Here is a 57671-nt window from a genome sequence, read left to right as displayed (position 1 = left end):
GCCCGGGCGATGACCGTGACGTCGATCACGAGCGATCCGATGACACCGATGATGATCGCGATCGCCAGGACGGGCGTGTTCACCCAATCACGGTCCTTCAGCGCCACGAGCACCACGATGAACAGCACGAACTTCACCAGGAAGGTCCCCATGATCGTGCCGAAGAAGGCGCCGGAGATCATCTGACCGCCGGAGAACCGGATCGCCAGGAGCACGCTCACCGCGGTGAGGCCGCAGAACACGACGCTCATCACCGCGCCGATCAGCCCGCCGGTCAGGCCCGGGCCGCCGGCGACGAACCAGCCGACCACACCCCCGATGACGGCGAGGGCACCGGCGAGGACCGCACCCTGCAGGAGGATGCGGCGGAACACCGGCCGGACGTGGTCGAGGCCGTTCGGGGTGCTCACGAGGGGTCTCCAGAGATCGGGCGGGACGGGTGGCGGGCGTGCGGGTCGCGGACGGCCGCAGCGCGGTCGAGCGGGTCGAGGCTGGCGTCCACCGCTCCCCCGCGTCGGGCGGTCGTCTGCGCCGCGATCTCGACGCGCTTGCGGCCGAGCGGCGCGAAGGTGGCGATGGCGCAGACCGTGAAGCCGACCGCGACGAAGGCGGTGACCCACCACCAGTTGACGAAGAGGAAGAGCAGGCACCCGAAGGCGACCGTGGCCGTCCACGCGTAGAAGATCAGCACCGCGTGGAAGTGCGAGTGCCCCATGTCGAGCAGGCGGTGGTGCAGGTGCTTCCGGTCGGCCGAGAACGGCGACTTGCCGGCACTGACCCGGCGGACCACGGCGAGGGCGAAGTCCAGGATCGGCACGACCAGGATCGCGAACGGCAGCAGGATCGGGATGAACGCGGGCAGCAGGTCGGTGCGGGTGCGGACCGCCGCCGGGTCGATGTTGCCGGTGATCGACACGGCGCTGGTCGCCATGAGGAACCCGACGAGCAGCGCTCCCGCGTCCCCCATGAAGAGCTTCGCGGGGTGCCAGTTGAGCACGAGGAACCCGGCACACGCCCCGACGAGCACCGCGGTCAGCAGTGACGGCAGGTTGAAGAAGAACTCCGTCTCGACGACCACGCGGTTGATGAAGAACGTGTAGAGGAAGAACACCCCGCCGGCGATGATCGCGACGCCGGCGACCAGACCGTCCAGGCCGTCGATGAAGTTGACCGCGTTCATCACCAGGACGACGGCGAGCACGGTGAAGATCAGGCTCATGTAGGACGAGCCCACCCCGAGCGTGTTGCCGATCGGCAGCGACACGATCGCGACGCCCTGCCACGCGAGGATCCCCGCGGCGATGATCTGGCCCGCGAGCTTCGTCATCCAGTCGAGGTCCCAGATGTCGTCGGCGACGCCGAGCACCACGATGATCGTGGCTCCGGCCAACACCGCCAACACGCGCCCCGGTTCGGCGAAGACCAACCGGAAGTAGTCCTGCCCCGCGATGGCCGGGAAGAGGAACCACGCGCAGAGCAGGGAGACGATCACGCCGAGGAACATCGCGATCCCGCCGAGGCGCGGGGTCGGGGTGCGGTGCACGTCCCGTTCGCGGACCTTGGGGTACCACTTGTACTTGACGCCGAGCTTCCAGACGACGCAGCTGACCAGGAAGCTCACGACCGCCGAGATGACGCCGGCGAGCAGGTAGAACTTCACTGCACGAGGTCGTCCCCGACGACCCGCCTGATCTCGTCGTCGGAGATCACGCCGTGCCGCACGATCCGCAGGCCCTCGCCCGCGGCGAGGCCCGTCGCGTCGATGATCGTGGAGCCGGTCGAGGACGCGGTGCCCTCGTGCACGGGGATCGCTCCCCCGTCGAGGTAGACCGCGATGCTGTCGCCGAGCATCCGTTCGGCGTCGTCGATGTCCATGGCGGCCGGGTCGCCGGTCGAGTTCGCGGACGACACCGCGAGCGGTCCGACCTCCTGCAGGAGTTCGAGGGCGATGCGCGAGTCCGGCATCCGGAGCGCCACGGTGCCGCGCGTCTCGCCGAGGTCCCAGTCGAGGGACGGCTGGGCGCGGAGGATCACGGTGAGTCCGCCGGGCCAGAACTCGTCGACGAGACGCCGGACCTGCTCGGGGACCTCGCTGGCCAGGGCGTCCATCGTCGCCACGCCCGGGATGAGCACGGGGGGCGGCGACTGCCGCGTACGGCCCTTCGCGTCGAGGAGGCGCTGCACGGCCTGCGCGCTGAACGCGTCCGCGGCGACGCCGTACACGGTGTCGGTGGGGACGACGACGAGTTCACCGCGACCGAGGGCGGCTCGGGCGAGCCGCATCCCGGTGAGGAGCCCGTCGGGGTCGGAGCAGTCGTATCGGGAAGCCATGACCTGCACGATGATAGTGCGCGAGGATGGTGGGCATCGTGAACGAGACCGCTGCGCCCCCACTCCTGTTCCTCTTCGACATGGACGACGTCCTCGTCCGCTACGACTGGAAGACCCGCATGGCCGGGCTGTCCGAGCTGACGGGCCACGACTTCGTCGAGCTCCGTCGCCGCTGGTGGGACACGGGCAGCGAGCAGCTCGCCGAAGCGGGACACTTCCCCGACGGCGACGCGTACCTGGCCGCGTTCCAGCAGGCGATGGGCTGCACGGTCGACGAGGCCGAGTGGGCGCGCGTCCGCGGCGCCGCGATGACCGAGCTGCCCGACCGGGTCGAAGCGGTCCGGATCGCCAAGGAGCACGGTCGCGTGGCGCTCCTGACGAACAACGGACCCCTGGCCGGCCGCTGGCTGCACGAGTGGGTGCCGTCGCTGCCCCCGTTGTTCGGCGAGCACCTCGACACGTCGAGCAACTTCGGCGCCCGCAAGCCGGAGCAGGACGTCTTCCGTCGGGTGCTCGAGCACCACGGCGTCCCCGCGGAACGCACGTTCTTCGCCGACGACATGCCGGAGAACGTCGCCGGAGCACGCAGCATCGGCATCACGGCCGTCCTCGTCGAGCACGACACGGACTTGCGCGATGCGGTCCGGACGTTCGTCGCCGCCCACGAGACCGCATCCGTCCCGACGGTCGCGTAGGCGTCGGCCGGGAGGCACACCCCGGGTCCGCCTAGCGGGTCGCGGTGGTCGTGCGGTCGCGTCCGGTGAGGTCGACGTGCGTCTCCGGCGACCGGAAGCCACGTGCCGCCAGCACCGCCCGCACACCGGCCCCCTGCTGCTCGGCGTGCTCCACGACCAGGAGACCACCGGGGACGAGCAGCCGCCACGCGGTCTCGGTCAGGGCACGCACGGCGTCGAGGCCGTCCGGCCCGCCGTAGAGCGCGAGCGCGGGGTCGTGGTCACGGACCTCGGGGTCGATCGGCACCGCGTCGTCGGGGACGTACGGCGGGTTCGAGACGACGACCGACACCCGGCCGTCGAGCTCCGGGAACGCGTCGGCGAGGTCGCCCTCGACGAGTCGGACCGTGCCGCCGTGGGCGTCCACGTTGCGCCGGGTCCACGGCAGGGCCTCGGCTGACCGCTCGACGGCGTACACGACGGCGTTCGGCACCTCGGTGTCCATCGCGATGGCGATCGCGCCGCTGCCGGCACCGAGGTCGACCGCGATCGGCTCGGGGACCGCAGTCGCCCGGAGCGCGTCGATGCCGAACTGCACGACCGACTCGGTCTCGGGCCGCGGCACGAAGACACCGGGGCCGACGGCCAGGGTCAGCGCGCGGAAGTGGGCTTCGCCGGTGACGTGCTGCAGCGGCTCGCGGGTGACGCGCCGGGCCACCGCGTGCCGGAAGCGCTCGACGTGCTCGGCGGCGATCGCGCCTCCCGTCATCGCCCGGGCTTGCACGGCGCCACGGGACGTGTCGGTCGCCCAGGCGAGCAACAGCTCCGCGTCGACCTGCGGTGTGGGCACCCCGGCGGCGGCCAACGCCGCGGCCGCCTCACGGAGGAGGCGGTCCGCGGCGTACGTCGGCTGCGGCAGGTCCACGCCGGTCAGGCGTCCTGGTCGCCGATGGCGGCCAGTCGTGCCTCTTCGTCCGCCGTGATGGCGGACTGGATGACCGGCTCGAGCGCACCGTTCATGACGCGGTCGAGGTCGTAGGCCTTGTACCCGGTGCGGTGGTCCGCGATCCGGTTCTCCGGGAAGTTGTACGTGCGGATGCGCTCCGAACGGTCCATCCCACGGATCTGCGACTTCCGGGCGTCGGAGGCCAGTGCGTCGAGCTCCTCCTGCTGGCGCGCGAGGATGCGGGCGCGCAGGACGCGCATGCCCGCCTCGCGGTTCTGCAGCTGCGACTTCTCGTTCTGCATCGCGACCGTGATGCCCGTCGGGAGGTGCGTGATGCGCACCGCCGAGTCCGTCGTGTTGACGGACTGCCCGCCGGGACCGGAGGACCGGTACACGTCGATCTTCAGGTCGTTCTGGTTGATCTCGACCTCTTCGGGCTCGTCGACCTCGGGGAAGACGAGCACGCCGGTGGTCGAGGTGTGGATGCGACCCTGCGACTCGGTCTGCGGCACCCGCTGGACACGGTGCACACCGCCCTCGTACTTGAGGTGCGCCCACACGCCCTGGGACGGGTCGGTCGCGTTCGACTTGATCGCGACCTGGACGTCCTTGTAGCCGCCGAGGTCGGACTCGGTGCGCTCGAGGAGTTCGACCTTCCAGCCCTTGCCCTCGGCGTAGTGCGAGTACATCCGGAGCAGGTCGGCGGCGAACAACGCCGACTCCTCGCCGCCCTCGCCGCCCTTGATCTCCATGATCACGTCACGGCCGTCGTCCGGGTCGCGCGGGATGAGGAGCCGGCGGAGGCGCTCCTGGCGCTCCGTCCGCTGCTCCTCGAGCCCGGGGACCTCGTCCGCGAACGCCTCGTCCTCACGTGCGAGTTCCCGGGCGGCGGCGAGGTCGTCCCCCGCCGCCTGCCAGGCCTCGTACGCGGCCTTGATCTGGCTGAGTTCGGCGTACCGCCGGTTGACCTTCTTCGCACGGGCCGCGTCGGCGTGGAGCGCGGGGTCCGACAGCTGCTGCGTCAGTTCCTCGTGTTCCGCCAGCAGCCCCGCTACCGACTCGAACACGCGTTACTCCTGGTGGCCGTTGCCGTGGTGACCGTTGGTCGCCGGCACCGACTTCTGGATCTGGACCAGGAACTCGACGTTCGACTGCGTCTCCTTGAGGTTCCGCAGCACCACGTCGAGCGCCTGCTGCGGGTCGAGCCCGGCGAGGGCACGACGCAGACGCCACGTGATCGCGACCTCGTCGGCGGAGAGCAGCTGCTCCTCGCGACGGGTCCCGGAGGCGTTGATGTCGACGGCGGGGAAGATCCGCTTGTCGGCAAGGTGACGGTTGAGGCGGAGCTCCATGTTGCCGGTGCCCTTGAACTCCTCGAAGATCACCTCGTCCATCTTCGACCCGGTCTCGACGAGCGCCGTGGCGAGGATGGTCAGCGAGCCGCCGTTCTCGATGTTGCGCGCGGCGCCGAAGAAGCGCTTGACCGGGTACAGCGCAGCCGAGTCCACGCCACCGGAGAGCACGCGGCCCGACGGCGGGGTGGCCAGGTTGTACGCGCGGCCCAGACGGGTGATCGAGTCGAGCAGCACGACGACGTCGTGGCCGAGCTCGACCAGGCGCTTGGCACGCTCGATCGCGAGCTCGGCGACCGTGGTGTGGTCCTCGGCGGGACGGTCGAAGGTCGAGGCGATCACCTCGCCCTTCACCGTGCGCTGCATGTCGGTGACCTCTTCGGGACGCTCGTCCACCAGGACGACCATCAGGTGCGCCTCCGGGTTGTTCTTCGAGACGGCGTTCGCGATCGCCTGCAGGACGACGGTCTTGCCGGCCTTCGGCGGGGACACGATGAGGCCGCGCTGGCCCTTGCCGATCGGCGACACGAGGTCGATGATCCGCGTCGACAGCTTCGCCGGCTCGGTCTCGAGGCGCAGGCGCTCGTTCGGGTACAGCGGGGTGAGGTCCTGGAAGTCGACGCGGGCGGCGGCCTCGTCGGCGGTCTGGCCGTTGATCGTGTCGATCTTGACCAGGGCGTTGTACTTCTGCCGGCTCTGCTGCTCGTTGTCACGCGGCTGCTTGATCGCACCGACGACGGCGTCGCCCTTGCGCAGGTGGTACTTCTTCACCTGGCCGAGCGAGACGTAGACGTCCTCCGGCCCCGGCAGGTACCCCGTGGTGCGCACGAAGGCGTAGTTGTCGAGCACGTCGAGGATGCCGGCGATCGGGATGAGGACGTCGTCCTCGGTGACCTCGGGCTCGAACTCGTCGTTCTGGCCGCCGCGACCGCGCTTGCGGTCACGCTGCCGGCGGGTGCGGCCGTTCTCGGCCTCCTGCTCGGCGGCGCGCTGCTGCTCGCCGCGCTGCTGGTCCTGCTGCTTCTGGTCGCGCTGGGCGTCCTGCTGCTTCTGGTCGCGCTGCGCGTCGCGCTGGTCCTGCTGCTTCTGCTGCTGCTGGCCGTTCTGCTGCTTGCCGTTCTGCTGCTGCGCCGGCTTCTGCTCGGCCTCGGCCTGCTGCTGGGCGGGCTTCTGCTCGCCCTGGTCGGCCTGGTCGCCGTTCTGCCCGCGGCCACGACCGCGGCCACGGCTGCGACGGCCACGACGGGCCCCGCCCTCGGACTGGTCGCCCTGGTCGGACTGGTCGTTCTGCTGGCCCTCGTCCTGACGGGCGTCGTCCTGCTGGACCTCGTCGGGGACGACGTCCTGGTCGCCCTGCTCCGCGGCGTCCGCGGCCGGGACCTGGGTCTCGGCGGTGGCACCGCGGGACTCCTGGGCCTCGGACTGCTGGGCCTGGCGGTCACGACCGCGTCCGCGACGCTGGCCGCTCTGTGCCGCTTCCTGGGCGTCCTTCTCGGCGCGGACCTGGTCGAGGCCGGCGAGGAGGTCCTCGGTGCCGGTGTGCCCGGCGTTGGTGTGCGAGACCGCAGCGGTCGGCTCGGCGGTGACCGTGCCTCCCGAGCTGACACGGCGGTTGCGACGACCGCGCGGCGCGGTCTCGGCGGGTGCGTCGGCCGGGCTGACGGGAGTCTCTGCGACGGGTGCCTCGGCTGCCGGAGCGGCCTCCGGAGCCGGCGTGCCGGTGCCGGCGCCGTCGAGGGTCGGCGTGACGGAGGCGGGTGCCTCTGCCGGACGCTTGTCCTCGATCGATGCGATGAGGTCGCCCTTGCGGAGCTTCGAGAGCCCGGTGATGCCGAGGGACGAGGCGATGCGCTGGAGCTCCGGGAGACGGAGCGCGCGCAGGTCAGTGGGGATCTCCACCGAGGTGGAGGTGGTGACGTCGGTCACGATGCTGTTGTTCCTTCCGACCGCAGAACGCGGAGAGTTTCCACCGTTCCCGTGGCAGCGTGCAACGGCCGTCGTTCAGACGACGGACCGTGAACGGTGATCTGGCCAAGCACGATGATCTGGCCCGAGAACGGTGATCTGGAAAAAGTGCCCCACGCACCGGATCAAGCTGGCGGTCGACCGTGGATGGTCGAGGCCTGCGCGAGATCGGCTTCGAGCGTCGGGAGCGCTTTCACTGTAGCACCACCCAGATCGACGGCCAGCATGAGCGGACGCCAGGTGGATTCGGCGTGTCGCTCGACCAGTTCGGCGGCGTCGAGACGCTGCGCCGGGTCGCTGCCCATGACCAGGAGGCTCGGCCCGGCACCCGAGACGACGGCCGCCAGACCGTGCTGCCGCAGCAGGCCGATGAGGGCGTCCGTCTCCGGCATCGCGCTCGCCCGGTACGCCTGGTGCAGCCGGTCCTCGGTCGCCGCGAGCAGCAGCTCCGGGCTCTGGATGAGCGCCGCGACGAGCAGCGCTGATCGCGACACGTTGAACGCGGCGTCCTCGTGCGGGACCGTCATCGGCTGCAGGGACCGGGCGAGCTTCGTCGAGAGCGTCGACGTCGGGACGAAGACGACCGGCGAGACGCCGCGGTGCACGAGCAGCCGCTTGTGCGCCGGCCCGTCCGGGGTCATCCACGCGATGGTCAGGCCGCCGAACAGGGCCGGGGCGACGTTGTCCGGGTGCCCCTCCATCTCGGTGGCGAGGGTGAGCAGGGTGGCGGCGTCGAGGTCGACCACGCCCTCGAGCAGGCCTCGGGCAGCCATCAGGCCGGCGACGATCGCCGCTGCCGAGGAGCCCATGCCCCGGCCGTGCGGGATGGCGTTCGTGGCGTGCAGCTCGAGCCCCGGCTGCGCGATGCCGGCGTGCGCGAGGCCGTGCCGCACGGCTCGGACGACCAGGTTCGTGTCGTCCGTCGGGACCTCGCCGGCGCCGACACCGTCGATGGTCACGGTCGCGCCCGGCTCCGGCCGGACGCGGACGACGACCTCGTCGTAGAGCGACAGCGCGAGCCCGAGGGAGTCGAACCCCGGCCCCAGGTTCGCCGACGTGGCCGGGACGCGCACACGCACCGCCCGTCCGGCCGGTACAGCGTGCTGGGCGGTCATGCCCTCCCCCGGTCCGGACGAGCGGTCGGCGTTCACCGCGCGCTGACCAGTCCGAGCACGTCCGCGATCGCCGCGGTGTCGACGGGGACGCTCGTCGGCGTGACCTCGCCACCGTCCTCGGTGCGGAGCGCCCACTGCGGGTCCTTGAGGCCGTGACCGGTCACCGTGATGACGACGGTCGCGCCCTTCGGGATCACGCCGGCGTCGGAGCGCTCGAGGAGCCCGGCGACCCCGATGGCCGAGGCAGGCTCGACGAAGACGCCGACCTCGGCGGACAGCAGGTGGTGCGCCGCCAGGATCGCCTCGTCCGAGATCGCGCCGAAGTAGCCGTCGGTCTCGTCACGGGCCTCGAGCGCGTACTTCCACGACGCCGGGTTGCCGATGCGGATGGCGGACGCGATGGTCTCCGGGTGCCGGACGACCTCGCCGTGCACGATCGGGGCCGAGCCCGCGGCCTGGAAGCCGAACATGCGCGGCATCTTGGTGGAGCGGCCCGACGCGACGTCCTCGCGGTAGCCGCGGGAGTACGCCGTGTAGTTGCCGGCGTTGCCGACCGGCAGGAAGTGGAAGTCGGGCGCGTCTCCGAGGACGTCGACGACCTCGAACGCGGCGGTCTTCTGCCCCTCGATGCGGTCGTTGTTCACCGAGTTGACCAGGTGCACCGGGTAGTTGGCGGACAGGTCGCGCGCGATGTCCAGGCAGTCGTCGAAGTTGCCCTGCACCTGCAGCAGCTGGGCGTCGTGGGCGACGGCCTGGCTGAGCTTGCCCATCGCGATCTTGCCCTCGGGCACGAGGACCGCGGCGGTGATGCCGGCGTGCGTCGCGTACGCCGCGGCCGAGGCGCTGGTGTTGCCGGTCGAGGCGCAGATGACGGCCTTCGCGCCGTGCTCGACGGCCTTCGAGATCGCCATCGTCATGCCGCGGTCCTTGAAGGAACCGGTCGGGTTCATGCCCTCGTACTTCACGTACACCGTCGCGCCGGTGCGCTCGGAGAGCCGACGCGCCGGGATGAGCGGGGTCCCGCCCTCACCGAGCGTCACGATCGGGGTCGCGTCGGTCACGTCGAGTCGGTCGGCGTACTCGCGCAGGACTCCCTGCCACTGGTGGGCCATCAGGCTTCTCTCTCTGTCCGGTGGGGCGGTCTGGATCGGGTCGGTCGGTCTGGGTGGTGCGGGTGGTCGGTTCGGTGCCGGGAGGCGCGTGGTCGCGTCAGACGCCGACGAACCGCAGGACGCTGGTCACGTCCAGGACGACGTCTTCGCCCCGGAGTGCGGCGACGGTGTCGGCCAGGTCGGCTTCGCGCGCCAGGTGCGTGCCGATGACGAGCGTCGCGGTCCCCTCGGTGGCGCCCGTGGTGGTCTGCTCGACGGTCTCGACGCTGACGCCGTGGGCCGCGAGCACCCCGGCGACGGTCGAGAGCACACCGGGTGCGTCGGACACGTGCAGGGAGATCTGGTATCGGGTGCGGACGGTCCCGATCGGGAACACCGGCAGCGCCGACCGCGTCGACTCGGCGACACCCGGGCCGCCGATCACGTGCCGTCGGGCTGCGGACACCAGGTCGCCGAGGACCGCGGACGCCGTCTCGACCCCGCCGGCTCCGGCGCCGTAGAACATCAGGTCGCCGGCGGCCTCGGCCTCGACGAACACCGCGTTCTTCGCCCCGTGGACGCTGGCGAGCGGATGCGACTCCGGCACAAGGGCCGGGTACACGCGGGCACTGACGCCCTCGCGGCCGTCGGCGTCGGTGAGCCGCTCGCAGGTGGCGAGGATCTTCACGACGTAGCCGGCCTTGCGGGCGGCGCGGACCTGCTCGATCGTCACGGAGGTGATGCCCTCGCGGTGCACGGCGGCGAGCGGGACCGAGGTGTGGAACGCGATCGAGGCCAGGATCGCGGCCTTCTGCGCGGCGTCGTAGCCCTCGATGTCGGCGGTCGGGTCGGCCTCGGCGTACCCGAGCTCCGTCGCGGTGGCCAGCGCGTCGGCGAACGTGGCGCCCTCGCGGTCCATCAGGTCGAGGATGAAGTTGGTGGTGCCGTTGACGATGCCCATGATCCGCTCGATGCGGTCCCCGGCGAGCGAGTCGTGCAGCGGTCGGATGATCGGGATCGCGCCCGCGACGGCGGCCTCGTAGTAGAGCTGTGCGCCGACCTGCTCGGCAGCGGCGAAGAGCTCCGGACCGTGCGTGGCGAGCAGCGCCTTGTTGCCGGTGACGACGTCGGCGCCGGACTGCAGCGCCTGGAGCACGAGGGTGCGGGCGGGCTCGATGCCGCCGATGAGCTCGACGACGATGTCGGCTCCGAGGATGAGCGAACCGGCGTCCGTCGTGAACAGCTCGCGCGGCAGGTCGACGTCCCGCTGGGCGTCGACGTCGCGCACGGCGATCCCGACGAGTTCGAGGCCGGCACCGGCGCGCGTGGCGAGCTCCGGTCCGTGCTCGAGCAGGAGTCGTGCGACCTGGGAGCCGACCGAGCCGGCTCCGAGCAGTGCGACGCGGACGTTGCGGTATTCGATCATCTGGTGGGGGTCTCTCCGGGTCGGGTTCTCAGGCGTCCGTACCGGTGTCGGGTACCGGCACGACGCCCGTGTCGCGGGCGAGGAGGTCGTCGACGCTCTCGCCCCGCACGAGGATACGGGCTGCCCCGTCGGCGACCGCGACGACCGGCGGGCGGCCGACGTGGTTGTAGTTGCTCGCCAGGCTCCAGCAGTAGGCGCCGGTCGCGGCCACGGCGAGCAGGTCGTCACGGTGCACGTCACCGGGCAGGTACTCGTCGTGGACGACGACGTCACCGCTCTCGCAGTGCTTGCCGACCACGCGCGTGAGCACCGGGTCGGCGTCCGAGGTCCGGGCGAGCCGTGCCGTGTAGTCGGCGCCGTAGAGCGCCGGCCGGACGTTGTCGCTCATCCCGCCGTCGACCGACACGTACGTCCGCGTCGCCGCGGTGCCGTCCTCGGCGTCCACCGCGACGGGCTTGATCGTGCCGACGCGGTACAGCGTGATGCCGGGCGGGCCGACGATGTAGCGGCCGGGCTCGACCGCGATCTCGGGCACCGGGATGCCCCGCGACGAGCACTCGTCGGCGATGATCGCAGCGAGGGCGTCGGCGACGTCCTCCGGCGCGAGGGCGGAGTCGGACTCCGTGTAGTCGATGCCCCACCCGCCGCCGAGGTTCAGCTCCGGCACCGGGCCGGATCCGACGAGCGTCGCGTGCACGTCCATCAGCCGACGTGCCGCCTCGCGGAACCCGCTGTCGTCGAAGATCTGCGAGCCGATGTGCGAGTGCAGCCCCACGAAGGCGAGCGACGGTTCGGCGCGGACAGCGGTCGCGGCCTGGACCGCCTCGGACAGCGGGATGCCGAACTTCTGGTCCTCGCGAGCGGTCGCCAGGAACTCGTGCGTCGAGGCGTGCACCCCGCTGTTGATCCGGATGCGCACCCGCTGCGTGACCCCGGCGTCGGCGGCGATCCGGGCGACGCGACCGATCTCCTCGTGGCTGTCGAGGACGATCGTGCCGAGGCCGACCGCGACGGCGCGCTCGATCTCGGCGTCGGACTTGTCGTTGCCGTGGAAGCCCATCAGTGCCGGGTCGACGCCCGCCGCCAGTCCGACGGCGAGTTCGCCCATCGTGCAGACGTCGAGGCGGAGGTCTGCGGCGGCCATCCACCGGGCGACGTGCGTCGTCCAGAAGGCCTTCGCGGCGTAGTAGACGTGCGCCCGCGTGCCGATCCGGGCGAACGCATCGGTGAAGGCGTCCCGCACGCGGACGGCACGCGACTGCACGTCACGCTCGTCGACGACGTAGAGCGGAGAGCCGAAGCGGGCGACGAGGTCGTCGGCGGCGACCCCGCCGATCGCGAGCATGCCCTCGTCGGTGCGCGTCGCGGACGCGGGCCAGATCCGGGCCATCAGCTCGGAGGCGTCCGCCGGGAACCGCAGTCGCGGCGGTGCAAGGGGGTTCTCGCTCACGGGACCCGATCCTATCCGGCCGTGCAGTCCCTCCCGGCCATGTGACGCCGCCTGTGGACGGGCGCCGGACGCAGCACGACGCTGCCCGCTCAGCAGCGGCCGGTGGTGCGCAGACCCGCCTCGCTGAGGGGCAGTTCGTCGGCCGTGATCCGGACCGTCGCCGCCGCCGAGGTCACCCGGAGCGAGCGGACACGGAGCTGCTCCGGCAGGAACTGCGCCGTGCACACCGGCACCGGCACGTCCGAGACGCCGGGGATGTCGTCGACCTTCAGCCCGAGCGAGGAGTTCGTGATCCGGACCGTCTTCGGCGTGATCGTGACCCCGCGGCCGTCGGACTGCACCGAGACCGACCCGTCCGCCGCGTAGCCGATCCGGAAGCCGAGCACCGACGCGCTCCCCCGCAACTCCACCCCGCCGTCGATCAGACGGACCCGCTCGAACAGCGGCGAGTACTTCGCCAGGTCCTTCACCGCGCCGGACGCCAACCGGACCGTGCCGTCGACGTCGTGCACCGCACCCTTGCCGTCCACCGGCAGGTCGTGCGCGGTGACGTCGGCGGCGAGCGGGATGCCCTCCACCGTCAGCCGGTCCGAGGTGATCCGGACGTCGTCGAGCGTGCCACGGAGCAGCTGCGGGATCACGACACCCGGCACGTGCGCGTCGACCGTGCCCGTCGTGCCGTCCGGCAGCGACTGCTCGACCTGCGACGCGACCGTCCGGTCGACGACACCGCGGAGCACGAACTCCGCCACGACGACGAGCACGGCGAGCACCACGAGGACGACGACCAGGACGATCGCGACCGTGCGCCCGCGCCACTTCCGGCGTCGACCCGCTGCCGGAGCTGCTGCGGACGACACCGCTACATCCGTTCGGGCGCGCTGACGCCGAGCAGCCCGAGACCGTTGCGGACGACCTGCCCGGTGGCGTCGTTCAGCCACAGGCGGGTGCGGTGCAGGTCGGTCACCGGCTCGTCGCCGAGCGGGGTGACGCGGCAGGAGTCGTACCAGCGGTGGTACAGGCCGGCGAGCTGCTCGATGAACCGCGCGATGCGGTGCGGCTCGCGGAGCTCGGCGGCCTGACGGAGCACCCGCGGGTACTCGGCGAGAGCACCGAGGAGCGAGCTCTCCGACTCGTGCGTGAGCAGCGACGCGTCGAACACCGACCGGTCGACGCCCGAGGCGGCGGCGTTCCGCGCGACGGACTGCGTGCGGGCGTGTGCGTACTGCACGTAGAAGACGGGGTTGTCGTTCGTCCGCTTGGTGAGCAGGTCGAGGTCGATGTCGATCGCGGTGTCGCTCGCGAAGCGGACGAGGGCGTACCGACCGGCGTCGACACCGACCGCGTCGACCAGGTCCTCCATCGTCACGACCGTGCCGTTGCGCTTCGACATCCGGAGCGGCTGGCCGTCCTTGAGCAGGTTCACCAGCTGGCCGATGAGGATCTCGAGGTTCTTGCCCGGCTCGTCACCGAACGCGGCACACATCGCCATCATGCGACCGACGTAGCCGTGGTGGTCCGCGCCGAGCATGATGAGGTTCCGCTCGAAGCCACGCTCACGCTTGTCGAGGTAGTAGGCCAGGTCGCCGGCGATGTACGCGGGCTCGCCGTCCGACTTGATGACCACGCGGTCGCGGTCGTCACCGAAGTCCGTCGTCCGGAGCCACAGTGCGCCGTCCGCCTCGTACATCCGGCCCTGCTCCTGCAGGCGGGCGATGGCGCGGTCGACGGCCTTCGACTCGTGCAGCGAGTTCTCGTGGAAGAAGACGTCGAAGTCGACGCCGAAGTCGTGCAGCGAGCGCTTGATGTCCGTGAACATGAACTCGACGCCCTCGCGGCGGAACAGCTCCTGCGCCTCGTCCCGCGGCATGTCGGTCACGTCGAGACCCGGCTCCAGCGTCGCGAGCACGCGGGCCGCGATCTCGCCGATGTACGCACCGCCGTAGCCGTCCTCCGGCGTCGGCTCACCGAGCGCGGACGCCAGCAGGGACCGGGCGAACCGGTCGATCTGGTTGCCGTGGTCGTTGAAGTAGTACTCGCGGGTCACCAGACCGCCCTGCGCCTGGAACACGCGGGCCAGGCTGTCGCCGACCGCTGCCCAGCGGACGCCGCCCATGTGGATCGGCCCGGTCGGGTTCGCCGAGACGAACTCCAGGTCGATCCGGACGCCGTCGTAGAGGTCGCCGTGACCGAAGGACTCGCCCTGGTCGACGATCGTGCGTGCGACCTCGCCGGCCGCAGCGGCCTCGAGCGTGATGTTGATGAAGCCCGGACCCGCCACGTCCACCGACGCGACACCGTCGAGCTCGGTCAGCTCCCCCGCGATCTCCGTCGCGAGTTCCCGCGGGTTCGTGCCCAGGCGCTTCGCGAGCTGCATCGCCGCGTTCGACGCCCAGTCACCGTGCGCCCGGTTCTTCGGCCGCTCCAACGCCACGTGCGACTGCTCGATGGTCACCGTGTCGGCAGCACCGCGTCGCTCGACGATGCCCGTGAGGATCGACAGGTACGCTTCGGAGAGTTCGGCAGGAGTCACGGCGCACGAGTCTACCGGGACACCCAGGCAGCGCCCGGACCACGCCGGGCCCCATGCAGCAGGATGGACCGTCATGACCTCCCGCAGCCTCCGGGCGATCAGCATCGCCGCCCTCGTCGTCCCCGCCGCACTCGTCCTCGCCGGCTGTTCCGGAGGCGGCGGCCACGCGGCACCCTCTGCGTCGGCCGGCGTCGTCGGACGACCCGTCAGCCAGACCTGCGACACCCTCGTGCCCGCCGACACCTTCAGCGTCTACGGGCAGCGGTTCGAACGGGTCCGCTCGCCGAAGCCGACGAAGGGCTCCCCGGTCGCCCAGATCGCCACCCAGGACGGCCGCGTCTGCACCTGGCGCTCCACCACCGACCACAGCGTCACCGTCACCGTCGCCGTCGCCCACCTGCCGGAGGCGCAGCTCACCCAGCTCGAGGACGCCCTCTTCGAACAGGGCGGCTCCGTGCCCACCTACACGGTCGAGGGGTACTTCAGCCTCGGCGGGGAGACCGGCCGTGCCGACGCGTTCGCCGGCCCCTACTGGATCCACACCGCGTCGTCCCTCTACACCGAGCCCGGAGCCGCGGGACCCGTCGTCGACGCGGTCCGCGCCGCCGTCGCACCGGACGCCGGTGCACCCGCGAGCAGTACGCCGGCACCCTGACGACACGGCCGACGGCACGCCCGGGAGGCCCGACACGCGTACAGGGGCCGGGTCCGGACCTGCTACGGTTGGTGACACCCCGGGCCCCCATAGCTCAGGGGATAGAGCACTGCCCTCCGGAGGCAGGGGCGGAGGTTCGAATCCTCCTGGGGGCACAAGGACATTCCCGCACGATGACATTCCCGCGCAAGCTGTCGTCCTCGCTGCGCTCGGTCGGCAGCGCGCGATGTCGGCTTCGCCGACTGATCCCCCGTGGTGACTCCGGGGGGCCGCGCACCTCGTCGTGAGACTCCGACAGGTTGCCGCACCTCGTCGTGAGACTCCGACAGGTTGGCGCAGCTCGTCGTGAGACTCCGGCGCGTCCGTGTAGGGGGCGGGGTTTCCGGGGTGGACACCTCGGGGCTCTAGGATCACGCGGCGTGACGCACTCCACGCAGCGGGAACTCGACCGGGGTGGCCTCGCGGCACCCGCCAGGACCCTGCTCGACGTCCTCGCCACCACCGCCGAGACGCACCCCGACGCCCTGGCCCTCGAGACCCCCGAGGGGCCGCTCGACTACCGGGCCCTCCTCGCCCTCGTCCGCGACCGCGCCGACGACCTCGCACGGCACGGTGTCCGCCGCGGTGACCGGGTCGGCATCCGCATCCCCTCCGGCGGCCGTGACCTGTCGGTCTCCATCCTCGCCGTCCTCGCCGCCGGAGCCGCCTACGTGCCCGTCGACGCCGACGACCCCGAGGAACGCGCCACCCTCGTCTTCGGCGAAGCGGGCGTCGTCGGCGTCATCGGTGCCGGCGGGGTCCTCCGGAGCCGTGACGGCACCGCCCTGCCCGTCACCGACCCCACGGCGAGCGCCGAGCCCCCGACCACCGACGACGACGCCTGGATCATCTTCACCTCGGGGTCGACGGGGGTGCCGAAGGGCGTCGCCGTCACGCACCGTTCCGCTGCCGCGTTCGTCGACGCCGAAGCGCGGATGTTCCTGCAGTCGGCGCCCCTGGGGCCCGCGGACCGGGTGCTCGCCGGGCTCAGTGTCGCATTCGACGCCTCCTGTGAGGAGATGTGGCTCGCCTGGGGTCATGGGGCGTGCCTGGTCCCCGCGCCCCGGTCCCTCGTGAAGAGCGGTGTGGACCTCGGGCCGTGGCTCATCGCGCACGGGATCACCGTCGTCTCGACCGTGCCGACCCTCGCGGCGCTGTGGCCGGACGACGCGCTGGAGTCGGTGCGCCTGGTGATCTTCGGTGGTGAGGCGTGCCCGCCCGAGCTCGCCGCGCGCATCGCGTCCCGTGACCGGGAGGTCTGGAACACCTACGGGCCGACCGAGGCCACCGTCGTCGCGTGCGGGGCCCTGCTCGACGGCAGCACGCCGATCCGGATCGGGCTGCCGCTCGACGGGTGGGACCTGGCCGTCGTCGACGCCGAGGGGCAGCGGGTCGCGCCGGGGCAGGTCGGTGAGCTGGTGATCGGTGGTGTCGGGCTCGGCCGCTACCTGGACCCGGCGAAGGACGCCGAGAAGTACGCGCCGTTCCCGGCCCTCGGGTGGGAGCGGGCGTACCGGAGCGGCGACCTGGTGCGGTACGACCCGGAGGGCCTCGTCTTCCAGGGTCGCGCCGACGACCAGGTGAAGCTCGGTGGCCGCCGCATCGAACTCGGCGAGATCGACGCGGCCCTGCAGGCGCTCGACGACGTCGCCGGTGGTGCCGCGGTCGTGCAGCGCACCCCGGCCGGCAACCAGGTCCTCGTCGGCTACGTCGCCCCCGTGGCGGGCGCGACCATCGACACGTCCGCCGCGAACGAGCGGCTCCGGCAGGAGCTGCCCGCCGCACTCGTGCCGCTCCTCGCCGTCGTCGACGTCCTGCCGACCCGCACCTCCGGCAAGGTCGACCGTGCGGCACTCCCCTGGCCGCTCGCGGGTGCGACGGGCACGGACCTGCCGCCGACCGTCGCGTGGATCGCCGAGCGGTGGTCCGCGATCCTCGGTGTCCCGGTGGCGGACGTCGACGACGACTTCTTCGCCCACGGTGGTGGCTCGCTGACCGCCGCACAGCTCGTCTCCGCGATCCGCGAGCGCTACCCGACGACGACGGTCGCGGACGTCTACGACCACCCGCGCATCGGTGCCCTCGCCGACGCGCTGGACGAGTCCGGTCCGGTGGCCGCCGCGTCCCGGCACGTCGCTCCCGTCCCGCCGGCGACCGGGGCGCTGCTGACGCTCCTCGGGTTGCCGCTGCAGGTGCTCCGCGGACTCCGGCTGCTCAGCTGGACGGCGTTGGTCGCCCAGGTCCTGCACGCCACGACGATGCCGTTCCTGCCCGTGCTGCCCTGGCCGGCGCTCGTCGTCGGGCTGCTGCTGTTCGTCACCCCCGCGGGGAAGATGACGATCACGGTCGTCGCCGCCCGGCTGCTGCTGGCGGGCGTCCGTCCCGGTGACCACCCCCGCGGCGGCTCGGTGCACGTGCGGGTCTGGCTCGCGGAGCGGATCGCGGAGGCGGTCGACGGCCCCTCCACCGCGGGCGCGCCGTGGATCAGCTACTACGCCCGTGCGCTCGGGGCGACGGTCGGCCGTGACGTCGACCTGCACACCCTGCCGCCGGTGACCGGCATGCTGACCATCGGCAAGCGCGCCTCGATCGAGCCCGAGGTCGACCTCGCCGGGCACTGGGTGGACGGCGACGTCTTCCGGCTCGGCACGGTGCACGTCGGAGCGGACGCGGTCGTGCACAGCCGCTCCACGCTCATGCCCGGCGCGTACGTCGGTGACGGCGCGGAGGTCGAGGCCGGCTCCGCCGTCGCGGGTCGCGTCCCGGACGGTGAGCGGTGGGCGGGGTCGGCCGCCGAACGCGTCGGCTCGGCCCGTCACGGCCGGGAGGCACGCCCCGCCGCCCCGAAGCGCTGGCTGCTCGCCTACGGGGTCGGCTCCGTCGCCGTCGCCGGGCTGCCCGTCGTCGGTGTCGTGGCCGGGCTCGCCGTCGTCGCCGCGGTGGTCGGGCGTCCGGGGTCGCTCGGCGCCGCGGTGGGACCGGCCCTGCTCGCCGTGCCGCTCGCCACCGTCGTCGCCGGGGTCGTGTACGCGGGACTCGTCGTCGCCGCGGTCCGGCTGCTCGGACTCGGACTGACCGAGGGACGGCACCCGGTGCGCTCCCGGATCGGCTGGCAGGTGTGGAGCACGGAGCGGATCCTCGACGCGGCGCGCACGCTGCTGTTCCCGCTGTACGCCAGCCTGGTCACGCCGCTGTGGCTCCGGCTGCTCGGTGCGAAGGTCGGCCGGGACACCGAGATCTCCACCGTGCTGCTCATCCCGGCGCTGACGCAGATCGCCTCCGGGGCGTTCCTGGCCGACGACACCATGGTCGCCACGTACGAGCTCGGCGGTGGCCGGGTGAAGATCGGGCGCTCGAAGGTCGGGCGTCGCGCGTTCCTCGGCAACAGCGGCATGACCGGCGCCGGTCGCTCGGTCCCCCGAGAAGCGCTCGTCGCGGTCCTGTCCGCCGTGCCGAAGAAGGCCAAGCGCGGCTCGTCCTGGCTCGGCAGCCCGCCGGTCCGTCTGCGCCGGGCCACCGCGCAGTTCGACGAGGAACGCACCTTCCGGCCGCCGGCCCGCCTCAAGGTCGCCCGCGGCGCGTGGGAGCTGCTGCGCCTGGTCGCGCCGATGGTCTCCGCCGGCATCGGCCTCGGCGTCGCGCTGAGCCTGCTGGCGCTGTGGAGCACGGTCGGCATCGGGTGGACGGTGCTGCTCGCCGGCCCGGTGCTCATCGTCGCCGGAGCGGTCGCCGCCGCGGTGTCGACGCTGGCGAAGTGGGCCTTCGTCGGCCGGATCACCGCGACCGAACACCCGCTGTGGTCCTCGTTCGTGTGGCGCAACGAGGTGCAGGACACCTTCGTCGAGACCGTCGCACGCCCCTGGTTCGCCGAACAGGCCATCGGCACGCCGGCCCTGGCCGCGTGGCTGCGGAGCCTCGGTGCGACCATCGGCCGCGGGGTCTGGTGCGAGACGTACTGGCTGCCCGAGGCGGACCTCGTCACGATCGGTGACGGTGCGACGATCGCCCGCGGCACCGTCGTCCAGACCCACCTGTTCCACGACCGCGTCATGCAGCTCGACACCGTGACGCTCGACGCGGGCGCGACGCTCGGCCCACACGGCGTCGTCCTGCCCGCAGCCGGGATCGGCCCCGGTGCGACCGTCGGACCGGCCTCGCTCGTGATGCGCGGCGAGCAGGTCCCCGCCGGCACGCTCTGGGCCGGCAACCCGATCTCGCCGTGGGAACACCCGCCCTGGCGTGCCGGGGTCGACGCGGAGGCGGGTGACCTGTCCGAGCCGGGTGGCGCCTCCCGGCCCGGTGGCGCCACCGGGCCAGCCGTGGACGGGAAGCGCGCCGACGCCCCGGCGCCCGCCGGGCCCGTGACAGACTGACCGGCACCGTGAAGCAGACCGACCCCGCCGCCGACCCGTACACCCCGCACAGCGGCGACCGGCGCTGGTCGAGCCGCCACCACGACCTGCACCTCGACTACCGGGTCGCCACGAACCGCCTCGATGCGACCGCGACCGTCACGGCGGTGGCGAACGAGCCGCTCGACAAGGTCGTCCTCGACCTGCACGGGCTGTCCGTCGACCGGGTCGACGTCGACGGGGTCCGTGCGAAGAAGGTGTCCGTCGGGACGCACAAGACGACGGTGACGCCCGCCACCCCCATCGCCGCCGGCGCCGAGTTCGCCGTGCACGTCCGGTACCGCGGCGCACCCCGACCGCTCCGGAGCCCCTGGGGCACGCTCGGCTGGGAGGAACTCACCGACGGCGTCATCGTCGCCAGCCAGCCGATCGGTGCGCCGTCGTGGTTCCCGTGCAACGACCGGCCCGACGACAAGGCCACCTACCGGATCGAACTCACCTGCGAGGCCGGCTACGACGTCGTCGCGAACGGGGAGCTCCTCGGCCGTGACCGCACCGCACGCGGCACCCGGTGGACCTTCGCCGTCACCGAGCCGATGGCGACCTACCTGGCCACCGTGCAGATCGGCCGCTACCGGACCACGACCATCCGGGGCGGTGACGTCCCGGTGACCCTGCACCACCCGGCCGACCTCACCACGGCGGCGAAGACCGACTTCGGACGGGTGCCGGAGATGATCGCCCTGTTCACCGACCGCTTCGGCCCGTACCCGTTCGCCGAGTACGGCGTCGTGGTGACCGACGACGAGCTGGAGATCCCGCTCGAGGCGCACGGCCTGGCGGTGTTCGGGCGGAACCACGTCGACGGCGCACACGGCACCGACCGGCTCATCGCCCACGAGCTCGCCCACCAGTGGTTCGGCAACTCGGTGACCCTCGGGCAGTGGCGGGACATCTGGCTGCACGAGGGCTTCGCCTGCTACGCCGAGTGGCTCTGGTCCGAACACCGAGGCGGCGCCACGGCGGACGACCTGGCCACGGAGCACCGCGCCGGGCTGCTCGAGCAGCCACCGGACCTGGTCATCGCGGACCCCGGCGCCCGGGACATGTTCGACGACCGCGTCTACAAGCGCGGGGCACTCGCCCTGCACGCCCTCCGCCGCACGATCGGCGACCAGGCGTTCACCGTCGGACTCCGCACCATCACCGAGCGGCACCGGCACGGCACCGTCACGACGACCGAGGTCGTCGATGCGTTCGCGACCGCCGCCGGGAGCACACCGGCGGCCGTGCTGCTCACCATCGGTCCGTGGATCGACGAGCCCGGCGTCCCCGGACTCCCCTAGACGACGCTCCACGGACCGGCGTCCGACCGGTCGCGTCGGTCCTGCACGTCGACGGGCGCGCCACCGGCAGCAACAGCGAGCACGAGGTCGTCTTCGAGCCGGAGGACCGTGACCGGCTGGACGAGGCCGTCGAACGCCGCCATGTGCACATCCGCACCGGACGCCACAGGACCGAGCACCGAGTCGACCGCCGACGGATCGACACGGAGCCCTCGGCCGTCACGCTTGAGGACGGCCTCCTTCACGGCCCAGCACGCGGTCAGGTGGACGGGCACGGACGCGGACGAGGAGGCCCGGCCGCGTTCCCCCGACGTGAAGACGTCGAGCCCGGCGGCGGTCACCCGGGACGGCCGTTCGACGTCGACGCCGATCGTGCCCGGGGCGACCGCGAGGGCCAGGGCGCCGGGCGTGCGGGACAGGCTCACGCCGAGGTGCCGGCCGTCCACGACGGCTGCCGGTCGACCGTGGTCGGCCGCTCCGCACTGCGGGCAGCGCCGGACGACGGTCACCAACGCGGTGTCCGTGTCGGTGACCTCCGCGACGAACGCGAGGAGGGCCTCCCGGTCGGCGGTGCGTGACCCGCGTCCGGTCAGGACGCGGACGACGGCACCGTCCGACACGGAGTCCTTCAGGCGTGCGTCAGGGCGATGAGCGCGACGTTCATGGTCGCGTACTTGCCCTCGGACCGGGTGGCCTGACGGACGCGGCCACGGAGGACCTCGTACCGGCCGTCGCTCTCACGGACGAACCCGATCACACCGCTCAGCGGTGTCGACACGCGGTGGTACCCGTCCTCCAGTGGGACGACTTCTGCAGTGGTCGCTCGCTCCATTGCTGGACCCCTTCCTCGTTGACGTGGACTCACCATACCCCGCTTCGGGGGACACCACTCCCGGATTGTCCGCATCCTGCGCGACCTCGTCGGGCCAGGACGGGGTACAGGTGGACGTCGCCCGAGCCGGTTGTCCACAGCCCCGGCACGCCCAGCGGACGCCTGGATAGACTCCGGGCGACGGCCACGGACCCGGTCGACAGGACCACGGAAAGAGGACGGATGCGCGCGGTCGAAGGCAGGACGGACTCCGGATCGACGCGGGTGACGCGCCTGCTGTCGGGGATCGTCGCGGCGATGGTGGCAGTGACGCTCGTCGTGCTCCCCGCAGCCGGAGCGCAGGCCACCGCACCGGTCGACATCGGCAGTGCGTACGTCGTCGACGACGCCGGCGCCCTCACCGGTGCCCAGCAGGCCGACGTCGAACAGGCCGTGCAGCAGCTGTACCAGGACACGAAGACCCAGCTGTACGTGGTGTTCGTCCCCGCGTTCACCGACCCGAGCGACCACACCGCCTGGGGCGCGGCGACCCTGCAGCGCAACCAGATCGAGACCGACGGCATCCTGCTCTCCGTCGCGGTCGACGAGCGGAACTACGACGTCCAGCAGACGAACGAGACCGCGATCAGCTCGGGCGACGTGGAGAACGCGGTCGACTCCGACCTGCTCCCCCGGCTGAAGCAGGGGCAGTGGGCCGCCGCCGCGACCGCGTTCGCCGGCGGACTGCAGCAGAGCCAGCAGCCCGCGGACCTGACCTGGCTGTGGATCCTGCTCGGTGTCGCCGTGCTCGCCGCCGTCGTCGCGGTCCTCGTGATCCGCACCCGGAACAAGCGCCGCGCCGCCGCGGCACGCGAGCAGCAGGAACAGACCCTCGCCGAACTCGAACGCCGAGCCGGCGGCGCTCTCGTCACGATCGACGACGAGATCCGCACCGCCGAGCAAGAGGTCGGGTTCGCCGCCGCGCAGTTCGGTGACGACGCCGCGAAGCCGTTCGCCGACACCGTGGCGATCGCGAAGCGCGAGGTCCGCAAGGCGTTCGCCCTCCAGCAGCAACTCGACGACGAGGTCCCCGACAGCCCGCAGCAGCGCGTCGACTGGTCGAACCAGATCATCACCACGTGCGAACAGGCCCACGCGGCGATCGAGGCCCAGACCGAGGCGTTCGACCAGCTCCGGGCGCTCGAGGACACGGTCGACAGTGCCTCCGCCGAGCTCACCACCTCGCTCGCCGCGGTGCCCGCCGCCGTGGACGCCGCACGTGCGGCCCTCGAACGCGTCCGGAGCGCCTACACCGGCCGGACCCTGGCGACCGTGGCCGACAACGTCGACCAGGCCGCCGAGGTCCTGCGGTACGCCGACGAGCGCGCCACCGCAGCCCGGACCGCCCTCGCCGCCGGAGACCGCGGCGCAGCCGTCGTCGCCGTCCGCGACGGTCAGCACGCGCTCGCCCAGGTCCAGCAGCTCACCGGGTCCGTGACCGCCGCCGAGACGACCTTCGCCGACGCCGCCGCCCGTGCCGAGGCGATGCGGGCCGACATCGAGGGCGACCTCGCCGCCGCCGGCACGCTCACGACGGGCGGCCCGGACCTCGCCGCCGCCGTCGCCCGCGCGCAGCGTGTGCTCCGGACCGACGTCGACCCGCGCGACCCCGTCGGCGCCGTCGACGCGCTGACCAAGGCGAACACCGACATCGACGCCGCCCTCGCCAGCGCCCGCACCGCCGAGGAGCAGCACCGTCGGGCGACCCAGGCGCTCGACGCCGCGCTGCGGGACGCCCGGAGCCGGATCACCCAGGCACGGCAGTACGTCACCGTGCACCGCGGCGGGGTGGGTTCGACCGCCCGCACCCGCCTCTCCGAGGCCGAACGCGCGCTCGACGACGCGCTCGACCTCGCCACGACCGACCCGCAGCGTGCCCTCCAGGCCGCTCGCGCCGCCGAGCAGTACGCAGCAGCCGCCATCGACGAAGCGAACAACGACATGGGCGGCTGGCCCGGCGCCGGCGGCGGCATGGGCGGCGGGCGGGGTGGTGCGCAGCTCGGCGGCCTCGTCACCGGCATCGTCCTCGGCGGCCTGCTCGGCGGGCGTGGCGGCAGCTACGGCGGCGGGAGCTTCGGCGGGGGCGGCTTCGGCGGCGGCGGTGGCGGTGGCGGCGGCGGTGGCGGCGGCGGTGGCGGCGGCGGTGGCGGCGGCGGCTTCTCCGGCGGCGGACGCTTCTGACCAGGCCGCTTCTGACTCGGCCGCTCCTGACCAGGCCGCTCGCACGAACCAGCGATCCATCCACGAAAGGGAACCAGCAATGGCAAAGCAGTCCATCTTCGGTCGTATCTCCTCGCTCGTCCGAGCGAACATCAACCAGCTCATCGACAACGCCGAGGACCCGCAGCTGATGCTCGACCAGCTCGTCCGCGACTACTCGAACAACATCGCGGACGCCAAGAGCGCCATCGCGCAGACGATCGGCAACCTCCGCCTGCTCGAACAGGACAACGACGAGGACGTCCGCGCCGCCCAGGAGTGGGGTCAGAAGGCTGCCAACGCCTCGACCGCCGCGGACCGGTACCGCGCCGAGGGCAAGGCGGCGGACGCCGACAAGTTCGACAACCTCGCCAAGATCGCGCTCGGCAAGCAGATCGCCGCCGAGCAGGAGGTCAAGGACAACGCCGCGCCGCTCGCCACGCAGAACGAGCAGGTCGAGAAGCTCAAGCAGGGTCTCGCCGGCATGGAGCAGAAGCTCGAGGAGCTCCGGGCCAAGCGGAACACCCTCGTCGCCCGCGCCAAGACCGCCGAGGCCCAGACCAAGGTCAACGACGCCCTCGGCAACATCGACATCACCGACCCGACGAGCGACCTCGCGCGCTTCGAGGAGAAGGTCCGTCGTGAAGAAGCGAAGGTGATCGGCCAGCAGGAGCTGCAGGCATCGAGCCTCGACGCACAGTTCGAGAGCCTCGAGGACGTCGGCCGCGACGCCGAGGTCGAGGCCCGTCTCGCCGCCCTGAAGTCGGGCGGACCGACCGTCTGATCGCGACTGCTCCGGACGACGTCGGACCCGCCTGACAGACTGACACGATGCGCTTCATCGTGGTCGGTCAGTGGCAGGGTTCGGCGTCGTCTCGCGCCATGCGACTCGCGGACGGAGCCGCCGCGGTCGCGGCGGACCTCCCCCGCGCGGCGACCACGACGGTGGACGTCCCGACCGGTGCCGGCGACCGCCTCGACACCGCCGTCGCCCGCTACACGTCGGTGCTCACGGTCGCCGGGTCCGTCGCCGAGGAAGCCGCCGTGGCCACGGAGCCCGTCCTGGTGATCGGCGGCGACGGGTCGAGTGTGCTCGGCGCCTCCGTCCTGGTCGGCGCGGACACCGCCGTCGTCCGCCTGTCCGGGTCGAGCGGCTTCCGTGCGCTCAACCGTGCCCAGCCGGTCGCGGCGGAGACGGCGGCGCTGCGCCTCCTGGTCGACCGCCCCACCGACCTGTTCCCGGACCTGCCCGTCGTCCCGGCCACGTCGGTGGTCGTCGCCGGCACCCGTGGGACCGAGTCCGCCGAGGCCGCCGCGCTCGACCGTGCCGGGATCACCCACCTCGACGTGGACGCCGCGACCCCGGACGCACTGCGTGCCGCGGTCGACCGCACCGGCGCCAGCCAGGTGTTCGTCCACGTCGACCTGGACGTCCTGGACCCGTCCGAGGTCGACGGCCTGCTCGAACCGGTCCCCTTCGGCATCGACGGCGCCGCCCTCGTCGCGCTCGTGCAGGCGGCCACGGCCGGACGCCGGCTGGTCGGCGCGGCCCTCACCGGCTTCGCCCCGGTCGACCCGAGCCGAGCCGTCGACGACCTGGGCGTCATCCTCCGGGTCGTCGGGGCCCTGTCCACCGCGGCACGCACCGCCTGACCCGGACGTCGCGACCGGTCCTCCACAGAGCGCACCGCTCCCGGCGGATGTCCGCCCGTCGGCGGCTACGCTCGGCCACATGACGGACTACGACCTCATCGTGATCGGAGCCGGCGCTGTCGGCGAGAACGTGGCGGACTACGCCCACAAGCGCGGCCTCACGGTCGCCGTGGTGGAAGCCGAACTCGTGGGCGGTGAGTGCTCCTACTGGGCCTGCATGCCGTCGAAGGCACTGCTCCGCAGCAGCCACGCGGTCGCCGCCGCCAAGCGCCTCGGTGGCGCTGCGGAAGCCGTGACCGGTGACGTCGATGCAGCCGCCGTCCTCGCCCGCCGCAACTCGTTCACCAGCAACTGGGACGACGCCTCGCAGGTGCAGTGGCTCGAGTCCGCCGACATCACCCTGATCCGCGGACGCGCCGTGATCACCGGCGAGAAGACCATCGAGGTCGACGGCACGTCCTACTCGGGGCACGCCATCGCCCTGGTCACCGGTTCGGTGCACACCCTGCCCCCGGTCCCCGGTCTCGCCGAAGCGAAGCCGTGGGGCACCCGAGAAGGCACCAGCGCGCAGGAGGTCCCGGAGAGCCTGCTCGTCATCGGCGGCGGTGTCGCCGGCTCCGAACTCGCCACCGCCTGGGCCGCGCTCGGCGCGACGGTGACCCTGGTCGCCCGCCACGGTCTGCTCGGCGGGATGGAACCCTTCGCGGGCGAACTCGTCGCCGACGGCATGCGTGCGCTCGGCATCGACGTCCGCACCGGTGTGAACCCGACCCGCGTCGACCGCGACGAGCACGGCCTGGTCACCACGACCTTCGACGACGGCACGACGCTGGTCACCAGCGAGGTCCTCGCCGCCACCGGCCGCGCCCCCGGCACCGAGCACCTCGGGCTGTCCTCGGTCGGGCTGACCGACGGCGAGTGGCTGGACGTCGACGACACCATGCTCGTCACCGGCACCGACTGGCTGTACGCCGTCGGCGACGTCAACCACCGCGCGCTCCTCACCCACCAGGGCAAGTACCAGGCACGCGCGGCCGGCGAGGTCATCGCGGCACGCGTCCAGGGCCGTCCGGTGCACGCCGAACCGTGGGGCGCACACGTCGCCACCGCCGACCACGCCGCGGTCCCCCAGGTCACCTTCACCGACCCGGAGGTGGCGAGCGTCGGCCTCACCGAGGAGCAGGCCCGCCAGCAGGGCATCGACGTCCGTGCGGTCGAGTACGACCTGGGCAGCGTCGCCGGCTCGGCACTGCAGGCGGACGGCTACACCGGCCGCGCCAAGATGGTCGTCGACGAGTCCCGCGGGGTCGTCGTCGGGGTCACCTTCGTCGGGCAGGACGTCGCCGAGATGCTGCACGCGGCGACCGTCGCCGTCGTGGGCGAGGTGCCGGTCGAACGACTCTGGCACGCGGTCCCGGCCTACCCGACGATGAACGAGATCTGGCTCCGCCTGCTCGAGACCTACGGCCGTCCCGAGTAACCGGTGCGGAACCCGCTCCTCGACTCCCCGGTGTCCCGCGCCGGGTGGCTGTTCGCGACCGCGGTGGGCCTGGCGATCGGGCTGCCGCTGTCGACGGGCCCCGTCCGGGTCGTCGACGGGTTGATCGTCTGCCGGGGCCTGCCGCGCTGGGTGTTCCGGCGCGGCGGGACCTGCGTCGGCTCGGTCTACCTGACGCGGGACAACGACGGCGACCGGGTCCTGCGGCACGAGCGCGTGCACGTCGACCAGTGGCGTCGGTACGGCATGCTCATGCCCTTGCTCTACGGTGTCGCCGGGCGGGACCCCCTGCGCAACCGCTTCGAGGTCGAGGCTGGGCTGGAGGACGGCGGGTACCGCTGACGCTCGGCCCACGCCCGCCCAGGCCCAGGCCCAGCCAGGCGCCGAGCCGCGTCACCTTGCCACGCACAACGGCAGTCAGGCTCAGCGCGCGCGGCGCGGGACGACGAGCGGGGTGCCGGTCTCCGGGTCGGGGACGACCACGCACGGCAACCCGAACACGTCGGCGACGAGTTCCTCGGTGACGACGGACTCGGGCGTCCCCTGCGCCACGATCTCGCCGTCCCGCATCGCGATCATGTGGGTCGCGTACCGGGCCGCCTGGTTGAGGTCGTGCAACACCGCGACGACCGTCCGCCCGGCGGCGTGCAGCGCGGACGCGAGCTCGAGCACGTCGTACTGGTGCGCGATGTCGAGGAACGTCGTCGGCTCGTCGAGGAGCACGATGTCGGTCTCCTGTGCGAGCACCATCGCGATCCAGACCCGCTGCCGCTGCCCGCCCGACAGTTCGTCGACACCGCGGTCGGCGAGCCCGACGATGTCGGTCTGGGCCAGGGCCGCCTGCACGACCTGGCGGTCGGTCCCGCTCGAGGGGTGCAGCAGGTCCTGGTGCGGGAACCGCCCGCGGGACACGAGGTCTCGCACGGTGATGCCGTCCGGGGCGATCGGGGTCTGCGGCAGCATCGCCACCCGACGGGCGACGGCCTTCGGGCGGTAGGACGTGATCGGTCGTCCGTCGAGGTACACCGTGCCGGCGGACGGCTTCAGCGTCCGGGCCAGTGCCTTGAGCAGCGTCGACTTGCCGCAGGCGTTCGGCCCGACGATGACGGTCAGTTCACCGTCCGGGACGTCCACGTCGAGGTCGCGCACGACCACCCGGTCGTCGTAGCCGAGCCGGAGTCCGCGCGCGCCGAGTGCCGTGACCGGTGCCTCCGGGGTGAGGACCGAGGCAGGGCTCAACACTCCGCCTTGCCGTGCCGCCAGTACCCCATGAACGCGACCTGCTTCCGGTCGAGCCCGACGCTCCGGACGAGGTGGCGGCGCAGCTCCTTGACGCAGCCGGCCTCCCCCGCGATCCAGGCGTACACGGGCAGGTCGTCGTCCTCACGCGGGACGTCCCAGAGCACCTGCTGGTCGACGTCGACGTCCACCAGCTCGGCACCGGCGGCGGCACGGGCGGCGACGACGAGCGGGTCCGGGGCGACGGTCGAGGCCCAGGCGTGCACGTGGTCCGTCATCCGGACGCCGTGCGAGGCGCCGTTCCGGGCGATCCAGCGGACCTCGACCCCGGCGGGCGCGGAGACGGGCAGCCGGTCGGCGTCGGTCGGCACCTCGATGAAGACGTGTCCGACGGCGCTGACGTCGAGGGCCTCGAGGATGGCGCAGATCGCCGGCGCGGCGGTCTCGTCCCCGGCGAGCAGGATGCGGTTCGCGGAGCCGGGCGAGAACTCGGCGGCACCGGAGGGCAGGTCGGCGGGCGACTCCGGCACGCGGGGGCCGACGATCCGCAGTTCGTCGCCGACGCGGCAGGCGGACACCCAGCGCGATGCCGGGCCGGCGTCACCGTGGGCGACGAAGTCGATGTCGAGCTCGTGGGCGTCGGGCCGGAACGAGCGGACCGTGTAGGTGCGGATCGGGTTGCGGGTCGCGTCCGGCAGTGCCCGCCACGCCGCGAACCAGTCCTCGCCCTCGGACAGGTCGGAGAACCCGTGCCCCTCGAGCGGCAGGAGGACCTTGATGCGCTGGTCGAGGCCGACGGCGGAGAAGTCCGCGAGCTCGTCGCCCGACAGCGTCACCCGGACGAAGTGCGGCGTGAGCGAGGAGACGGCTGCCACACGGACGGAGAAGACGCGGTACCGGGCTGCCACACCTCGAGTATGGCATGCCTTACCTAAGGGGAACAGGGTGCGTCGCACTGCGACACTGGTCCGGTGTCCGAGCACGATGACGAATTCGCCGACGTCCCCGCCCTGGCGGCCGCGAGCGGCGTGACCGAGCCGCTCCGCGCCTCCCGGCAGGAGGTCCCGACGGCCGACGGCGGGACGGTCTCCGCGATCCGCTGGTCGCGCACCGACCCACCGACCGGCGGACGGGAGGCGCGGATCACCTACCTGCACGGGCTCGGCATCGACGCACACAGCTTCGACCAGACCGCGATCGCGGTCGACCAGCCGGCCGTCGCACTGGACCTGCCCGGTCACGGCCGGTCGGCCTGGCGGGAGGACGCGGACTACGCGGCGACCGCGACGGCACCGACCGTCCTCGCCGCTCTCGACGCGCTCGCGGTGCCACCCGGACTCGTCGTCGGCCACTCGCTCGGCGCGATCCTGTCGGCCCGACTCGCGGCCCTCGCCCCCGAGCGGGTCACCGGTCTCGTCCTCGTCGACATGTCGCCGGACTTCGCGCAGCGGGCCGTGGACCGGATCGCCCGCGCGCTGGAGTCCGAGGAGCCGTTCGCGAACCTGGACGAGGTCGTCGAACGGGCGATCGCCGCGCGGGTGGGTGGGGACGAGGCGACACTCCTCCGCGAAGCGCGCCACTCCACCCGGCTCGGCGCGGACGGCCGACTCGTCCGGCGGCACCACTTCCCGCACCTCGGCGGTCGCATGTCGTCCGTCGGGCGGTTCGCGGACGCGTGGCCGGACCTCGAGCAGCTCGACGTCCCGCTCCTGCTCGTCCGCGGCGACCGGGGCTACGTCTCCCCCAAGCTGCACCAGGCGTTCGCCGAGCGCCTGCCGGACGCTTCGATCGTGACGGTGGAGTCGCGGCACGCCGTGCAGACGCAGGCGCCGCTGCCGCTCGCCCGGGCGATCCGGGAATGGGCTGGTGGACACGGTTTGTTGGATGGCGTCGAAGAACCCCCTGCGACTTCGTCCGAGACCTGACACCGCCGACGCCCGAGCGCCCGGTAGCCTCGTCCGAGCGCCGCTGACGACCGTCGTCACGGCACCCTCCGATCCGGCCCCACAGCGGGTCGATCCGGCCCCGACGGGGTCCGGCTCCGGGAAGGAACCCAGCATGCGTCCGCTCCACCGCACCGCCCTCGCCGCGGCAGCCCTCGCCGTCGCGACCTCGGTCGCCCTGGCCGGCTGCTCCGGCGGCTCCGACGACCGTCGCGGCGGCGCCGACGCGACGGTCCGGGTCGGCCTCGTGCTCGAGCCGACGAGCCTCGACATCCGCACACAGTCGGGCAACGCGCTCGACCAGGTGCTCATCGACAACGTCTACCAGGGGCTCGTCGGGCGGACCGCGGACGGCTCGGTCCGCGACGTGCTGGCGTCCTCGCACCAGGTGTCCGCGGACGGCCTGACGTACACGTTCACGCTCCGCGACGGTGCGACGTTCGAGGACGGCGAGCCCGTCACCGCGAAGGACGTCGTCTGGTCGCTGCAGGACGTCCAGGCACACGACTCCTACGTCGACGCGGACGACCTCGCATCCGTCAAGACCGTTGCCGCGACCGCTGACGACACCGTGACGCTCACCCTGTCGAAGCCGGACTCGGACCTGCTCTGGAACCTCACCGGCCGCGCCGGACTGGTCCTCGAGCAGGCGGCCGACAACGACCGGACGAAGACCGCGAACGGCACCGGGCCCTTCGAGGTCGCCAGCTGGAAGCAGGGTGACTCGCTCACCTTCCGCAGGAACCCGGACTACTGGGGCGCGAAGGCGAAGGTGGCGACGGTCGTCTTCCGGTACATCACCGACCCGTCGACGGCCGTCAACGCGATGGCCGGCGGGGACCTCGACGTCGAGACCGCGGTCGACGGCACGCTCAAGAGCCAGCTGCAGGACACCTCCGGGGTCACGCTGCACACGGGCAAGACGACCGACAAGTACACCCTCGCCTTCAACGACCAGAAGACGCCCTTCACCGACGTCCGCGTCCGCCGGGCGATCCGGCAGGCCATCGACCCGAAGGCCGTCATCAAGGCGATCGGCGGCGGCGGGGTGGAACAGGGCGGCCCGATCCCCGCCCTCGACCCCGGCTACCAGGACCTGACCGACGTCGACACGTACGACCCGGCCGCAGCGAAGAAGCTCCTGCAGCAGGCCGGCGTGACGAAGCCGACGCTGACCCTGACCTACGCCAACGTGTACCCGACGGCGATCGGCGACGTCCTGACCTCCGAGCTCGCCGACGTCGGCATCACGCTCAAGGTGCAGCGCGTCGACTTCGCGACCTGGCTCGACACCGTCTTCACGAAGAAGGACTTCGACCTCAGCATGGTGAACCACACCGAGGCGCGGGACTTCGGCAACTGGGCGAACCCGAAGTACTACTTCGGCTACGACAACGCCGAGGTCCAGCGGCTCTACGCCGCCTCGGTCGCCACGACCGACCAGACCGAGAAGGAACGGGCCCTGCAGCAGGCGGCGAAGATCGTCAGCGACGACGCCGCGGCCGAGTGGCTCTACACGGCGACCACCACGACCGCCGTGCGCGACGGCATCAGCGGGTTCCCGTTCGACAGCACCACGACCCGCCTGGACCTGGCGGGCCTCGCCGTCTCGTAGCATCGGACTCGTGACCCGATTCCTCGTCGGGCGGGTGCTCCTGCTCGCCGTCGGACTGCTCGTGGCGAGCCTGATCGTCTTCGCGACGCTCCGCGTGCTCCCCGGTGACGTCGCGCAGGTCGTCGCGGGCGCCGAGGCGACGCCCGCCCAGGTCGCCGCGCTCCGCGAGCAGCTCGGGCTCGACCGGCCCGTCGTGCTGCAGTACCTCGACTGGATCGGCGGCCTGTTCCGCGGCGACCTCGGCAGCTCGCTGGTCACCCGGGGCCCGGTCGCCCCGGAGATCGCGCAGAAGCTCGCGGTGACGCTGCCCCTCGCCGGCATGTCCCTCGTCGCAGCGCTGGTGATCGGCGTCCCGCTCGGCGTCCTGGCCGCGGTGCTCCGACGCCGACCGGGCGGTGCCGCGATCTCCGCCGCCGCGCAGGCCGTCGCGGCGATCCCGGTCGTCTGGGCCGGCATGCTGCTCGTCGCCCTGTTCGCCGTGACCCTGCACTGGCTGCCCGTGCAGGGCTTCCCGCTCGACGGCTGGGACACCCCGGACCGGGCGTTCGCCGCACTCGTCCTCCCCGCACTGACGATCGGTGCGGTGGAGGGTGCCGTGATCCTCCGCTTCACCCGGTCGGCGACGCTGTCCGTCCTCGACGCCGACCACGTCCGGACCGCCGCCGCGATCGGCCTGACGAAGAACCGCGCACTCCTCCGTCACGGGCTGCCGAGCGTCGCGCTGACCGTGCTCGCCGTCCTCGGGGTGCAGATCGCGGGTCTGCTGGTCGGCGCCGTCGTCGTCGAGCAGCTGTTCTCGCTGCCCGGGGTCGGCCGCATGCTCGTCACCGACGTCGGCCGCCGCGACATCACGAAGGTGCAGTCCGAACTCCTCGTGCTCACCGGTCTCGTGCTGCTCGTCGGGTTCGCCGTCGACGTCCTGCACCGCGTGCTCGACCCCCGCCAACGCGAGGCCTCGTCGTGAGCGCGCTCGGCCGGCTGCTCCGGACCCCGACCGGACTGTTCGCCGTCGTCGTCCTCGGGCTGCTCGTCGTCCTGGCCGCGGTGTCGCTCGTCTGGACTCCCGAGAACCCGTTCCGCACCGACCCGTTCCACCAGTGGGAGCGGCCGAGCGCCGCGCACTGGTTCGGCACCGACGGGGTCGGTCGCGACATCGCCAGCTACCTGCTCGCCGGCACCCGGACCACGGTCGTCGTCGCGGTCGGCGCCGGGGTCATCGCGAGCGTCGTCGGCATCGTCCTCACCGCGATCGGCTCGCTCACCGCCCGCTGGGTCCGCGAGGCCACCGCGGTGCTCCTCGACGTCCTGGTCGCCTTCCCCACCCTGCTCACCGCGATGCTCCTCACCGCGGTGTACGGCGGCTCCCTCGGCGTCGTCGTGGTCTCCGTCGGGCTGGCGTTCGGCGTCACGATCGCCCGGGTCGCCCGCGGTGAGATCCGCCGCATCGCCCGGAGTGACTACGTCGTCGCCGCCCGGGCGTCGGGTGTCGGGCCGCTCGGCGTGCTGTTCCGCCACCTCGTGCCGAACGCGGCGCCGCTGTTCACCGTGCAGCTCTCGCTCGCGATGGCGACCGCGGTCCTCGCCGAGGCCGGACTGTCCTACCTGGGCTACGGCGCCGACGCGGGCACAGCGTCCTGGGGCCGGCTGCTGTCCGACCTGCAGACCTACATCGGCGTGCACCCGTGGAGCGCGACCTGGCCGGGGGCTGCGATCGCGGTCGTCGTGATGGCGCTGTCGCTGCTCGGGGACGCCGTCCGGGACGCCACCGACCCGCGGTTGACGACGAGCCGGCGGGGGCCGGACGCAGCCCCCGCAAGCAGCGGCGGCGCCGGCACGAGCAGCGACACCGGCACGACCGGCACCTCCCGCGTGACCGGCGCGGTCACCGGGACGGAGGGCATCGCGTGAGCGACGCCACGGCCACGCCCGGCCTCGACGTCCGCGGCCTGACGGTCCGGATCGCGGGGCGGACGGTGCTCGACGACGTGACGTTCACCGTGCCTCCCGGCCGTCGTGTCGGCGTGATCGGCGCATCCGGGTCGGGGAAGTCGATGACCTCGCTCGCCCTGATGGGCCTGGAGCCCGCCGGGGCGACGGTCACCGGCAGCATCCGCCTGGACGGGCGGGAGCTCGTCGGCCTGCCCGACCGCGAGCGCGCCCAGACCCGTGGTGCGGCGATCGGGATGGTGTTCCAGGAGCCGGGCACCGCGCTCGACCCGCTCCGGCGGGTCGGCAAGCAGATCGTCGAACCGCTGCGGTTGCACCGGGGGCTCGACCGTCGCGCCGCCGCCGAGGCCGCGGTCGGACTCGCCCGGGACGTCGGCCTGCCCGACCCGGAGCTGCTGCTCCGGCAGTACCCGCACCAGCTCTCCGGTGGGCAGCGGCAGCGGATCTGCATCGCGATGGCGATGGCCGGCGAGCCCGCGTTCCTGGTCGCGGACGAACCGACCACGGCGCTCGACGTGACCACGCAGGCCCGGATCCTCGACCTGTTCGAGTCGCTCACCGCCTCCCGTGGCACCGGGATGCTGTTCGTCACCCACGACCTGGCGGTGCTGTCGCGCATCGCGGACACGGCGGTCGTCCTCGAGTCCGGCCGCGTCGTCGAGCAGGGCCGCGTCGCCGACCTGCTCGCCACGCCCGGGCACCCGTCCACCGTCGCGCTCGTCGACGCCGCACGGGCCACCGCCAGGAGGACCTCGTGACCGATCTCGACAGCACCCGGCCGGCACTCCTGGGCGCCGACCTCAGCCGCACCTACCGGCTCCCCCGGCGCAGTCCGTTCGAGCCCGGGGCGATCCGCACGGCCGTCGACGGTGTCGACCTCGTCGTCCCCACCGGCGCACGCCTCGGGATCGTCGGCGAGTCCGGTTCCGGCAAGTCGACGCTCGTCCGCCTCCTCGCCGGACTGGAGGCACCCAGCACCGGCACCGTGCACGCCTCGGGCCGCCCCGTGGACGCGCGGGCATCGGCCGTGTCGTCGCGCTGGTTCCGGCGCGAGACCGGCATCGTGTTCCAGGACCCGGTCGCCTCGCTCGACCCGCGGATGCGTGTCGGGGCGATCGTCGCCGAACCGCTCCGGGCGCTCCGCGTCGAGGGCGACCACCGGGCGATGGTCGCAGCGGTCCTGGAACGGGTGGACCTGCCCGCCGACGCCGCCGACCGGTACCCGCACGAGTTCTCCGGCGGGCAGCGGCAGCGCATCGCGATCGCCCGCGCAGTGGTCCACCGGCCGCGGATCCTGTTCGGGGACGAGCCGATGAGTGCCCTCGACGTGGTCGTCCGTGCGCGCGTGATCGACCTGTTCCGCTCGTTCGTCGACGACCTCGGGGCGACGCTCGTGCTCGTGTCGCACGACATCGGCGTGGTGCAGCGGCTGTGCGACACGGTCGCGGTGATGTCGGCGGGGCGGATCGTCGAGCACGGCCCGGTGTCCCTGCTCGACGCTCCGACGCACGAGGTCACGCGGGCCCTCGTCGCGGCGGCGCCGACGCTGCCGTAGGCGCGGCGGCGAGCGCCGCGCCGCGCCGTCGCGGCGCGGCGCGCCCGGACGTGTCCCGTCGAGGTTCCACAAAGCGGGCATCTGAACGCGCGAGATGCCGCAATCGCGGCATCTCGGCGGAGAGCACGCGGCAAGTCGTGACCGCTCGGCGGCAGGACCCGGGCGTGCCGCCGGCAGCAGCGGCCGGCGCTACCAGCCGGCCGGGTGCCGCCGCTGCCACCGCAGCCGGCGTTCGAGCTGCGCCCCGATCGCCAGGAGCACCCGCTCCCCACCCGGACGCCCGATGAGCTGCACGCCCATCGGCAGGCCCGCGCCGTCCGGGTGCCCCTCGCCGGTGACCCCGACAGGCAGCGTGATCGCGGGCAGCCCCGACACGTTCGCCATCGAGGTCCACGGCGAGTAGGCGCACTGGCGGCGGAAGTCCTCCTCCGGGTCGTCGCCGTACCAGCCGAGCGGCCGGGGCGTCATCGCGAGCGTCGGGGTGAGGACGGCGTCGAACCGGTCGAACGCCCGGATCAGCGCGACCGAGAACGCGTCGAGGCCGGCCATCGCATCGAGCACCTGCGTGCTCGTGAGGGGTCGGCCGCGCTCGACCAGCCAGGCGACGAGGGGCGTCAGGGCACGCAGGTCGATGCCGGGGATCCGGGCGATGCCGGCCCCCGAGGACTCCCACGCCACCTGGAACGGCTCGGCGTACGGCAGGCGCGGCATCGCCACGTCCTCGACCCCGTGCCCGACCTCGCCGAGGACGCGGACGGCGGTCTCCACGGCCTCCCGCGCGGCCGGGTCGACGACCACGTCCACGAAGTCGTCCCACGGCGAGCCCTCGAGCAGCCCGACCACGAAGCGCCCCTCACCCCGGACGGCGGCCGCGGTGAACGGCCCGTCGCCGACGTCGGGCGTCACGAGCGCGTACGGCTGCCGCTCCGGCACCCCGGTCGGTGCGACGAGTGCGTCGAGCAGCATCCCGGCGTCGGCCACGGTCCGTGTGAGCGGCCCCGCGACGGCCAGCCCGCCCAACCCGGTCCGTCCGGGCATCGACGGCACCCGACCGCGACTCGGCTTGAGTCCCACCAGGCCGGTGGCCGCCGCCGGGATCCGCACCGAGCCTCCGCCGTCCGACCCGACCGCCGCCGGCAGCAGCCCGGCCGCGACGGCCACGGCGGCGCCGCTCGACGACCCGCCCGGGGCACGCGCGGTGTCGTACGGGTTGCGGGTGGTGCCGAAGCCCGTCTCGGAGGACGACGACATGCCGAACTCGGGCGTCGCCGTCTTGCCGAGGCTGATCGCGCCGGCGTCGTCGAGTGCCGTGACGAGCGGGTGGTCGGCCGTCGCCACCTCACCCGGCAGGGCGAGCGTGCCGGACCGGGTGGGGACACCCCGTCGGTCCGTCAGGTCCTTGTCCGCGGACGGGAGGCCCCACAGCGGTCGCGACGTCGGCACCAGGTCGCCGAGGTGGTCGGCCCGGGCACGCGCAGCCTCGGCGGTGACCGTCACGAACGCGCGGAGCTCCGGGTCCAGCCGTTCGATGCGGGCGAGGTAGTGGTCGGTGACCTCGCGGGCGGTGGCGTCACCGCGGCGGATCCAGTCCCAGAGTTCCTGCGCCGACAGGTGGTGGAGTTCGAACACGGATCGAGCCTAGGCCGACGCGTCCGGCACCTGTGCGAGCAGGTCCCCGACCTGGCAGTCGAGCGCGACGCAGATCGCTTCGAGGGTGCTGAACCGGACCGCCTTGGCGTGCCCGTTCTTGAGGATCGAGAGGTTCACGGTGCTCACCCCGACCTGTTCGGAGAGGTCGACGAGGGTCATGCCGCGCGCCAGCAGCAGCTCGTCGAGACGGCAGACGATCGCCATCAGACCAGTCCGGACGAGTCGTCCCGGTACCCGGCAGCCGTCCGGAAGACTGCCGCGAGGGCGGACAGTCCGGCGGCGGCGACGAGCGGCCAGAACGGCGCGCCCAGCTGGTCGGCGTGGCCGGTGGAGGAACCGGTCGGCTCGGGCAGCGCCCCGGCGATCGCCGGTTGCGTCATCTCGCTCACGATCTGCAGGACCGCGGCGGCCTCGAACCCCACGAAGACGATGACCGCGAGCGTGGTGAGCGCGCGTGAGCAGGTCCGGGCGAACGGACGGCCGTCGCCGATGCTGCGCGTCACGAGCAGCAGACAGACGGCGATGCCGACCGTGGTGAGGACCGTCACGAGGTCGCTCAGGCTGTGCAGCACGATCGTCGCGGCCGGGAGGTCCTGCACCCGTCCGATCATCTCGGTCACCGCCGGCGTCGTCCCGGCCACGATCCTCGCCCCGCCGGACACGTCTGCCGAGGCGTGGTCGACGGGCGTCTCGAGCGTCCAGGTCCAGTCGATGCCGGTCGTCCGGTGCGCCAGTTGCTCGACCATCCCGGCGACGATGAACCAGGCGCGCACAGCGGCGACCACGATCATGCCCAGGGAGACGACGAACACGACGCTCACGGAGCTCTTCTGGCGGAGTGCGGCGGCGCGCTCATCGGGGATCGACATGCGGCGAGCATAACGACTTTCGTTGTGCTGTGGCGACCCTGACGAAGTTCCTGGTTGACCGGCTGCCCGGACCCGACCAGGCTCGGCGCATGGACCACGGTGGAGTGCTCAGCGCGGACGCGCCCGACCCGGTGCTCGAGGTGCGGGCGACGATACGGGCACTGGGGTTCGGCGTCGCCGGACTCGTCGCGCAGCCGCACCTCGAGGACCTCGGCGCCGGCGGCCTGATGACCAGCGAGTCCGGCGGCCGGGTCGAGCGTGCGACCGCGTCGCGCCACTCCACGCTCTGGCGGAACCCGGACGACCACGACGACCCGGTGAACCTGGCGGCGATGGAGGACGAGCAGCGGCGGGCGCTCGAGGAAGTCCCGCCCTGGCCCCGTCCGGCCTGGCTCGTCGCCCGGGTCGAGCGGATGCGGTACCCGATGCTGTGGGAAGCGGTGCAGACACATTGGACGGCCCCGGGCGGGGACCTCCCGGCACCGGCCGAGGCGCTCGTCGACCACGTGCAGTCCGTCCTGATGAACCAGTACCGCGACGAACACGGCCTCCCGGACCCGACCGAGGACCCGTGGCCGGCCCTGGTCGACGAGCGCAGTGTCCAGTCCGGACACCCGGTCCTGGTCGACGGCCTCGAGCGCCCGGGCCTGCTCCTCGACACGGACCCCTTCGTGCTCGGCCTGGCGACCGTACTCGACGACGGACGGGTCCTGACGGCGGTGCTCCCCCGCGACGAGCTGCCCCTGCTCACCGTCGCGTTCGACTCGGCACCACCCCTCGAACCGGGAGCAGGACCGGCGCCAGGACCGGCGCCAGGACCGGCGCCGGCGCCGACCCAGACCCCGGCCCCGGTCCCGGCCACCGGACCCACCCCCGAGGCGCGCTAGCCCGGACGGACCACGTCGAGGACCCGCCGCTCCTCCGCATCGGTCAGCCCCGACCGCCGCACCCGCCCGACCCCGCGGGCCCGCTCGTCCTCGACGACACGACGGACCGTCTCGGCGAGCGGCCGAGCCGTCCCGCCCGCGGCCAGGAACGCCCGACCGGCCCGCCGGGCGAACCCGACCTCGCTGACCGGGATCCACAGCGGCAGCGATGCCGGGCCGGCCCAGTAGGCGACCCCCTGCGCGAGGAGGCTGTCGTCGTCGACGGCCACGAGCCTCCCGTCGAACCCGGTCGCGGCCTGCACCTCGTCGAGGAACGCCCGCATCGACGTGCTCGGACCGACGGCGTCGACGGTCCCGACCGTGCCCGCTCGCCCGGCGCGGACGATCCACTCCGCCAGGTCCGTGACGTCGACGACCTGCACGGCGCGGTCCTCCAGGACGGGTGTCACCACGTCGCCGCCGCGATCGAGCCGGGCTGCCCAGTAGCCGAAGCGGTCGCTCGGGTCGCCGGGCCCGACGATGAGCCCCGGGCGGACCACGAGCGCGTCCGTCCCCCGTGCCCGCCGGGTCGCTCGCTCGCCGGCGACCTTCGCGTCGGCGTACTGCGTCGGGTCGACGGGCTCGACGACGGGGGCGTCCTCGTCGTCGCCGGCCCGGTCGGTCCGCGCGTACACGGAGATCGTCGAGACCGTCGTCCAGTGCGCGGCACGAGCCGAGAGGGCTTCGAGCGCAGCCGCCACGTGCGCGGGATCGGTCGCCAACTCGACGACGTCGTCCCAGGCGTCGCCGACGGCGGAGTACGCGTCGACTGCCGAGCGGTCGGCACGGACGAACCGTGCGCCGGCCGGCGGCTCCCCCGACGCACCCCGGGCCAGGCAGGTCACCTCGGCGCCGTCCCGCATCGCTGCCTCGGCGATCGTCCGCCCCAACCACCCGGTCCCACCCAGCACCAGCACGCGTCGCATGCCGTCAGTGTGGCAGCGCGCCGGACGGGAGGCACTGGACCGGGCCGCGCCGCGCCTCCCGTCCGGTGCGTGCCCGGCCTGGTGAGGTGGGACGATGTGGGGATGACCGCCACGCTCGTCGCCAAGGGGCTCGCCGGCGGCTACGCCGCCCGCACGCTGTTCGACTCCCTCGACCTCACGGTCGCACCGGGTGACGTGATCGGCGTCGTCGGGGTGAACGGTGCCGGCAAGTCGACACTGCTCCGCCTGCTCGCCGGGGTGGACGAGCCACTCGCCGGGACGGTGTCGCTCTCGCCGACGGACGCGCTCGTCGGCTGGCTGCCGCAGGAGCACGAGCGGGTGCCCGGTGAGACGGTCGCCGGGTACGTCGCACGACGGACCGGGTGCGCGGAGGCGGCGGCGGAGATGGACGCGACGGCCCTGGCCCTCGGCGAGCCCGATGCCGGTGACGCCGCGGCGGACCGGTACTCGATCGCACTCGAGCGGTGGCTGGCCTCGGGCGCGGCGGACCTCGACGAGCGGATGCCGGTGGTGCTCGCCGACCTCGGGTTGACCCTCGACGCACCCGACGGCTCGGTCACCGCGGACTCACTCATGACGTCGCTGTCCGGTGGTCAGGCGGCTCGTGTGGGGCTCGCGGCGCTGCTGCTCTCACGCTTCGACATCGTGCTGCTCGACGAGCCGACGAACGACCTGGACCTGGACGGGCTGGACCGGCTCGAGGACTTCGTGCGCGGCCTCCGCGGCGGTGTCGTGCTGGTCAGCCACGACCGAGAGTTCCTGGCGCGCTCGGTGACGGCGGTCCTCGAACTCGACCTGGCGCAGTCCTCGAACCGCCTGTTCGGTGGCGGGTACGACGCGTACCTCGAGGAACGCGAGATCGCCCGCCAGCACAAGCGCGACGCCTACGACGACTTCGCGGCGACGAAGGCCGACCTGGTCTCGCGTGCCCGGACCCAGCGCGAGTGGTCCAGCCAGGGCGTGCGCAACGCGATGAAGAAGGCGCCGGACAACGACAAGATCCGCCGCAAGGCCGCGAGCGAGTCGAGCGAGAAGCAGGCGCAGAAGGTCCGGCAGATGGAGTCGCGGATCGCCCGACTGGACGAGGTCGAGGAGCCCCGCAAGGAGTGGCAGCTCGAGTTCACGATCGGCCAGGCGCCGCGGTCCTCCGCCGTCGTCGCGACGCTGTCCGACGCCCGGTACGAGCAGGGCGACTTCACGCTCGGCCCGGTGTCGCTGCAGGTGAACGGCGGCGACCGGATCGGCATCACGGGCCCGAACGGCGCCGGCAAGTCGACGCTGCTGCGGGCGCTGCTCGGGCGGCAGGAACCGACGAGCGGCACCGCGTCGATCGGGTCGAGCGTCGCCGTGGGCGAGGTCGACCAGGCCCGCTCGCTGTTCACGGGTGCGGAGCCGCTCGCGGCGGTGTTCGAGGGGCTGGTCCCCGAGATGACGACGGCGGACGTCCGCACCCTGCTGGCGAAGTTCGGGCTGAAGGCCGACCACGTGGGACGCGCCGCCGGTGAGCTCTCGCCCGGTGAGCGGACCCGGGCCGGACTGGCGCTCCTCCAGGCCCGCGGGGTGAACGTGCTCGTGCTCGACGAGCCGACGAACCACCTGGACCTCACCGCGATCGAACAGCTGGAGCAGGCGCTCGAGACGTACGAGGGGACCCTGCTGCTGGTGACCCACGACCGGCGGATGCTCGACACCGTGCAGCTCGACCGGCAGTGGCGTGTCGAGGCCGGGCGGGTCACCGAGGCCTGACGGGCCAGCGAGGGCTGACGGGTCACCGAGACCTGACGGGCCATCGAGGGCGCACGCGCCAGCGGTCCGGGATCGGGGCGCCCCTAGGCTGGCGCGGTGGACATGACGGAGTGGCAGCAGCACGTCGACGCTCTCTGGGCCGACCCCGACGTCGACGGCGAACAGCGGATCGACCGGATGCGGGAGCTGGTCGACGCCGCACCGCACCCGGCGCTCGGGGCCTTCGAACTCGGCGGTGCATACGACTCCGGCGGGCACGAGGTCGAGGCCGACGTCGAGTACAGCCGGGCCACCGCGGAGGGTCTGGGGACGGTCGACCCGGTCCGTGCCGCTCGGATGGTGATCCAGCACGCGTCGACGCTCCGGAACCTGGGCCGGGTCGAGGACGCGATCACGATGCTCCGCGCAGCCCCCGCCCACCCGTCGATCGGCGACGCTCCGGCGGTGTTCCTCGCGCTCGCCCTGCACAGTGCCGGGCGGAGCGACGAGGCGCTGCGGCTGGCCATCGAGACGATCGAACCGACCCTGCCGCGGTACAACCGGTCGGTGCGCGCCTACGCGGCAGCACTCACCGAGGACTGAGCACCGGGAGCGCGGTGTTCACTCGCCCGGGACACCGACGAGCGCACCGGACACGTACACCTGGACCGCCCGCTCGACGTCGAAGTCCGGGTCGTCCGCCGTCCCGATGCACAGGTTCCCGACACCGCGGAGCAGTTCGTAGCCGGTGACCCCCGCGCTCGTCGTCCGCTCCGGCACGGCAGCACGCGCGGCGGTCAGCAGGTCGGCGCACACCGGCACGAGCCGGTCGACGAAGTACCGGTGCAGCGCATCGGTCGCGGCGCCGTCGCCGTGCATGGCGACGGGCAGTCCGTGCTTGGTGACCAGGAAGTCGACGAAGAGCCCGACCCACTGCCGCAGTGCCGCATCCGGGTCGGACGCCTCGGACAGGAGGCGCGGGCCGGCCTCCGCGCACGCCTCCACCTGGTGCCGGTAGACGGCGAGCACGAGGTCGGCCCGAGTGGGGAAGTGCCGGTAGACGGTCCCCACACCGACCCCGGCCTCCGTCGCGACCTCACGCACGGGGGCGTCGACGCCGGACCGGACGAAGACCCGGGCGGCGGCGTCGAGCAGGGTCTCCTGGTTCCGGCGCGCGTCGCTGCGTCGCACGCGGTCGGACGCGGCTGGGCCGGGCTCGGGCATGGGGGCTCCTCGACGGTCGTTGCAAACGGAACAAGGTTCCGGTACTGTCCGGAACACCGCTCCGCTTCATCGTACGGCAGCCGTCACCCCTCCGGAAGGAACCCCGTGCCCACCTCACTCAGCACCGCGCTCGACCACCTCCTCGGCGACTCCACCCCCGTCGTCTCCGTCGCCCCCGTCCAGCTCGAGGCCCCGGGCCGCCCGCTCCCCCTGCAGGTCCGCGTGTCCGCCCCGGCGACCGGCACGGACCTGCCCGTCCTGCTCTTCTCGCACGGCAACGGCATGCACCTGGACGCGTACGCACCCCTCGTCTCGTTCTGGGCGTCGCACGGGTTCGTCGTGGTCCAGCCGACGCACCTCGACTCCCGTCGCAACGGCATCGGGTTCGACCACCCCGTCTTCCCGTCGATCTGGTCCGAGCGCACCACCGACCTGGTCCGCGTGCTCGACCAGCTCGACACCGTCGAGGCCGCCCTGCCCGGGCTGTCCGGCCGCGTCGACCGCAGCCGGATCGCCGCCGCCGGGCACTCCTGGGGCGGCCAGAGCGTGCAGAGCCTGCTCGGGGCGCGGATCCTCGACGACGCCGGGCAGCCCGGCGAGGACCGACGGGAGGCCCGGATCACCGCCGGCGTCCTGCTCGCGGCCACCGGCGTGGCCGGCGACGACCTCGTCCCGTTCGCGGCCGAGCACTTCCCGTTCATGCGCCCGTCCTTCGCCGAGCTGACGACGCCCACGCTCGTCGTCGCCGGCGACCAGGACCAGTCGCGGATGTCGACCCGCGGCCCGGACTGGTTCACCGACGCCTTCACACAGAGCCCCGGCGCCACGGACCTGCTCGTCCTCCGCGGCGGGGAACACGGGCTCGGCGGGATCTCCGGCTACGAGGCCGCCGAGACCACCGACGAGAACCCGGAGCGCGTCGCCCTCGTCCAGCGCCTGACGACCGCGTACCTCCGATCCGCGCTGGGTGCCGGTGACGACGTGTGGGACCAGGCCCGCGCCGCCCTGCCGACGGGTCCGGACGCGCCGGCGACGCTCGAGCACCGGATTCGGTGACGACTCCTCGATCGTGACCGACTAGGTTGGTCGGTATGCGACCACATCAGTCTGCCCTCGCCGTGTCCTGCTGGATCGCGGCGGCTGCGCTCTACCTGGTCGCCGAGGCCGTCAGTGCCAGCGCGTTCCCCGGGTACTCGTACGCGACGAACTACATCAGCGACCTCGGCGTGCCGGACGTGGAGGTGTTCCAGGGACGGGCGATCGACTCACCGCTCCACCTGCTCATGAACACCGCCTTCGTGCTGCACGGCGTGCTGTTCGTCGTGGCCGCGCTGGCCGCCCGGAACCTGGCGGTCGGGAGCCTGGCCCCGGGACGACCAGCCGCGCGGCGGTGGTTCACCGTCCTGGCGGTGGCGCACGGCGTCGGCATCGTGCTGGTCGGCCTCTTCCACGGCAGCCAGGCCTCGGTCGACAACGGCCTCGTGGTCCTGCACGTCCTCGGGGCCGCTGTGGCGATCATCGCGGGCAACGCGGCGGCCGTCGTCGCCGGTGTCGCGCTGCTCCGGCACGCACCGGAGCAGCGCAGCCGTGGCGCCAGGTGGGTGGGCGTCCTGAGCGTCGCGCTCGGTGCGATCGGCCTGGTCGGTCTGGTGATGCTCGTGGTCGATCCGGCCTGGACCGCCGTCGACCTGCTGCCCGATGGGGTCTGGGAACGGGTCGCGGTGTACGCGATCCTCGCGTGGGAGCTCCTCGCCGGGGTCGCCGTGATCAGCACCGCCGGCTCGCGCACCGACCGCGTGCACACCGGTACGAACGGTCGACTCGCTGAACGGTCGGCAGCGTGACCGGCGGCGACCGGACCCCCACGCCCGGACCGGCCCCGACGTCGGCCCGGGTCCGCCCGACCGCCGCCGAGATCGACGAAGCGGTCCTGGACGTCACCGCCGGGCTGCTCGCCCGCCGCGGGGTCCGTGACACGTCGGTGCAGGCCGTCGCGGACGCCACCGGGTACTCGAAGACCGGTCTGCTCGGACGGTTCCCGACGAAGGAGCGACTCGTCGCCGCCGCACTCGACCAGTGCGTCCGGCTCACCCGCGACGTGCACGAGCGGGTCGACGACGTCACCGCACCCCGCGACCGAGACGCCGCAGCGGTGGCCGGCCTGGTCGACCTCGCACTGCGTCGCCGCGGATGGGCCGAACTCGTGCTGGCCTCGGTGCCGCCGGTCGCCGACGCGACCCTCGAACCGGCACTCGGGGACGTCTTCACCCTGGTGTCCGACCTGTTCCGGATCCATGTCGACACCGACCTGCTGCGCCGCGCACGGGTGACCGGGATGCTCGGCGCACTCGTGGTCCTCGCGCTGACCCACGAGCGGGAGACGACCGCCGAGGTCGCCCACCCACTCGTCGTCGCGGTGTGCTGGGCGACGCTCGGACACGAGGGAGCCGTTCCCCCGGTTCCGTGACCCACCGACCGCGTCGGCCGTTCAGTCCCGAGGCAGCCCCAGCAGCGCCAGGACCTGCGCGGCCTCCTCGGCCGGGGTCCGGTCGGCGGCGACGGTGACGTGCACCTCGTCCGGCTGTGGCGGCTCGAGCGTCGCCAGCTGGGACTCCAGCAGCGAGGTCGGCATGAAGTGCCCGGATCGCGCGGACATCCGTTCCTCGAGCAGCGCGCGGTCCCCGGCCACGTGCACGAACACCACCCCGGAGGCCCGCAGCACGTCCCGGTACGACCGCTTGAGCGCCGAGCAGGTCACCACCCCGTTGGTCCCGGCCTGCAGGTGGCCGCGGATCCAGCCCGCGACGACGTCGAGCCACGGCCAGCGGTCCTCGTCGGTCAGGGGCGTACCGGCGTGCATCTTGGCGACGTTCGCCTCGGGGTGCATGGTGTCCCCCTCGGCGAACGCCCACCCGAGCTGGTCGGCGACCATCGCGGCGACGGTGGACTTCCCGGACCCGGACACCCCCATCACGACGAGCACCCGGGCATCCACGGCGCTGACGCCTTCGGCACTGACGGACTCGGCGCCGACGGACTCGGCGCTGACGGACTCGGTGCTCATCGGATGAAGATCCCGGCGACGAGGACGCCGACCAGACCGATGACCGAGATCAGGCACTCGAGCACCGTCCACGACTTGAACGTCTGCCCCACCGTGGTGTTGAGGTACCCCTTCACCAACCAGAACCCGGCGTCGTTGACGTGCGACAGGAACACCGACCCGGCGCCGATCGCGAGGACGAGCAGCGACGTCATCGGCGACGACAGGTCGTGCGCGATCGGGGCCATGATGCCTGCGGCCGTGACGGTCGCGACGGTCGCCGACCCGGTGGCGACGCGGACGAGCGCGGCGACGACCCAGGCGACGAGGAGCACCGAGACGCCCGAGTCCTTGACGGCGTCGGCGATCACGCCACCGATGCCCGTGTCGATGAGCACCTGCTTGAACCCACCACCGGCACCGACGATGAGCAGCACCCCGGCGACCGGGGGCAGCGCACTCTCGAGCGACTTGGCCACGGCGGACCGGTCCATGCCGCCACCGATCGCGAAGAACACCATCGCGTAGACGGTGGCGATGCCGATCGCGATCATGGGCGTGCCGAGGAAGTCGAGGACGCCGACCCAGGCACCACCGGCGTCGGGGGCGGTCGCCTCGCGGATCGCCTGCGCGAGCATGAGCACGACGGGCAGCAGGATGCCGACCAGGGCGACGGCGAACGACGGGCTGCGCGGCTCACTGATCACGCGCGTGAAGTCGCTCTTGCCGTTCGGCAAGGAAGCCGTGTCCTCCGTGGCGGGGCCGCGACGGGCCTCCCGGCCGGGGTGTGCGGGGTCCTCGCCGCGAGAGCCGAAGATGTCCGGCACGGGGATGTCGACCCAGCGCGCCGCGAAGCGGGCGAAGACCGGGCCGGCCAGGACGATGACGGGGATGGCGAGCACGATGCCGAACGCCAGGGTCGTGCCGAGGTCGGCGCCCACCGTCGAGACCGCGACGAGCGGGCCGGGGTGCGGCGGGACGAAGGCGTGCATCGTCGACAGGCCGGCGAGGGCGGGGATGGCGATCTTCATGATCGGGACGTCGCTGCGCTTCGCGACCAGGACGATGATCGGGATGAGCAGGACCAGGCCCACCTCGAAGAACATCGGGAGGCCGATCAGCGCACCGATCAGCGCCATCGTCCAGGGCAGTGCGGCGGCGGACGAGCGGCGGACCAGGGTGTCGACGACCCGGTCGGCGGCACCCGAGTCGACCAGGAGCTTGCCGAACATCGACCCGAGGCCGACGAGGATGCCGACGCTCGTCATGGTCGCGCCGAAGCCGTCCCCGAAGCTCGTCACCGCCTTCTCCGGGGCGAGGCCGGCACCGATGCCGACGCCGAGCGCGCCGATCGTCAGCGCGACGAAGGGGTGCACCTTCAGCCAGGTGATGAGGGTGATGATCACCACGATGCCGACGAGGGCGGCGATGACGAGTTGCGGGATCGGTCCGGACGGATCGACCGTCTCGGTGCCCGCGGCGAGCACGTGGCCCGAGGCGAGCTGGTGCACTGCGGTGGTCTGGAGGTGAGGCATCTGCGCCCCTTCCTGGAGCAGCTCCTGCGCTGCTGCCGTCCTGCTGCTGGTGCCGGGCCGACCGGGGTGCTGATCCCACCCGCGGCCGTCGCTGCAATAATCTGATTAATCAGACTACCTCGTCTTCGTCCGCGCGTCACCCGGACCCAGGCGCAGTCTGCCGCTGCAATGGACACCGCGTCACACATCCGCGTGACTCGGTCCGACGAGGAGGAACGATGCCGACACCCGGCGGCCTGCACGCCCACGTGCTCGACACGCTCGGGCAGCGCATCGTCGACGGCACCCTCGCGCCCGGCACCGTGCTCCGCCCCGACGACGTCGTCGACGAGTTCGGCGTCTCACGGTCGGTGGTGCGGGAGGCTCTCCGGGTGCTGCAGTCCCTCGGACTGGTGGAACCCCGGCAGCGCGTCGGCACGCAGGTGCAGCCGTCGACCCGGTGGGAACTCCTGGCCCCGTCGGTGATCCGCTGGCGCGGTTCCTCGGGCGCGTACTTCACGCAGCAGCGCGAACTCCTCGAACTCCGGCTGGGCATCGAACCGGTCGCCGCCTGGCTGACCGCCGGACACGGAGGAGCGGCGGCGGACGCGGTGCTGTCCGCCGCCGAGGACATGGTCACCGCGGTGGCCGCCGGCGACGGACGCGCCTACCTCGACGCCGACGTCCGCTTCCACCGTGCCCTGCTGACCGGGTCCGGCAACAGCGTCTTCGCCCACTTCGCGGGCACCGTCGAGGCCCTGCTCCGCACCCGGACGAGCGAGTCCCGGGACACGATCACCGGGTGGACGGCCGAGGCGGCAGCCCGGCACCAGGCGGTCGGCCGGGCGGTCGTCGGACGGGAGGCGCAGCTCGCCTCCGACGCGACCGCCGACCTGGTGCGCACCACGCGCGACGAGTTCGTCGCCGAAGCCCGCTGACGCCCCGTTCGGGGCACGCCGGGTGGTCCGGGGCCGCTCCCGGGGTGCGGCAGACTGCAGGGACCGAAACCGGGGGTTCTTCATGTTCGTGCTCGCCATCCTCTTCCTCCTCGTCGCGCTCGTCGCGCTGTACTTCCGGACACGGACCTACACGACGCCCGAGCGCGCGGCCACGCCCGGCCGGGAGGCACAGCTCGCCACCCCGACCCGCCGCCCGAACACGATCGCCACGTGGTTCGCCGTCGCCGCCGGGCTGCTCTTCGTCGCCTGCACGCTGGCGAGCACCCTCTACGCGCAGGACACCGGCGAGTCGAAGGTGCAGGTGGACATCTCCGGCAACATCGTCGGACAGACCACGGACTCCGGCTTCCACTTCAAGGCGCCCTGGGCGACGCTGCACACGTTCAACATCCGCAACCAGACGGTGACCTACATCAACGCCGTCAACGGGTCCGACTCGGACAACAACGGCAACGTGCGCTCCGGCCCCTACGTCACCGTGCAGGACCAGGACGGCGTCTCGTCGAACGTCAGCCTGAACCTGCAGTACAGCATCGACGCGAAGTCCGTCACCGACATCTACCGGTCGTACAAGACCGAGGAGAACTTCAAGACGCAGTTCATCGGCAACTCGGTGCGGAGCGTCGTCCGCCAGGTGCCGAACGACTTCACCACGATCCAGCTCATCACCAAGCGCGGGTCGGTCGAGAAGTCGATGATCCAGGCCCTCGAGGCGCGCTGGAAGGGCTCCGGCGTGCACGTCGACAACTTCGCGCTGCAGGAGATCACCCCGCCGAAGTCCGTCACCGCCTCGTACGCCGCCGCCCAGCAGGCGCAGATCCAGGTGACGAAGGAGCGCGCCCTGCTCGACGCGAAGAAGGTCCAGGCGCAGCAACAGGTCGCCGAGGCGCAGGGGCAGGCGGACGCGAACAAGGTGCTCAACGGCCAGCCGCTCTCCGACGCCGCACTCAAGCAGCGGGAGATCGAGGCGCTGAAGAGCGCGGGCGACAACGGCTCGCTGATCGTCGTGCCGCAGGGCTCGGACAACATCCTCAGCCTGCCGGGCACCCGGGGCAGCTCGACCAAGTGACGGTCGGCGCTGGCGGCTCCCGCCGCCGTCAGCGCCCGCCGAACAACGGCTTCCGCGTCCCGCGGAGGCGCAGCCGCATCGTCACCGTGCCGAGCCACCGGTCGTACTTGTAGCCGACGCGGCCCATCCGCCCGACCTCCTCGAAGCCGAGCCGTTCGTGCAGCCGGATCGAGGCGTCCGCCGACCGGTCCGCGATCACGGCGATGACCTCGCGGACGCCGGCGGTGCGGCAGGCCTCGAGCAGCGCCTCCATCAGCGCCCGTCCGAGCCCCTTGCCGCCCGACGCCGCACCGAGGTAGATTGAGTCCTCGACCACCCGGTTCGACCGGTCGCGGATGTTCCACGGCTCGACGAGTGCGTAGCCGAGGACCTGGCCGGACGGGTTCTCCGCCACCAGGAAGGGCAGCTTCCGGCGCTGCACCTCGTCGAACCGCTTCTTCCACGCCGCGAAGGTGAACGCGGCCGCGTCGAAGGTCACGGACGAGTTCCGCACGTAGTGGGTGTGGATCTCGCGGACCTCGGGCAGGTCGGCTGCGGTGGCGGCACGGATCGCGTACGTGAACGCCGGTTCGACCGGCGCCGGGGCACGCAGGTGCCGCGGCAGGACACGCCGCTGCTGGTATTCCTCCTCGAGCACGACACGAGCCTACGGGAGGCCCGTCACGCCCCCGTCGGCAGTGTCCAGTCGACGGGGTCCGCACCCTGGGCGACCAGCAGGTCGTTGACGGCCGAGAACGGACGGCTGCCGAAGAACCCGCGGGAGGCGCTGAGCGGACTCGGGTGCGCCGAGGCCACCACCGGGGTGTCGCCGAGGAGCGGACGGACCGACGCGGCCTGCGCCCCCCAGAGCACGGCGACGAGCGGGCCGCCGCGGGCGACGAGCGCGGTGACGGCCTGCTCGGTCACGCGTTCCCAGCCCTTGCCGCGGTGACTGGCCGGTTCGCCGACGCCGACCGTCAGGACCCGGTTGAGCAGCAGCACGCCCTGCTCCGACCAGGCACGCAGGTCCCCGTGCTGCGGCGGGGTGACGCCGAGGTCGTCGTGGAGTTCGCGGTACACGTTCTGCAGGCTGCGCGGCACTGGCCGCACGTGCGGGTCGACGGCGAAGGACAGCCCGATCGGGTGTCCCGGCGTCGGGTACGGGTCCTGGCCGACGACGAGCACCTTGACCCGGTCGAACGGGTCCTCGAAGGCGCGCAGCACGGCGGGGCCGGCCGGCAGGTAGGGGCGTCCGGCCTCGGTCTCGGCACGGAGCCAGTCACCGATGCGGTGGACGTCGTCCTCGACGGGTGCGAGCGCTGCTGCCCAGCCCGGGTCGACCAGGTCGGCGAGGGCCTTCGGCTGCACGCTCAGGCGCCCATGGTGGCGACCGAGACGGACTCGTCACCCGCCATCACCCGCCAGACGCTCCCCGTGCCCCGGACCTCGAGCGCGCCCTCACCGACGACGAGCGTGGTGTCCTCGTCGATGGCCAGGCCCGCGGTGACGAACTCGGCTTCGGCGGCGGCGACCAGGCGGGCGAGGGTGCCGGCCTGGACGGCGTGCACGTCGATGGTCAGGTCGACGAGTCCCAGCCCTTCGCGGAGCTCGACCTCGTCGAGCCCCTCGGACGCGGACTCGGGGCAGACCTCGACACCGCCGATGCGGAAGCCGCCGACCAGGGCACGGTCCGCGGCGATCATCGCGCCGGCGGAGTAGCCGAGGTAGGGCAGCCCGTCCGAGACGAGCAGGCGGATCTGGTCGACGAGCGGGGCGACGGCGTCCAGGTAGTCCGGGGTGCGTCCGCCGTTCACGACCAGGGCGTCGACGTCGCTGAGCACCGTGGTGTCGAAGACCGCGCCCGCGGCGACCTCGGTCACCAGGACCTCGGCCGCGCGGGAGCCGCCGAGGACCTCGGCGATGTCCGCGGTGGACGACGGCGAGGACCCGTCGGCGCCGGCGACGGAGAGCAGGGCGATGCGCGGGACGGTTCGACCGACGGCGGCGGAGCGTGCGGTCGCCTCGGCGGTGAAGGCGGCGGCGGCGTCCGCGGCGACGAAGGGACCGCCGCCGACGAGGTGGATGCTCACGACTCGGCCGTCACCGGGGCGAGGGCGCTCCACGGGAAGGTGATCCAGCCGTCGACGCGACGCCACACGTGGTCCGGCTCGAGGACGGTGCCGGGCTTCGAGTAGAGGCAGGCGCTCCGGACGTCGGCGCCGGCGCTGCGGATGATGTCCACGACCAGCGCCAGGGTGCGGCCGGAGTCGGACACGTCGTCGACGACCAGGACCCGCTTGCCGGCCAGGCTCGGTGCGTCGAGGGCCGGGGCCAGCACGACCGGTTCCTCGAGGCGCTGTTCGACGTCGGTGTAGAACTCGACGTTGATCGAGCCGCACTCCTTCGTGCCGAGTGCGTAGGCGACGGCACCGGCGATGATGAGCCCACCGCGGGCGACGGCCACGACGACCTCGGGCTCGAAGCCGGCGGACAGGACGTCCTTCGCGAGCAGCCGGGCGGCGTCGCCGAACTCGAGCCAGCCGAGCACCTCCGGTCCGCTCGTCACGGTCACGGTCGACGAGGCGGGAGACTCCGCGGGTTCGCTGCTGATCGGCATCCGCCCACGGTACCGGCAGGGATGCTCCGCCCGCGACCCGCGATCGTCGCCCGGGCGCTGCGGGGTCCGGCGTGTGGTCCGGTCGCTACGCCTTGGGGGTCAGCGGGCCGCGCGCGAGCTTGTGCTGCGCCGACTGCGCCACCGGCCGGACCGTCACCAGGTCCAGGTTGACGTGCGCCGGCAGTTCCACCGCGTGCACGATCGCCTCGGCCACGTCGTCGGCGACCAGCGGCGCCTCCACCCCGTCGTAGACCGCGGCGGCCGCGTCGCCGTCGCCGCCGAACCGGACGAGGGCGAACTCGTCGGTCTTCACCATGCCGGGGGCGATCTCGACCACCCGGATCGGTTCGCCGTTCAGCTCGAGCCGGAGCACCCCGACCAGGGCGTGCTCGGCGTGCTTCGCGGCGACGTACCCGCCGCCGTTCTCGTACGCGACGAAGCCCGCGGTGCTCGTCACCGTCACGACGTCGGCACCGCCGACCTCGGCCGCACGACGACGGAGGGCCGGCAGGAGTGCCGCGGTGACACGCTTCGTGCCGAGGACGTTCACCTCGAACATCGCCCGCCAGTCGTCGACGTCGCTGTGTTCGACCGAAGCCGAGCCGAACGCTCCCCCGGCGTTGTTGACGAGCACGTCCGCTCCGCCGAGCTCGTCCACCCGCGCGGCGAGCGCCGTCACGTGGGCGTCGTCCGTGACGTCCACGACCAGGGTGTCCGCGCCCGTCTCTGCGGCGAGCGCTTCGAGCCGGTCCGCTCGGCGGGCGACGGCGAGGACGTCCCACCCGTGCTGGCGGAACAGGCGGACGGTTGCGGCGCCGATGCCGGAGCTGGCTCCGGTGACGACGGCTCGACGTGTGGTCATGATGCTCCTCGCGGGTCGGGGACGGTGGGCGGCCCGGGGGCAACGCTACCGACACCGCCCTCGCCGCCGGACGGTAACGTGCGGAGGATGACGACGGACGCCGCCCCTCCCGCGCCCTCTGCCCCGGCGGGGGCGCTCGACCCGGGTCGGCTCAAGCGGCGCATCCCGATGTGGGACACGGCCAGGTTCCTGGCGGTGACCCTGGTGGTGATCGGGCACGCGATCCAGCGGCAGACGACGGGCAGCGAGCACGCCCTGGCGCTGTACACGTTCATCTACGCGTTCCACATGCCGGCGTTCGGCGTGATCAGCGGGTACTTCTCGTCGGCGGACACCCCGACGGCGAAGCGGATGCGTCGGACCTTCACGGACATCGTGGTGCCGTACATCATCATGCAGACGATCTGGACCGTGGTGCAGGCGGTGGTGGAGGGCGGCAAGGAGTTCAACCCGACGAAGCCGACGTGGACGCTGTGGTTCCTGTTGGCGCTGGGGATCTTCCGGCTGATCCTGCCGTACCTGGCGCAGCTGCGGTTGCCGCTGGTGTGGGCGGTGGTGCTGAGCATCGGCGTCGGGTACTTCGACAACGTGGACTCGACGCTGTCCCTGGGCCGGGCGATCAGCCTGCTGCCGTTCTTCCTGCTCGGGTGGCAGGTGAAGCAGTGGGGGGTGTTCGACCGCTGGTACGAGGCGTCCCGTCGGACGGTGGTCCGGGTGCGGGTGGCCGCTGGCGTGGTGTTCGCGGCGTGGGCGGTGTCGTGTGCGCTGTGGATCCCGCAGTTCAAGGAGTTCGACCTGCACCACTGGTTCTTCTACGACGACTCGTACTCGGGGCTCGGCGAGGACGCGTGGTGGGCCGGTGGGGTGCGCTTCGGGCTGATGCTCCTGGCGACGCTGTTGACCGCGTCGTTCCTGGTGCTCGTGCCGCGGCGGACGGTCTGGCTGACGCAGTTCGGTGCGGCGACGATGTACGTGTACCTGCTGCACACGTTCCTGCTCTACCCGATCCGTGAGTCCGGGGTGCTGGCGGGTGAGCACTCGGCGTGGCCGTTCGTGCTGCTGATGGTGTTGGTGGCGTGTGCGGTGAGCCTGTTCCTGGCGCAGCCGTTCGTGCGGCGCGGCATGCGGTGGCTGCTCGAGCCGAAGGTCGGCTGGTTGTTCCGCAAGGACCCAGCCTGACGGGAGGCCCGGCCCACCGCCGTCAGGCGCGTTACGTCACGAGACGGGGGCGCTGGTGCGGGGGCGACCACGTCCGTACCGTGACCTGCGACGCGACGGTGCACCGAGCCTCCCGTGCGTCACCGCCACCCGACGACCAGCCGCCCGGACAGGAGCACGAGATGACCGAGAACGACGCCGCGCAGTGGCGGTTCGAGACCACGCAGATCCACGCGGGGGCGCACCCCGACCCGACGACGGGTGCCCGGGCGACGCCGATCTACAAGACGACGTCCTACGTGTTCGAGAACTCGGACCACGCCCGTGACCTGTTCGCGTTGGCGCAGCCGGGCAACATCTACTCGCGGATCATGAACCCGACGAACGACGTCGTGGAGCAGCGCATCGCGGCGCTCGAGGGCGGTACCGGGGCGCTCCTCGTGTCGAGCGGCCAGGCGGCGGAGACCTACGCGGTGCTCAACATCGCCGGTGCCGGGGACCACATCGTGTCGTCGTCGTCGATCTACGGCGGCACGTACAACCTGTTCAAGTACACGCTGGCGAAGCTCGGCATCGAGACGACGTTCGTGGAGGACCAGGACGATCCGGAGGAGTGGCGCCGCGCGGTCCGTCCGAACACGAAGCTGTTCTTCGCCGAGACCATCGGCAACCCGCGCATCAACGTGCTGGACATCGAGACCGTCGCCGGTGTCGCGCACGAGTCCGGTGTGCCGCTGATCGTCGACAACACGATCGCGACGCCGTACCTGATCCGGCCGTTCGAGCACGGTGCGGACATCGTGGTGCACTCGGCGACGAAGTTCCTCGGCGGCCACGGCACGGTCATCGGCGGGATCATCGTCGACGGCGGCACGTTCGCCTGGTCCGAGCACACCGAGCGGTTCCCGGAGTTCAGCACCCCGGATCCCTCGTACCACGGGGCGGTGTTCTCGCAGGCGGTCGGTGACGCGCTGGCGTACATCGTCAAGGCCCGCGTGCAGCTGCTCCGCGACCTCGGTGCGTCGAACTCGGCGGACACGGCGTTCGCGCTCCTGCAGGGCATCGAGACGCTGAGCCTCCGGATCGAACGGCACGTCTCGAACGCGCAGGAGATCGCGGAGTGGCTCGACCGGCACCCGGACGTCGCGACGGTGGCGTACGCGGGGCTGCCGACGAGCCCGTGGTACCCGGCGGCGACGAAGTACGCGCCGCGTGGTGTCGGTGCGGTGCTGTCCTTCGAGCTCAAGGGCGGTGTCGACGCCGGCCGTGCGCTGGTCGACGAGCTGCAGCTGTTCTCGCACCTGGCGAACATCGGTGACGTCCGCTCGCTCGTCATCCACCCGGCGTCCACGACCCACTCGCAGCTGACGCCGGAGCAGCAGCTCACCACCGGGGTCACGCCGGGTCTGGTGCGCCTCTCGGTCGGGATCGAGAACGTCGAGGACCTCAAGGCCGACCTCGAGGCCGGGCTCGCCGCGGCCCGCGCCGTCGCCCAGGCGGGCCTGCGCGCCTGACCCGCCCCGTGCCTCCCGCGAAACGCAACCCGGGCGGCTTCCCGCAACGGAGTACCGCTGCGAGGAGCCGCCCGGGTTGCGTTTCGCGAGGCCGCCGGCCGGGGACGTGACGTAACACGGCGGCGGCGGAGCGGACCTGCCGCGAGAATGGACGCACGATGGACTGGCAGACGACCCCCGAGGACTCCGTGCCGTCCACCCTGGTGCCCGGCGCCGAACTCGGCACCCTCGGCAAGCCACCCGTCACCGGCGCCTGGCGTCCGGGCGACCCACCCGGAGCGCGGCACTTCGCGTCGCTCGGTGAACAGTTCGTCCGCGGCGGCCGCATCCCCGCGGTCCGCGTCGCCTACGAGACCTGGGGCACGCTCTCCCCCGCAGCCGACAACGCGGTCCTGGTGTTCCACGCCCTGACCGGTGACTCGCACGTCGCCGGTCCGCCGGGGCCCGGTCACCGCACCGCCGGCTGGTGGGGCGACGTCGTGGGCCCCGGCCGCGCGATCGACACCGACCGCTGGTTCGTCATCGCGCCGAACATGCTCGGCGGCTGCCAGGGCACCACCGGGCCGTCCTCGGTCACACCCGACGGACGCGAGTGGGGCTCCCGCTTCCCGTTCGTGACGATCCGCGACCAGGTCGCCACGCAACTGCGCCTGGCCGACCGGCTCGGCATCGACCGGTTCGCCGCCGTCGTCGGCGGGTCGATGGGCGGCATGCACGCCCTCGAGGCCGCGGTCACCGCGCCGGAGCGTGTCGCGCGACTCGCGGTCCTGGCGAGCACCGCGCAGACCACCGCCGACCAGATCGCGGCGAACTCCCTGCAACGTGCCGCGATCCAGATGGACCCGGGCTACGCCGGCGGCGACCACCACGACGCCGAACCCGGCGAGGGGCCGCACCGAGGCCTCGCGCTCGCCCGTCGGATGGCGATGATGACCTACCGCGCCTCCGACGAGCTCAACGGCCGGTTCGCCCGCTCGTGGCAGAGCGACGTCTCGCCGCTCGGCGACGACGGACGGTTCTCGGTGGAGAGCTACCTCGACTTCCACGGCAACAAGTTCACCCGCCGGTTCGACGCCGCCTCGTACGTCGTCCTCACCCACGCGATGGACTCGCACGACGTCGGTGCCGGTCGTGGCGGGGTGGCCGCAGCGCTCGCCCGGGTGAGCGCGCGCACCCTCGTCGTCGGGGTCTCCAGCGACCGGCTGTTCCCGGTCGAGGACCAGCACCGGATCGCAGCCGGGGTGCCCGACACGCTGGACGGCGACCGGGCTGCGGTGATCACGAGCGAGTTCGGTCACGACGGTTTCCTCATCGAACACGAGGCCGTCGGGGCGCACCTGCGGCGACTGCTCGACTGATCGGGGTGCACGCGTGTCCCCGGAAGACGGGACACCCCCAGACCGATCCGTCGACCCCCGCGCGCCGAACACCCCACTACGGGTGTCGCCCGTGGAATGATGCAGAGTGCACGGTCTCGACCAGTGCTCGGTTTCCCCAGACCTACCAGCTCTCCCGAACCAGGAACAGCCAGGACCAACGATGGAACTCCTCGCGCAGGAACGCGACCGCCTCCTCCGGTCGACGACGCGTGTCGTGGGCATCGTCTGCGCGCTCGTCAGCGTCGTGGGCGTGGCCACCTCGCTCGCCGTCCCCGTGCTGCCGCTCGTCGCCGGGTTCGCCTGCATCGCGGTGATGGTGGGGGCCCTCGTGGTCTTCGGCGTCAACGGGTCGACGTGGTGGACCGCCACGACGGTCGTCGCCGGACTCGCAGCCGTCGCGGTCCTCACCTCGGCCGTGGCCCCCGACGACCGCCGGGTCAT

General features: G+C 72.6%; 55 protein-coding genes and 1 tRNA gene (2 of these 56 running past the window's edge). 28 read left to right on the top strand and 28 right to left on the bottom strand.

The annotated features are described in order from the left end of the window. The 3 genes in view from E9228_RS01110 to E9228_RS01100 are tightly spaced (each overlapping or abutting the next) and all read right to left on the bottom strand, a layout consistent with a single transcriptional unit that may run on beyond the window. Positions 1-410: the 5' portion of a Cg1360 family ATP-synthase-associated protein gene (locus E9228_RS01110; RefSeq protein ID WP_166778790.1), read on the bottom strand. 70 nt of this gene lie to the left of the window's left edge; the window shows 410 of its 480 coding nt (coding positions 1-410); it begins with the start codon at positions 408-410; its stop codon lies off the left edge, out of view. Further along, on the bottom strand, positions 407-1660 hold the full coding sequence (locus tag E9228_RS01105) for an MraY family glycosyltransferase (RefSeq protein ID WP_166778789.1): 1254 nt from the start codon (positions 1658-1660) through the stop codon (positions 407-409). The genes E9228_RS01110 and E9228_RS01105 overlap by 4 nt, the downstream gene beginning before the upstream one ends. Continuing rightward, on the bottom strand, positions 1657-2331 hold the full coding sequence (locus tag E9228_RS01100) for an L-threonylcarbamoyladenylate synthase (protein ID WP_166778788.1): 675 nt from the start codon (positions 2329-2331) through the stop codon (positions 1657-1659). Before E9228_RS01100 ends, E9228_RS01105 begins: the two co-directional genes overlap by 4 nt. 38 nt (positions 2332-2369) lie before the next feature. Here E9228_RS01100 and E9228_RS01095 point away from each other — a divergent pair, with 38 nt between their 5' ends. Beyond that, positions 2370-3026, top strand: a complete 657-nt coding sequence (locus E9228_RS01095) for an HAD family hydrolase (RefSeq protein ID WP_341849721.1) — start codon at positions 2370-2372, stop codon at positions 3024-3026. A gap of 31 nt (positions 3027-3057) precedes the next feature. Here the strand turns inward: E9228_RS01095 and prmC are convergent, their stop codons facing one another. From prmC to argS, 9 genes are all read right to left on the bottom strand, one after another. Then, a complete protein-coding gene (prmC, locus tag E9228_RS01090) occupies positions 3058-3939 on the bottom strand; it encodes a peptide chain release factor N(5)-glutamine methyltransferase (RefSeq protein WP_425248365.1) in 882 nt (293 codons plus the stop codon). Further along, entirely contained in the window at positions 3936-5018 is a 1083-nt protein-coding gene (prfA, locus tag E9228_RS01085) for a peptide chain release factor 1 (protein WP_166778785.1), read from the bottom strand. The genes prmC and prfA overlap by 4 nt, the downstream gene beginning before the upstream one ends. Positions 5019-5021: 3 nt before the next feature. Beyond that, on the bottom strand, positions 5022-7229 hold the full coding sequence (gene rho / locus E9228_RS01080) for a transcription termination factor Rho (protein WP_166778784.1): 2208 nt from the start codon (positions 7227-7229) through the stop codon (positions 5022-5024). A gap of 164 nt (positions 7230-7393) precedes the next feature. Beyond that, positions 7394-8383, bottom strand: coding sequence for a homoserine kinase (thrB, locus tag E9228_RS01075; RefSeq protein WP_166778783.1), 990 nt, complete (start codon positions 8381-8383; stop codon positions 7394-7396). A gap of 32 nt (positions 8384-8415) precedes the next feature. Further along, the gene (thrC, locus tag E9228_RS01070) at positions 8416-9495 is read right to left on the bottom strand and encodes a threonine synthase (protein WP_166778782.1); all 1080 of its coding nucleotides are present in this window, start codon (positions 9493-9495) and stop codon (positions 8416-8418) included. A gap of 97 nt (positions 9496-9592) precedes the next feature. After that, the gene (locus E9228_RS01065; protein WP_166778781.1) at positions 9593-10900 is read right to left on the bottom strand and encodes a homoserine dehydrogenase; all 1308 of its coding nucleotides are present in this window, start codon (positions 10898-10900) and stop codon (positions 9593-9595) included. Positions 10901-10928: 28 nt separating this feature from the next. Then, positions 10929-12350 carry a diaminopimelate decarboxylase gene (gene lysA, locus E9228_RS01060; protein ID WP_166778780.1) on the bottom strand — a complete coding sequence of 474 codons (1422 nt, stop codon included), beginning with the start codon at positions 12348-12350 and terminating at the stop codon, positions 10929-10931. 89 nt (positions 12351-12439) lie between these two features. Then, positions 12440-13210, bottom strand: coding sequence for an LmeA family phospholipid-binding protein (locus tag E9228_RS01055; protein WP_166778779.1), 771 nt, complete (start codon positions 13208-13210; stop codon positions 12440-12442). A gap of 2 nt (positions 13211-13212) precedes the next feature. After that, complete coding sequence (gene argS / locus E9228_RS01050; RefSeq protein ID WP_166778778.1) at positions 13213-14883, bottom strand: arginine--tRNA ligase; 1671 nt, start codon at positions 14881-14883, stop codon at positions 13213-13215. Positions 14884-14956: 73 nt separating this feature from the next. Here argS and E9228_RS01045 point away from each other — a divergent pair, with 73 nt between their 5' ends. From E9228_RS01045 to E9228_RS01030, 4 genes are all read left to right on the top strand, one after another. Next, the gene (locus tag E9228_RS01045; RefSeq protein WP_166778777.1) at positions 14957-15538 is read left to right on the top strand and encodes a hypothetical protein; all 582 of its coding nucleotides are present in this window, start codon (positions 14957-14959) and stop codon (positions 15536-15538) included. A gap of 83 nt (positions 15539-15621) precedes the next feature. Beyond that, a tRNA-Arg gene (locus E9228_RS01040) sits at positions 15622-15693 on the top strand. A gap of 264 nt (positions 15694-15957) precedes the next feature. After that, a complete protein-coding gene (locus E9228_RS01035; RefSeq protein ID WP_166778776.1) occupies positions 15958-19950 on the top strand; it encodes a Pls/PosA family non-ribosomal peptide synthetase in 3993 nt (1330 codons plus the stop codon). 8 nt (positions 19951-19958) lie between these two features. After that, entirely contained in the window at positions 19959-21275 is a 1317-nt protein-coding gene (locus E9228_RS01030) for a M1 family metallopeptidase (RefSeq protein WP_341849720.1), read from the top strand. Here E9228_RS01030 and E9228_RS01025 read toward each other — a convergent pair. Together E9228_RS01025 and E9228_RS01020 are read right to left on the bottom strand one after the other, a co-directional pair. Further along, positions 21272-21895 carry a 4'-phosphopantetheinyl transferase superfamily protein gene (locus E9228_RS01025; RefSeq protein WP_166778775.1) on the bottom strand — a complete coding sequence of 208 codons (624 nt, stop codon included), beginning with the start codon at positions 21893-21895 and terminating at the stop codon, positions 21272-21274. The genes E9228_RS01030 and E9228_RS01025 overlap by 4 nt on opposite strands. An 8-nt stretch (positions 21896-21903) precedes the next feature. Continuing rightward, on the bottom strand, positions 21904-22107 hold the full coding sequence (locus E9228_RS01020) for a hypothetical protein (RefSeq protein WP_111043803.1): 204 nt from the start codon (positions 22105-22107) through the stop codon (positions 21904-21906). Between the two features lie 222 nt (positions 22108-22329). Here E9228_RS01020 and E9228_RS17250 point away from each other — a divergent pair, with 222 nt between their 5' ends. From E9228_RS17250 to E9228_RS00995, 5 genes are all read left to right on the top strand, one after another. Further along, positions 22330-24327, top strand: a complete 1998-nt coding sequence (locus tag E9228_RS17250) for a TPM domain-containing protein (RefSeq protein ID WP_208385433.1) — start codon at positions 22330-22332, stop codon at positions 24325-24327. A gap of 79 nt (positions 24328-24406) precedes the next feature. Beyond that, positions 24407-25129 carry a PspA/IM30 family protein gene (locus E9228_RS01010; protein ID WP_166778774.1) on the top strand — a complete coding sequence of 241 codons (723 nt, stop codon included), beginning with the start codon at positions 24407-24409 and terminating at the stop codon, positions 25127-25129. A 47-nt stretch (positions 25130-25176) separates the two neighbouring features. Then, a complete protein-coding gene (locus tag E9228_RS01005) occupies positions 25177-25998 on the top strand; it encodes an arginase family protein (RefSeq protein ID WP_166778773.1) in 822 nt (273 codons plus the stop codon). Positions 25999-26077: 79 nt separating this feature from the next. Continuing rightward, positions 26078-27478 carry a dihydrolipoyl dehydrogenase family protein gene (locus E9228_RS01000; RefSeq protein ID WP_166778772.1) on the top strand — a complete coding sequence of 467 codons (1401 nt, stop codon included), beginning with the start codon at positions 26078-26080 and terminating at the stop codon, positions 27476-27478. Between the two features lie 3 nt (positions 27479-27481). Next, positions 27482-27838 (top strand): Fe-S oxidoreductase, encoded by a 357-nt coding sequence (locus E9228_RS00995; RefSeq protein ID WP_166778771.1) that lies wholly within the window; start codon positions 27482-27484, stop codon positions 27836-27838. 81 nt (positions 27839-27919) lie between these two features. On the opposite strand, the gene E9228_RS00990 is transcribed toward E9228_RS00995, so the two are convergent. Beyond that, positions 27920-28735 (bottom strand): ABC transporter ATP-binding protein, encoded by an 816-nt coding sequence (locus E9228_RS00990; protein WP_166778770.1) that lies wholly within the window; start codon positions 28733-28735, stop codon positions 27920-27922. Next, a complete protein-coding gene (locus E9228_RS00985; RefSeq protein WP_166778769.1) occupies positions 28732-29643 on the bottom strand; it encodes a siderophore-interacting protein in 912 nt (303 codons plus the stop codon). Before E9228_RS00985 ends, E9228_RS00990 begins: the two co-directional genes overlap by 4 nt. Before the next feature lie 63 nt (positions 29644-29706). Here E9228_RS00985 and E9228_RS00980 point away from each other — a divergent pair, with 63 nt between their 5' ends. The 6 genes from E9228_RS00980 (at position 29707) to E9228_RS00955 (ending at position 35795) form a co-directional block, all read left to right on the top strand. Then, the gene (locus E9228_RS00980; protein ID WP_166778768.1) at positions 29707-30660 is read left to right on the top strand and encodes an alpha/beta fold hydrolase; all 954 of its coding nucleotides are present in this window, start codon (positions 29707-29709) and stop codon (positions 30658-30660) included. A gap of 133 nt (positions 30661-30793) precedes the next feature. After that, a complete protein-coding gene (locus E9228_RS00975) occupies positions 30794-32293 on the top strand; it encodes an ABC transporter substrate-binding protein (RefSeq protein ID WP_166778767.1) in 1500 nt (499 codons plus the stop codon). A gap of 10 nt (positions 32294-32303) precedes the next feature. Further along, positions 32304-33257, top strand: coding sequence for an ABC transporter permease subunit (locus tag E9228_RS00970; RefSeq protein ID WP_166778766.1), 954 nt, complete (start codon positions 32304-32306; stop codon positions 33255-33257). Then, positions 33254-34201, top strand: a complete 948-nt coding sequence (locus tag E9228_RS00965; protein ID WP_166778765.1) for an ABC transporter permease subunit — start codon at positions 33254-33256, stop codon at positions 34199-34201. Before E9228_RS00970 ends, E9228_RS00965 begins: the two co-directional genes overlap by 4 nt. After that, positions 34198-34998 carry an ATP-binding cassette domain-containing protein gene (locus E9228_RS00960; RefSeq protein ID WP_166778764.1) on the top strand — a complete coding sequence of 267 codons (801 nt, stop codon included), beginning with the start codon at positions 34198-34200 and terminating at the stop codon, positions 34996-34998. Before E9228_RS00965 ends, E9228_RS00960 begins: the two co-directional genes overlap by 4 nt. After that, positions 34995-35795 (top strand): ABC transporter ATP-binding protein, encoded by an 801-nt coding sequence (locus tag E9228_RS00955; protein ID WP_341849719.1) that lies wholly within the window; start codon positions 34995-34997, stop codon positions 35793-35795. The genes E9228_RS00960 and E9228_RS00955 overlap by 4 nt, the downstream gene beginning before the upstream one ends. Positions 35796-35984: 189 nt before the next feature. Here the strand turns inward: E9228_RS00955 and E9228_RS00950 are convergent, their stop codons facing one another. Genes E9228_RS00950 through E9228_RS00940 form a run of 3 tightly spaced genes read right to left on the bottom strand, consistent with a single transcriptional unit; the run spans position 35985 to position 38314 of the window. Then, positions 35985-37424: an amidase family protein gene (locus tag E9228_RS00950; protein ID WP_166778763.1), complete on the bottom strand. Its 1440-nt coding sequence runs from the start codon at positions 37422-37424 to the stop codon at positions 35985-35987. 9 nt (positions 37425-37433) lie between these two features. Continuing rightward, positions 37434-37649, bottom strand: coding sequence for a helix-turn-helix domain-containing protein (locus E9228_RS00945; protein WP_166778762.1), 216 nt, complete (start codon positions 37647-37649; stop codon positions 37434-37436). Beyond that, a complete protein-coding gene (locus E9228_RS00940) occupies positions 37649-38314 on the bottom strand; it encodes a hypothetical protein (protein ID WP_166778761.1) in 666 nt (221 codons plus the stop codon). The genes E9228_RS00945 and E9228_RS00940 overlap by 1 nt, the downstream gene beginning before the upstream one ends. Positions 38315-38403: 89 nt before the next feature. On the opposite strand from E9228_RS00940, the gene E9228_RS16730 reads away from it, so the two are divergent. Beyond that, positions 38404-39201, top strand: coding sequence for a hypothetical protein (locus E9228_RS16730; RefSeq protein WP_208385432.1), 798 nt, complete (start codon positions 38404-38406; stop codon positions 39199-39201). Here the strand turns inward: E9228_RS16730 and E9228_RS00930 are convergent. Further along, positions 39198-40166: an NAD-dependent epimerase/dehydratase family protein gene (locus tag E9228_RS00930; RefSeq protein ID WP_166778760.1), complete on the bottom strand. Its 969-nt coding sequence runs from the start codon at positions 40164-40166 to the stop codon at positions 39198-39200. The two genes, E9228_RS16730 and E9228_RS00930, sit on opposite strands and share 4 nt — an antisense overlap. Positions 40167-40268: 102 nt before the next feature. Here E9228_RS00930 and E9228_RS00925 point away from each other — a divergent pair, with 102 nt between their 5' ends. Both E9228_RS00925 and E9228_RS00920 read left to right on the top strand, forming a co-directional pair. Next, positions 40269-41933, top strand: coding sequence for an ABC-F family ATP-binding cassette domain-containing protein (locus E9228_RS00925; protein ID WP_166778759.1), 1665 nt, complete (start codon positions 40269-40271; stop codon positions 41931-41933). A 102-nt stretch (positions 41934-42035) separates the two neighbouring features. Beyond that, a complete protein-coding gene (locus E9228_RS00920; protein ID WP_166779336.1) occupies positions 42036-42515 on the top strand; it encodes a tetratricopeptide repeat protein in 480 nt (159 codons plus the stop codon). An 18-nt stretch (positions 42516-42533) separates the two neighbouring features. On the opposite strand, the gene E9228_RS00915 is transcribed toward E9228_RS00920, so the two are convergent. Continuing rightward, entirely contained in the window at positions 42534-43136 is a 603-nt protein-coding gene (locus E9228_RS00915) for a TetR/AcrR family transcriptional regulator (protein WP_166778758.1), read from the bottom strand. A 105-nt stretch (positions 43137-43241) separates the two neighbouring features. Here E9228_RS00915 and E9228_RS00910 point away from each other — a divergent pair, with 105 nt between their 5' ends. From E9228_RS00910 to E9228_RS00900, 3 genes are read left to right on the top strand one after another with little or no spacing between them, the layout of a single operon-like run. Then, a complete protein-coding gene (locus tag E9228_RS00910) occupies positions 43242-44192 on the top strand; it encodes an alpha/beta hydrolase (protein WP_166778757.1) in 951 nt (316 codons plus the stop codon). Positions 44193-44227: 35 nt separating this feature from the next. Then, positions 44228-44980: a DUF998 domain-containing protein gene (locus tag E9228_RS00905; protein WP_166778756.1), complete on the top strand. Its 753-nt coding sequence runs from the start codon at positions 44228-44230 to the stop codon at positions 44978-44980. Continuing rightward, positions 44977-45603, top strand: coding sequence for a TetR family transcriptional regulator (locus E9228_RS00900; protein WP_166778755.1), 627 nt, complete (start codon positions 44977-44979; stop codon positions 45601-45603). The genes E9228_RS00905 and E9228_RS00900 overlap by 4 nt, the downstream gene beginning before the upstream one ends. 21 nt (positions 45604-45624) lie before the next feature. Here E9228_RS00900 and E9228_RS00895 read toward each other — a convergent pair whose 3' ends face one another. Then, positions 45625-46107 (bottom strand): gluconokinase, encoded by a 483-nt coding sequence (locus E9228_RS00895; protein ID WP_252727611.1) that lies wholly within the window; start codon positions 46105-46107, stop codon positions 45625-45627. A gap of 89 nt (positions 46108-46196) precedes the next feature. Beyond that, entirely contained in the window at positions 46197-47714 is a 1518-nt protein-coding gene (locus E9228_RS00890; RefSeq protein ID WP_208385431.1) for a GntP family permease, read from the bottom strand. Between the two features lie 218 nt (positions 47715-47932). On the opposite strand from E9228_RS00890, the gene E9228_RS00885 reads away from it, so the two are divergent. After that, on the top strand, positions 47933-48631 hold the full coding sequence (locus tag E9228_RS00885) for a FadR/GntR family transcriptional regulator (protein ID WP_166778753.1): 699 nt from the start codon (positions 47933-47935) through the stop codon (positions 48629-48631). An 82-nt stretch (positions 48632-48713) separates the two neighbouring features. After that, the gene (locus E9228_RS00880) at positions 48714-49721 is read left to right on the top strand and encodes an SPFH domain-containing protein (protein ID WP_166778752.1); all 1008 of its coding nucleotides are present in this window, start codon (positions 48714-48716) and stop codon (positions 49719-49721) included. Positions 49722-49749: 28 nt separating this feature from the next. Here E9228_RS00880 and E9228_RS00875 read toward each other — a convergent pair whose 3' ends face one another. The 5 genes from E9228_RS00875 to E9228_RS00855 form a co-directional block, all read right to left on the bottom strand. Continuing rightward, positions 49750-50358 (bottom strand): GNAT family N-acetyltransferase, encoded by a 609-nt coding sequence (locus E9228_RS00875; RefSeq protein WP_166778751.1) that lies wholly within the window; start codon positions 50356-50358, stop codon positions 49750-49752. A 23-nt stretch (positions 50359-50381) separates the two neighbouring features. Further along, the gene (locus E9228_RS00870) at positions 50382-51068 is read right to left on the bottom strand and encodes a uracil-DNA glycosylase (RefSeq protein ID WP_341849718.1); all 687 of its coding nucleotides are present in this window, start codon (positions 51066-51068) and stop codon (positions 50382-50384) included. 2 nt (positions 51069-51070) lie between these two features. After that, positions 51071-51790: a Type 1 glutamine amidotransferase-like domain-containing protein gene (locus E9228_RS00865; protein ID WP_166778750.1), complete on the bottom strand. Its 720-nt coding sequence runs from the start codon at positions 51788-51790 to the stop codon at positions 51071-51073. After that, positions 51787-52317: a phosphoribosyltransferase gene (locus E9228_RS00860; protein WP_166778749.1), complete on the bottom strand. Its 531-nt coding sequence runs from the start codon at positions 52315-52317 to the stop codon at positions 51787-51789. The genes E9228_RS00865 and E9228_RS00860 overlap by 4 nt, the downstream gene beginning before the upstream one ends. A gap of 85 nt (positions 52318-52402) precedes the next feature. Then, the gene (locus E9228_RS00855; protein WP_166778748.1) at positions 52403-53179 is read right to left on the bottom strand and encodes an SDR family oxidoreductase; all 777 of its coding nucleotides are present in this window, start codon (positions 53177-53179) and stop codon (positions 52403-52405) included. A gap of 87 nt (positions 53180-53266) precedes the next feature. On the opposite strand from E9228_RS00855, the gene E9228_RS00850 reads away from it, so the two are divergent. The 4 genes from E9228_RS00850 to E9228_RS00835 form a co-directional block, all read left to right on the top strand. Next, complete coding sequence (locus E9228_RS00850; RefSeq protein ID WP_166778747.1) at positions 53267-54358, top strand: acyltransferase family protein; 1092 nt, start codon at positions 53267-53269, stop codon at positions 54356-54358. Between the two features lie 161 nt (positions 54359-54519). Then, positions 54520-55851 carry a bifunctional o-acetylhomoserine/o-acetylserine sulfhydrylase gene (locus tag E9228_RS00845; protein ID WP_166778746.1) on the top strand — a complete coding sequence of 444 codons (1332 nt, stop codon included), beginning with the start codon at positions 54520-54522 and terminating at the stop codon, positions 55849-55851. A 158-nt stretch (positions 55852-56009) separates the two neighbouring features. Next, positions 56010-57209 carry a homoserine O-acetyltransferase MetX gene (gene metX, locus E9228_RS00840; RefSeq protein WP_166778745.1) on the top strand — a complete coding sequence of 400 codons (1200 nt, stop codon included), beginning with the start codon at positions 56010-56012 and terminating at the stop codon, positions 57207-57209. A gap of 181 nt (positions 57210-57390) precedes the next feature. Beyond that, positions 57391-57671, top strand: partial view of a sensor histidine kinase gene (locus E9228_RS00835; RefSeq protein ID WP_166778744.1) — the 5' portion only. Its footprint extends 877 nt past the window's final position; only the first 281 of its 1158 coding nucleotides appear in the window; it begins with the start codon at positions 57391-57393; its stop codon lies beyond the right edge, outside the window.

Source organism: Curtobacterium salicis, from assembly GCF_011759505.1.
GTDB lineage: Bacteria > Actinomycetota > Actinomycetes > Actinomycetales > Microbacteriaceae > Curtobacterium > Curtobacterium salicis.
This window is presented reverse-complemented; position numbering and strand designations above follow the sequence as displayed.

Coding starts and splice junctions, on each gene's coding strand:
- E9228_RS01100 (WP_166778788.1), bottom strand. CDS start 2,331: ATGGCTTCCCGATACGACTGCTCCGACCCCGACGGGCTCCTCACCGGG.
- thrB (WP_166778783.1), bottom strand. CDS start 8,383: ATGACCGCCCAGCACGCTGTACCGGCCGGACGGGCGGTGCGTGTGCGC.
- thrC (WP_166778782.1), bottom strand. CDS start 9,495: ATGGCCCACCAGTGGCAGGGAGTCCTGCGCGAGTACGCCGACCGACTC.
- E9228_RS01065 (WP_166778781.1), bottom strand. CDS start 10,900: ATGATCGAATACCGCAACGTCCGCGTCGCACTGCTCGGAGCCGGCTCG.
- E9228_RS01045 (WP_166778777.1), top strand. CDS start 14,957: ATGACCTCCCGCAGCCTCCGGGCGATCAGCATCGCCGCCCTCGTCGTC.
- E9228_RS01020 (WP_111043803.1), bottom strand. CDS start 22,107: ATGGAGCGAGCGACCACTGCAGAAGTCGTCCCACTGGAGGACGGGTAC.
- E9228_RS17250 (WP_208385433.1), top strand. CDS start 22,330: ATGCGCGCGGTCGAAGGCAGGACGGACTCCGGATCGACGCGGGTGACG.
- E9228_RS01010 (WP_166778774.1), top strand. CDS start 24,407: ATGGCAAAGCAGTCCATCTTCGGTCGTATCTCCTCGCTCGTCCGAGCG.
- E9228_RS01005 (WP_166778773.1), top strand. CDS start 25,177: ATGCGCTTCATCGTGGTCGGTCAGTGGCAGGGTTCGGCGTCGTCTCGC.
- E9228_RS01000 (WP_166778772.1), top strand. CDS start 26,078: ATGACGGACTACGACCTCATCGTGATCGGAGCCGGCGCTGTCGGCGAG.
- E9228_RS00975 (WP_166778767.1), top strand. CDS start 30,794: ATGCGTCCGCTCCACCGCACCGCCCTCGCCGCGGCAGCCCTCGCCGTC.
- E9228_RS00945 (WP_166778762.1), bottom strand. CDS start 37,649: ATGGCGATCGTCTGCCGTCTCGACGAGCTGCTGCTGGCGCGCGGCATG.
- E9228_RS00940 (WP_166778761.1), bottom strand. CDS start 38,314: ATGTCGATCCCCGATGAGCGCGCCGCCGCACTCCGCCAGAAGAGCTCC.
- E9228_RS16730 (WP_208385432.1), top strand. CDS start 38,404: ATGGACCACGGTGGAGTGCTCAGCGCGGACGCGCCCGACCCGGTGCTC.
- E9228_RS00930 (WP_166778760.1), bottom strand. CDS start 40,166: ATGCGACGCGTGCTGGTGCTGGGTGGGACCGGGTGGTTGGGGCGGACG.
- E9228_RS00925 (WP_166778759.1), top strand. CDS start 40,269: ATGACCGCCACGCTCGTCGCCAAGGGGCTCGCCGGCGGCTACGCCGCC.
- E9228_RS00920 (WP_166779336.1), top strand. CDS start 42,036: ATGACGGAGTGGCAGCAGCACGTCGACGCTCTCTGGGCCGACCCCGAC.
- E9228_RS00915 (WP_166778758.1), bottom strand. CDS start 43,136: ATGCCCGAGCCCGGCCCAGCCGCGTCCGACCGCGTGCGACGCAGCGAC.
- E9228_RS00905 (WP_166778756.1), top strand. CDS start 44,228: ATGCGACCACATCAGTCTGCCCTCGCCGTGTCCTGCTGGATCGCGGCG.
- E9228_RS00895 (WP_252727611.1), bottom strand. CDS start 46,107: ATGGGGGTGTCCGGGTCCGGGAAGTCCACCGTCGCCGCGATGGTCGCC.
- E9228_RS00890 (WP_208385431.1), bottom strand. CDS start 47,714: ATGCCTCACCTCCAGACCACCGCAGTGCACCAGCTCGCCTCGGGCCAC.
- E9228_RS00885 (WP_166778753.1), top strand. CDS start 47,933: ATGCCGACACCCGGCGGCCTGCACGCCCACGTGCTCGACACGCTCGGG.
- E9228_RS00880 (WP_166778752.1), top strand. CDS start 48,714: ATGTTCGTGCTCGCCATCCTCTTCCTCCTCGTCGCGCTCGTCGCGCTG.
- E9228_RS00860 (WP_166778749.1), bottom strand. CDS start 52,317: ATGCCGATCAGCAGCGAACCCGCGGAGTCTCCCGCCTCGTCGACCGTG.
- E9228_RS00855 (WP_166778748.1), bottom strand. CDS start 53,179: ATGACCACACGTCGAGCCGTCGTCACCGGAGCCAGCTCCGGCATCGGC.
- E9228_RS00850 (WP_166778747.1), top strand. CDS start 53,267: ATGACGACGGACGCCGCCCCTCCCGCGCCCTCTGCCCCGGCGGGGGCG.
- E9228_RS00845 (WP_166778746.1), top strand. CDS start 54,520: ATGACCGAGAACGACGCCGCGCAGTGGCGGTTCGAGACCACGCAGATC.
- metX (WP_166778745.1), top strand. CDS start 56,010: ATGGACTGGCAGACGACCCCCGAGGACTCCGTGCCGTCCACCCTGGTG.